This window comes from Nocardia yamanashiensis (genome assembly GCF_021183565.1).
GTDB classification, from domain to species: domain Bacteria; phylum Actinomycetota; class Actinomycetes; order Mycobacteriales; family Mycobacteriaceae; genus Nocardia; species Nocardia yamanashiensis.
Genome location: NZ_CP089226.1, coordinates 8,051,782 through 8,108,846 on the forward strand (window position 1 = coordinate 8,051,782; position 57,065 = coordinate 8,108,846).

Below are 57,065 nucleotides of genomic sequence, written 5' to 3' on the forward strand. Positions count from 1 at the left end.
ACCGGTGGACTGGGCGATCATGCGCTTGTTGCGCAGCGCCCGCTGTCCGTCGGAGTGCATCTGCGATACCGCGAAACCGTCGAACTGGGTGCTGACCACCCGGCCCTGCCAATGCCCGTGGGACAGTGGTTCGATCGCGGTCGGGATTATCGCGTCCGCCATCAGGGCTTCCCACTGCTCGAAAGCCTGACGTGGCGAAACCGTCGAGGACGAGGACACCTCGACAGAGCCCGTAACGGCTTGCTCCATGGTGGCTATCTTCCCACTGCAACCAGCACCTGAACCACCTTTCGAACGAGTTATCCGATTGCCCGCCCTCGCGCTGCGGAGCCGTCGCGGCACCCGGATCATGAATGTTGCCGATCGCCGGGCGATTTCGAAACGGAGAGTGTCAATGCAGATCGAACAGGTATCCGACTCGGTGCACGTGGTCACCGGAACGAACGTCAACTGGGCGCTGATCAGTGACGATTCCGGGGTCACCCTCGTCGATGCCGGATATCCCGCCGATGCCGCGGACGTGCGGGCCTCGATTCGCGAAATCGGCCACGACATCGCCGATCTCGCCGCGGTGCTGGTCACCCACGCGCATCTCGATCACATCGGCGGAATTCCGCCGCTGGTCGCGAAACTCGGCGTGCCGGTGTACACCGGCGCGGACGAGGTCCCGCACCTGAAACGCGAATACCTGCAGCAGATCACTCCGCTCGAAGTCGCCGCGCAACTCTTCGTACCCGGCGGCCTGCGCTGGGTATTGCAGACCGCCCGCGCCATCGATCCGCTGAAAGGCGGCCTGGGCACCAAGATTCCATCCGCCGTCGCCGCCGAGCCCGAAATCCTGCGCGAACTCCCCGGCGGCCTGGTGGCCATCGCGACACCCGGCCACACCACCGGCCACACCGCCTACCTGATGCCATCCGAGAAAGTCCTGTTCACCGGCGACGCCCTGGTCACCGGCCACCGCATCGCCCGCACCGAAGGCCCCCAGCTCATCCCCTCGGTCTTCCAGCACGACGAACCCGCCGCCCTGGCCTCGGCGCGCGCCCTGGCCGACTACGACGCCGAGATACTCGTCCCCGGCCACGGCAAGCCGATCCACAGCCCCATCTCGGTCCTCGTCGCCGACCTCTGACCCACGGGAAATTCCGGCGCGACCGCGCGCGAAACCCCGGACATAATGCGGCATGGGAGTTTTCAGTCCGCGCTGCCCGGTCGGGGAATTGGAGCGGCTCTGGATCGAGGAGATGATGAGCTGGTGCGCGGCGCAATTCGGTGACCGGACGCTGCGCACCCCGGTCATCCTGCCGACCGGTGACTTCTTTCCGGGGGACTATTCGGGGACCGAATCGCAAGTGCGATCGCTGGTCGAGCGGGTGGCGGGATACATGGGGGTGGAACGCGATCGCATTGTGGTCGAGGTGCATCCGGATGGTGTTTCGCTGCCGGAGGCGCTCGGTTATCCGGAGGGGTCGACGCGGGGGGAGGCCGGGCATTACCGGCTCGAGCACGGGCGGGCGGTGGTCTCGCTGGAGATGTCGCAGTTGCGGGCGCCGGTGACGCTGGTGGCGACCGTCGCGCACGAGCTGGCGCACGAGCGGCTGCTGGGGGAGGGACGCATCGAGCCCGATCGGCACGACGGGGAACAGCTCACCGATCTGCTGACGGTATTCCTGGGGCTGGGGGTCTTCAATGCCAATGCGGCATTTCAGTTCTCCCAGAATCAGCGCGGGTGGCAGTCGCAGCGGCTGGGATATCTGCCGCAGCCCATGTTCGGCTATGCGCTGGCCTGCTGGAGCTTCATGCGCGGGGATTCGAAACCGGTGTGGGCCGGGCATCTGGACACCAATCCGCGCGTGTACATGAAACAGGGCCTCAGGTATCTGCGGGCGAATCCGGACGCGCTGCCGGGCTGGCGCGATCGCGTGCGCTGATCTCGATCCGGCCCGGGTGTTGCACCGCGCGTACGGACCGAATGCCCGTTATGGTCGGACGGGTGGCCAGTAAGTCGGTGCCGCCCGCCGTGGAATTGACGGTCGGCGCGCACACGGTACGGGTGTCGAATCCGGATCGGGTGTACTTCCCCGACACCGGAGCGACCAAACTCGACCTGGCGCGGTACTACCTGAGCGTCGGCGACGGCATCGTCAACGCCCTGCGCGACCGGCCCTGCATGCTGCATCGCTTCCCGAAAGGCTTGCCCGGCGGCAAGGTTCACCAGAAGCGGCTACCCGGCGGCGCCCCGGACTGGATTCCGACCGTGCAGCTCTACTTCCCGCGCTACGGCCGCACCGCCGACGAACTGTGCGTGGAGAAACTCGCCGATGTGATCTGGGCGGTGCAGATGTCGACGGTCGAGTTCCATCCCTGGAACTCCCGGCGCTCCGACACCGAACTGCCCGACGAATGGCGCATCGATCTGGACCCGATGCCGGACTGCCCGTGGTCGCGGGTGCAGCGGGTGGCCGGGGTGGTGCACGAGGTGCTCGACGAACTGGGCGCGGTGGGCTGGCCGAAAACCTCCGGCGGCAAGGGTTTGCACATCTACGTGCGCATCGCGCCGAACTTCGGATTCCAGGATGTGCGCCGGGCCGCGCTGGCGTTCGCGCGCGAGGTGGAGCGGCGCGCGCCCGCGGACGTCACCACCACATGGTGGCGCAAGGACCGCGATCCGCGGCTGGTGTTCGTGGACTACAACCAGAACGCGCGCGATCACACCATCGCCGCGGCGTATTCGGTGCGCGGGGTGCCCGCGGCGACCGTGTCCACGCCGGTGCGCTGGGACGAGATCCCCGAGGTGGATCCGCGCGACTTCACCATGACCACCGTGCCCGCCCGCTATGCCGAAGTCGGTGATCTGCATGCCGGCATCGACGCGGCGGTCTTCGATATCGACCCCCTGCTGGACTGGGCCGACCGCGATCCGGTCGATCTCGACAGCGGTGACGACTGAGCCGCCGGGGATCGGGAGGCGGTGGCGAAATCCCGCCGCACGAGCGCCCGCTGCGCGACAGGAACTCGAAACCTCCTGTTCGCCACCGGGTGGCACGCTCGCCGCGGCCGGATTCGGTCGCAGGTCGGCGCCGCTGGGCGATGCGAGAGAAGTGGGTTTCGAACGTGCGGGTTCGCTCGGCCGGACGCGGCGCGGCAGTACTGACCGTCGCGGGCATGCTCGCCGCCGCCCTCGCGGCGCTGCCGGTGGCCGCGGGCGAACCGGGGACGAACGCGACCGGGCCGGGGGCCGCGGCGGTTTCGGCGGACGGTTCGCGCATCGTGGATATACACGGTGACGGCCGGTACCTGACGCTGACCGTGTTCTCCGCCGCGATGAAAAGCGAATTCACCGTGCACGTGCAGCGCGCGGCCGACACCTCCGTGCCGCGGCCGGTGCTGTACCTGCTCAGCGGCGGCAGCGGCGGCAAGGGCCCGGGGTCGTGGGATCAGCAGACCCGTGCCGGGGAGTTCCTGGCCGGGAAGAACGTGCACGTGGTGCAGCCGATCGGCGGGGCGGCCTCGTACTACACCGATTGGCGATCGCCGGACCCGCGGCTGGGCATCGTGCGGTGGAAGACCTATCTGACCGAGGAACTGCCGCCGCTCATCGACGCGGCGCTGCACACCAGCGGCGTGAACGCCATTGCGGGAGTGTCGATGTCGGGCACCTCGGTGCTGCAATTGGCGATCGCGAAACCCGGGCTGTACCGGGCGGTGGCGGCCTACAGCGGATGCGCGCGGATCGCCGATCCGATCGGGCAGGCGTACGTGCGGCTCACCGTGGCCTACAGCGCCGGCGACGCGGGCAATATGTACGGCCCGCCTGGCGATCCCCTGTGGGCCGCCAATGATCCCTACCTGAACGCGGCCGGACTGCGCGGGGTGGAACTGTTCCTCTCCAGCGGCAATGGCATTCCCGGCCCCTATGATCGCACCGGCGATCATCGGCTGGCCGGCGGCGGTGCGGTCGCGCTCGCCAATCAGGTGCTGGTCGGCGGCATCATCGAGGCCGCCACCGAACAGTGCACGCGCAGCATGGCGGATCGCCTGGCGGACTTGGGAATTCCCGCGACCGTGGTGCTGCGTTCGTACGGCACGCATTCGTGGGGTTACTGGGAGGACGAGCTCGCCGAGTCCTGGCCGGTGCTGGCGCGCGGACTCGGACTTTAAGCGGCACAAGCTTTCTGTCAGAATCTTGAAAGTCCAGGCCCGTAAACATATGGGCGTAAGGCCTGGAACGCACAGCCGCCCAAAGGTATCCGCATCACGCAGCATGTGATGCAGAGGGGGAACACATCATGAAGTCGTCAGTCGCCGCCCGGATCGGTCTCGTCTGCGCTGCCGTCGTCACGCCGGTGCTGCTGGCCGCGCCCGCGCAGGCCGAACCGCATCCGAACGCCTGCCTGGTGGTCGAGAACAATACGCCGCGGGTCGCCACCATCACCCTGCACAATCGCTCGTTCCAGGGCTCGCGCTGGGATGTGAAGCCGTGGGACAACACCATTCTGACCGATGGCGACCGGGCCATCGCGACCTCCGACGGCGACTGGAACCTGAACGGCCCGTCCGGTTCCTGGCGCTACGAGCCGGACCTCAACAACGCGCGCTGGGGCTGCTCCGGCTCCTGGGTGTTCACCATCAACTGACGCGGTAGCCGCCGGGACCTCAATGCCGCTTACCGTGCACATTGAGGTCCACGGCTTCCCGGATGAGTTCGGCCAGCGCCCGCTCGTCGATGACGTCCTGCTCGGTGATATCGATGGCGCGCCGGGCGTTCCCGTCCAGGCTGGCATTGAACAGCCGCCCGGGATCATCCAGCGCCGCACCCTTCATGAAGGTCAGTTTGACCGCGCTCTTGTAGACCTCGCCGGTGCAGATGATGCCGTCGTGCGACCAGACGGGCGTGCCGGGATTGCTGGCCTTCGCCCATTTCCACTCCTCGACCACCTCGGGATCGGCCGCGTGGATGACCTTGCGCACCTGGGCCAGGGTGCGCCCGCGCCAATCGTCGAGATCCCGGATCCGCTGGTCGATCTTTTCCGAAGCGCTCTGGTCGTGGTCCGTCATCTACATCTCCTTCGGCGAGTGACATAGAGCGTGCGTCCAGGTCCAACCATACGGCCGTACGGGCCGGGGCCCGGCAGCGCCGCGCCCCCGCCCGGTAGGGTCGGCGCGGTGAACGAGGCGATCCGGGGACTGCGCTCGGTGCGGCATTTCCGGCCCGATCCGGTGCCGAGGGCGACCGTCGAGCAAATCATCGAGGCGGCGCGGTGGACCGGGTCGGCGCGCAATCGGCAGCCGTGGCGGTTCGTGGCGGTGACCCGGCCGGAGATCCGGCGGGAGCTGGCGGGGCTGGGCGGGTACGCCGTGCATCTCGCCGACGCGCCGCTGGTGCTGGTGCTGGCCGCGCACGACAACGGTTTCAGCGATACCGAATTCGATATGGGCCGGATCGCGCAGTCGGTGTGCCTGGCCGCCGCCGGGTACGGGCTGGGCAGCTGCCCGACGACCTTCCATCCGGCCGGGAATGTCACCCGGGCGGCCGAGACGGTCGGGCTGGCATCGGACTGGTTACCGCGCCACGCCATTGCGATCGGCTATCCCGACCCGGCGAAACCGACTGCGCCGAACGCTATTCCGCGGGGTCGCAAGCCGGTCGCGGAACTGCTGACCTGGGTGTCGTAACCGGTGCGGTTGGTCTACTTGGGGATCGGCGGGCCCGGGTCCAGACCCATGGCCTCACGGGCCTTGCGAATGAAATACAGCCCGCCGCGCGCGGTTTCGCGCGCCACCCGGACCTGACCGAGGGTGGTCGCGGCGGCCAGCTGGGTCCGGGCGACATTCATGCGATCGGCGGCTTCGCCGAGCGCGTCCAGGGCCTCGGCGTCCTCGGGATCGAGGAGCACCAGTTCACTGCCCATCCGGTCCAGATAGCCGCGGACCTCGGTCTTGGCGTCGGCGACCCGCTCCACGTCGCCGGTCCATTCCCGGGAGATCCACCACGCGGCCACGGCCAGCGCGGCCAGCACGAGCACGAGGAACAACAGTCGACCCACGCCTCCAGCTTACGGCGAGCGGACCCGCTGCCCGGTCGCCGCCGGGTCGCGTTTTGGGCAGTGTGCTGTGGCGGGCCCGGTGATTTTCGTGCCATGTCACCTGTTCGGGATCGGGTTGCGCTGGCAGCGTGCAGTGCATGAACAGGGTGGTTCGGGCGGGGCGGCGTTCCGCTCGCACGGGTGGGACGAAAAATATTGCGCGCACGCGGAGTTCGGCCGCGTGGCTGGTCGCCGCCGTGGCCGCCGCGACCATCGCGCAGGCCGGGCCGGCGGCCGCCGATCCCGAACCGGTGAGCGCGGCGAGCGATCGGCAGGAGGAGCAGCTCTCGGCCCGGGACGGCATCGCCGTCTCGTATGTGAGCCTGGCGCTGCCGTTGCCCGCCGGTGCGCCCGCGCATCCGGCGAGCTGCGACCGGGTCGGGTTCCTGCGCTACCGGGCCGTCGACGGGCCGGCCGCGTCCGCCGACGCCGACCGCGTCGTCATCCAGCAGCAGGGCCTGCACGGCGGCTCGGTCAACTCCGACAGCGTGGCCTTCAATACCGTGCATTCGGCGCTGGCCATGGGGCAGCGCATCGAGTACTGGGCGCTGGCCCGGCGCAGCACCTGCCTGGACGAGACGCTGGGCTTCGATTACGCACTGCGGACCGGCAACTACCTCGATGCCGTCGACTACTACTTCAACGGCATGCCCATCGACGGGGTGCGCTTCGCCGGGTTCAAGGCCTCGAACGAGCTGGGCGTGCTGGATTACATGGGCCTCGAGCGCGTGGTGCGCGACCAGTACGAGGTGATGCTGCACGAGATTCCGGAGCAGGCGGTGCGGCAGCGCAAGTTCGTGTGCACCGGAATCTCCCTGGGCGGCTTGGTGACCGGGTTCTTCTCCGACTGGGAGTTCGACGGCCGGCCCGGCGCGGATCAGTGCGCCGCCTTCGCCGCGCAGGATTCCATGGTCTCCTCCGATCCGGTCGCCCTGCAGAACACGCCGTTCCTCAGCGCCGTCACCAATGCCATTGTGAGCCCGCTGGATTCGCTGCTGCAGACCGGATTCCGCGCCGATGTGCTGCCCCGCACCTTCGGTTCCGCGCCCGGGCTCGGCACCCGCGCTTTCGTGCTGCTGCGCCTGGCCGGGCTCGCCGCCCACCTGGATCCCGACGGTGAAAGCCGGCTGCTGGCGCATCTTCCGCACGATGCCGATATCGACGGCACCCTGAACACCTTCTTCGCGCCGACCTGGGCGGCCTGGGTTACCGATGGCGCGGACGGTTCCGGGACCATCCGCGACTTCCGGTTCACCAATACCGCGCTGCTCGGCGTGCTCATCGACAACAACTCGTCGAACTTCTCGCTGTTCCAGCAGGGGCTGGGCGCGCTGGACGGCGGACCGGTGCAGGACAAGTCCTTCCCCAATCCCGGTGAGCTGACCCAGCTTCCGCTATTGGGCAACTTCCTGCGCATCACCGCCGGGCCGCAGCGGCGGGTGGCCCCCACCGATCGCACCGTGCTCTACACCTGGCGCAACTACGACGACGTGATGGGCGTGCCCTACACCTCGCCGAACCACGAAGTCGCCGACATTCGCGACGTGGCAAGGCAATTGGGCACCGGCTACCCGAGCGCGTACTGGGAGACCTACTTCCCGCTCCGCCTGGTGATCGATATCGGCGCGGGCTACGGCGGCACCCGCACCGGTGACCTCGCGGCCCTGCGCTATCACGGTATGAGCCGCCTGAAGCCGAACTTCGTGGCCTGGGCGGGCGACAGCCCCGTCCCGCCCGCCACCGGCACCTTCTTCCCGACGCCGGCGCTGGCCCGGGTGGTGACGCTGCCCGGTTACAACCACATCGACACCATCGGCGCGGCGGCGACGCAGAACGACGGGCAGCCCGACCCGAGCGGCTGGCAGCTCGCTCTGTTCCTGCGCAGCCTCGGCTGAGACGCGCGGGTCGATCAGGCGGCGTGCCCGATGTAGTTCACCGAACCGCCGATGGCCCCATCCTGTTTCTGGCCGATCAAGGTGTCGATGAAGGCGTGCTGGGCGCGCAGGCCCGCACGCGCCTGCCGGACCCGCCAGCCGGGCAGCAGTATGCCCGCGCCGGAACGCGCCAGGTTCACCGGGAACTTGGCCACCGGATACCAGGGCGGCATGTAGTCCGGCAGGCCCAGCTGGCGCATGCGGCCCCGGCCCAGGAACGCCGTGCTGATCGAAAGATGCTGCGCCCAGGCGATTCTCCGGCGCAACCCGGTCAGGTGCTCGTAGTGCCAGGTGAGCGGATCGTCGGTCATCGGGCGGGCCAGCTGCGCGCTGGTCTCGTCCGGGGCGGTGAGCGCGGCCAGGTAGTGGTACAGCCGGCGGGTGGCGTCGACGAATCCGTTGGGCAGATAGCGTTCCTCGATGCCCATGACCCAGCCGACGTACCGGGTGAGGTGGGCGATGGCGTCGAGTTCCTTGGGCGTGAACAGGTTTCCCATCATCATGCCGGTCAGGGCGGGGGCGAAGAGCGCGCCCAGCATGGTGACCGCCATATCGGTCTGATTGACCGGGACGCCCCAGTCCTCGGCCCGCCATTCCGGCCGCGCGGCGACGTGCCGCCGGACGAAGGTGTGGATCAGCCGCACGTGCAGCGTGGATCGAAAACCCTTGCCGCCCGGGCGCATTCCGTCTTCCGAGATCACATCCAGCGCCCAGCGCAGGGTTTCGGCGAAGCGCTGCCCGCCGCCGGTCGCCCCGCTCTTGCCGGTATTGGTGAGCATCAGCGTGCGATTGATGCCGGAGGCCACGAATCCGCCCAGGAACGGCACGTCCCGTGCGAGATAGATGCCGTCGAGACCGGCGGACTGAAAGGTGATCTCGCCCAGCTTGATTCGATCCCAGTCGACCCAGTCCGGGGGGGTTTCCACCCGGGTGAAGAACTCGCGCAAGGGTTCCGGGGCGTCCGGGACGCTGTCGATACCGTGTTCGAGCGCCTGATCGAAGATCGGCCGCACCTGGCCCATACCGGCGGTGTACATCCAGTCGACCAGCGCGTCCATCGGGGCGTCGCCGACGGTGAGGGCGGTCCCGATGGCCTCCCATTCGGTCTCGGTCGGCGGCTTGATGCCGAGCAGTTTGACCGTCGGGCCGAGCACGGGCACGCGGGCCTGTTCCCGGGGGTGGCGCGTCGGAATGGATCGGGTGCGCGTCATCGAGCAGCTCCTTTGCCACTCTGGTGATACTCATCACCAGATATCTGGCAATAGTCTCCACCAGAATCAAAGGCGTGACAAGACCCGACTGAAAATCTCTCACTCACTCACGAATGGGCGGCTCAGGCCCGGGGGGCTACCTTCGTGTCGGTGGTCCGCGTGACCTCGTAGCCGAGCAGCCGTTCGGCTTCCTCGATGCCGCCCTGCAGATCGCCGACCGCGTTCATTTTCGACAGGTCCAGGCCGATGGTGACCAGCGTCAGCGCGATCTCCGACGACAGCCCGGTGATGATGACGTTCGCGCCCATCAGCCGGGACGCCTCCACGGTCTGCACCAGATGGTTCGCGACCGTCGAATCGATGGCGGGCACGCCGGTGATATCGATGACCACGACCTTGGCCCGGTTGCCGCGAATCGCGGACAGCAGCTGCTCGGTGAGCTGGCGCGCCCGCTGCCCGTCCAGCACCCCGATGATCGGCAGAATGAGCAGCTGCTCGCGCACCTGCAACACCGGCGTGGACAGTTCGCGAATCGCGTCCTGCTGCTGGCGAATGATGCGCTCGCGTTCCTCCACGAACGACACGCCCACGGTATTGGCTATCCGATTGGCCGCCGGCTCGTACACGTCCAGCATCTGGTTCAGCAGCTCGAAATCCGTCTGATACTTCTCGAACAGACTGCGCGCCAGCACATCTCGCAACAGCAGCACGATCCCCAGCACCTCGTCGGTCTCCACCCCGCGCGGAATGATCCGCTCGGACAGATTCCGCGCGTAGTTCTGCAGCGCCTCCACCGACCCGGTCTCGAGCACCTCGACGTAGTTGTCGTACACCGAGGTCGCCTCGGAGAAGATCTCGTCGTCGGTCATGGCCGTCAGCAACTTCGCGTCCGTGATCCGCAGCGCCCATTTCTCCCGCAGTTCGGTCCGGTTCCGGCGTAGGTGATCGACCAGTTCGGCGAGCAGGGCGGTTCGCACGGCGATCACTCCGGCATCCGGGAGCAGGTCGATGGGAAGCAGGCTTTGCGACACGTCCGACATGCGAGTTCGTCTCTCTGTTTCGCCGTCGGCGATATCACGGGTGCGGTGACGTCGCCGGCGGCAGGGGCGGAGCTCGGCGGTGAAAGCACGGCACTGTGCTCGCAGAGTTGAGCGTCGGCCGGCCGGGCCTGCCGGCGGGCGCGAGACGCGCCCGGAACCGGAGCAAATCCCTGGTCAGCGGCGGACGCTGAGCATGGTAGCCCGATCCGCCCCGCCCCGTTGCCGTTTCGCCCGCTCGGGGCGGGATCGGCGCGCGGGAGGCGAGAACGTGCTACCGCGGGCAGTTGGACGGTGCGGGGCGGCCCGCGAAACGGTCCGCGGCCCAGGCCGGGAAGCGATCCGCCGCGGTGGCGACCACGGTCTCGTGATCCTGGCCGGGGAACTCGTTGTACTCGACCGGGACCCCGGCCTTGCACAGGGCGGTGCGTTCGCGGCCGGTGAGCTCGGCCGGGGTGGTGATGTCGTCGGTGCCCTGGTAGACGGCGAAGGGCATGGCGCCGGCCGGGCGCCAATCGTCCACGGCGGTAAGGGCGTTCCACCAGGTGCTGCCCGGGGTCAGGGCGGTGGGCTGGTAGGAGTCGCGCAGCGGGGCCGCGGCATCCCAGATATCGAAGCAGCCTTCGGCCAGGGCGGGCAGCATCTCCATGGCGGGCGGGGTGAGGAAGTCCTGGTAGCGCAGCTCCGGATGGGCGGCCTTGATGCCCGGCAGGGTGGAGATGACGTAGCCGGCGTTGGCGGGACCGCGCATGGAATTGGCGGTGAGATCGCGGATCCGCACGGCGGGGGCGATGAGAGCCGCGCCGACGCCTTCGAATTCGGGCGCGTAGGAGCGGGCGATGGATTCCACGCGCATGGTGGTCTGACCGCCTTGGGACCAGCCGTACTCGACGAAACGCTTGGTGGCGTTCAATTCCGGCAGCCGCTGGACCGCGCGCAGCATGTCGAGTGCGGCTCGCGCATTCACCTCGCCGACCATGTAATAGGCGGGGCCGGGCAGGCCCTGGCCCGGGTAGTCGCTCATGGCGACCACGTGACCCGCCTCCAGCATGGCCTCGATGGCGGGGACGCGCGGGCGGTCCCCGTCGTACATGCTGCGCCGCGAGGGCGCGCAATTGTCGGCGAGACCGGTGGTTTCGTGATTCCACAGCACCATGTCCCGGGGCTCGGAGCCGCGGCCGAGGGGTGCGTAGATCTCGCCGGACACGTATTTCTTCACGCCCGGCTGGATCTCGGAGACGTAGACGATATTCCAGCCCTGCGCACCGGCCGGGGCGTCCGAACGCGGCTGCACCCGGAAGATGTCGCCCGCCTTCGCCTCGGCGGGCGGCTGCTCCTCGACCGCCCAGAAGGAGGTGCCGGCCGGTCCGGCCGGCGCGCTCAGCGAAACCGGTTGGGGCGCTGCGTCATCCTTACCGCAGCTGGTCAGCGTCAGCGCGGCGGCCAGCGCGGCCGCGCCGATCACCGTCGTACGTCTCGTTCCGGGACCCGGCATGTCGTTCTGCTCCATATCTATCGGGGACACGCCCGAGTGAAGCAGCGCGCCGGAGCGTCGTGGGCCGCCCTTTCATTCAATGAGAGGGCCGTAGTGCCGGGCGTGATCCGGAGCCGATTCTGAGCGCACACCACCCGCACAGATGAGGAGTTCGGAACAGATGCGAACCCGAGTCGCGATCATCGGATCCGGTCCCGCGGGGCTGCTGCTGGCGCAGCTGCTCGATCGCGCGGGCATCGATTCGGTGCTCGTCGAACGCCAGTCCGCCGCACACGTGCAATCCCGGATCAGAGCCGGGATTCTGGAGGCGGGCACCGTCGAACTGCTGCGCCGGGCCGGGGTGGGGGAGCGGCTGGACCGCGAAGCCATCGAACATCGCGGCATCTATCTGCAATGGCCCGGCGAGCGCCGGCACCTGGACTTCACCGAACTGGCGGGCCGCGCGGTCTACGTCTACGGGCAGACCGAGGTCACCAAGGATCTGCTCGCCGCCCGCGAAAAGGCCGGGCAGGCAGCGTTCTACGAAGCATCCGAGGTGGCGCTGCACGATGTCGCCACCGAGCGCCCGTACGTGACCTTCCGCGATGCCGACGGGGCCGCCCGGCGGATCGACGCGGATGCCGTGGTCGGCTGCGACGGCTACCACGGACCCAGCAAGCAGGCCATTCCCGCGCACCTGCGGCAGACCTGGGAGCGCGCCTACCCGCATGCCTGGCTGGGCGTGCTGGCCGATGTCGCGCCGTCGACCGACGAACTCGTCTATGCCTGGCATCCGGACGGATTCGCGCTGCACAGCCTGCGTTCGGAACACGTGAGCCGGTTGTATCTGCAGGTCGATCCGGCCGAGCGGATCGAGGACTGGAGCGACGACCGGATCTGGGAGGCGCTGGCCACCCGCCTGGGTCTGGACGGCTGGACGCTGTCGACCGGGCGGATCACCGAGAAGAGCGTGCTGCCCATGCGCAGCTTCGTCACCGCGCCCATGCGCTACGGCCGCCTGTTCCTGGCCGGCGACGCCGCGCACATCGTCCCGCCGACCGGGGCCAAGGGCCTCAATCTGGCGGTCGCGGATGTGGCGGTGCTGGCGCGGGCGCTGACCACACTGCTGCGCGACGGATCCGCCGAACTCGCGGATGCCTACTCCGACACCGCATTACAGCGGGTATGGCGGTGCACGCACTTCTCCTGGTGGATGACCAGCATGCTGCACCGGCACGGAGACGACTTCGACGCGCAATTGCAGCTCGCGCAATTGCGGCGGGTGGCGAACTCCCCGGCGGCGGCTCGCGAACTCGCGGAAAACTATGCGGGACTGCCGATTCCGGGGGGCCTCGATGGCTGAGTTCCTGACTTTGCGGGCGGCCGTCGCGGAACTGGTGACCGACGGGTCGACCGTCGCGCTGGAGGGCTTCACCCATCTCATTCCGATGGCCGCCGGGCACGAGATCGTCCGGCAGGGCAAGCGGGATCTGACCCTGGTGCGCATGACCCCGGATCTGGTGTACGACCAGCTGATCGGGGCGGGCTGCGCGCGCAAGCTGATCTTCTCCTGGGGCGGCAATCCGGGCGTCGGCTCGCTGCACCGGTTCCGGGAAGCGGTGCAGCACGGGCGGCCGCATCCGCTGCAGATCGAGGAGCACAGCCACGCGGGCATGGCCAATCGCTATCTCGCGGGCGCTTCCGGATTGCCGTTCGCGGTGCTGCGCGGTTATGCCGGAACGGATCTGGCGAAGGTCACGCCGACCATCGAGTTCATCACCTGCCCGTTCACCGGGGAGCGGCTGGCGGCGGTGCCCGCGCTGAACCCGGATGTGACGGTGATCCACGCTCAGCGCGCGGACCGGCACGGCAATGTCCAGCTGTGGGGGCTGCTCGGGGTGCAGAAGGAAGCCGTGCTGGCGGCCCGGCGCAGCCTGGTCACGGTAGAGGAAGTGGTGGACGAGCTGACGCCCGTTCCGGGCGCGATCGTGCTGCCGCAGTGGGTGATCAGCGCCGTCGCGGTGGTGCCCGGCGGTGCGCGGCCGTCCTACGCCCAGGACTACTACGAGCGCGACAACGACGCCTACACGCGCTGGGACCCGATCGGCCGTGACCCTGGCCGGTTCCAGGACTGGGTGAACGAGATCCGGGCGCAGGAGGTTTCGTCATGACCACGGCGGCACAGCGGGCGGAGTACACCGCCGACGAGATGATGTCCATTGCGGCGGCGCGGGCCCTGGGCGGCGACCGGCGGGTGTTCGTGGGCATCGGATTGCCTTCCACCGCGGCCAATCTGGCGCGGCGCACGCACGCGCCCGACCTGGTGCTGATCTACGAGTCCGGGGCGATCGGCGCGAAGCCGGGACGGTTGCCGGCTTCGATCGGCGACGGCATCCTGGCCGAGACCGCGGACGCGGTGGTGAGCGTGCCCGAGATGTTCAACTACTGGCTGCAGGCCGGGCGCATCGACATCGGGTTTCTCGGTGCGGCGCAACTGGATCGGTACGGCAATATCAATACCACCGTGATCGGCGAGTACGGCGATCCGAAGGTGCGGTTGCCCGGTGCGGGCGGTGCGCCCGAGATCGCGGCCTCCTGCGGGGAGATCTTCGTGGTGACCCGGCAGAGCCGCCGCAGCTTCGTGGACCGGGTCGACTTCGTGACCTCGGTCGGGCACGGGCGCGGGCCGGGGGACCGGGCGGCGCTGGGGCTGCGCGGGGCCGGGCCGACGACCGTCATCACCGATCTGGGTGTGATGCGGCCGGATCCGGAGACCCGGGAACTCACCCTGACCGCCGTCCATCCCGGCGTCACCGTCGCGCAGGTGATCGCCGCGACCGGCTGGCCGCTGCGGGTCGCCGCCGCCCTCGGCGTGACGCCGCCGCCGACTGCCGCGGAGCTGGCGGCGCTGCGTGCCCTGGAGGCGGCGCGATGAACGACGTATTCGTGATCGACGGTGTGCGAACGCCTTTCGGGCGCTACGGCGGTGCGCTGTCGGCGCTGCGGCCCGACGATCTGGCGGCGCATGTGCTGGGCGAACTGGGCCGGCGCACCGGGCTGGATCCGGCCGAGGTCGGCGATGTGGTGTTCGGCGCGGCCAATCAGTCCGGTGAGGACAATCGCAATGTGGCGCGGATGGCGGCGCTGCTGGCGGGCTGGCCGGCCACGGTGCCGGGCACGACGGTGAATCGGCTGTGCGGGTCCAGTCTGGACGCGGTGTTCCAGGCCTCGCGCACCATCGCGGTCGGTGACGCCGGGCTGGTGGTGGCGGGCGGCGTGGAATCCATGAGCCGCGCCCCGTGGGTGATGGCCAAGCCCGGCAAGGGTTTTCCGGCCGGCAACGAGACCCTGCATTCGACCACGCTGGGCTGGCGGCTGGTGAATCCGCGCATGCCGGGACAGTGGACGATCTCGCTGGGCGAATCGACCGAACTGCTCGCCGAACGGTACGGGATCGATCGCGCGGCGCAGGACGAGTTCGCGGCGCGCAGTCACCGCAATGCCGCGCGCGCCTGGGCCGAGGGGCGGTTCGCCGGTGAGGTGAGCGTGCCGCCGGGTGTCGAGCTCGCCCGGGACGAATCGATCCGGGCCGATACGACGCCGGAAAAGCTTGCGGCACTGCGGGCCTCGTTCCGGACCGACGGCACCGTGACGGCCGGTAATGCCTCGCCGCTCAGCGACGGCGCGGCGGCGCTGCTGCTGGCCGATGCCGCCTCCGCCGATCGGCTCGGGCGGAAACCGCTGGCGCGCATCGCCGGTCGCGGCGCGGCGGGCGTGGACCCGGACGTATTCGGTATCGGGCCCACCCGGGCGGCCGAAATCGCTTTGCGCCGTGCGGGTATCGGCTGGAGCGACCTGGTCGCGGTGGAACTGAACGAGGCGTTCGCCGCGCAATCCCTGGCTTGCCTCGCGGAGTGGCCGGAGCTGGACCCCGCTCTGGTCAATGTGGACGGCGGCGCGATCGCCATCGGCCATCCGCTCGGGGCCTCGGGCGCGCGCATCGTCACCACCCTGACGCGGCGGCTGCGCGAGCGCGGCGGCGGTTACGGGCTGGCGGCCCTGTGCATCGGCGTGGGACAGGGCCTGGCCCTGGTCCTGGAAGCATGACGATCGGAAGAGAGCGATGACGACACCCCTGCGGACCCCGCCCGGCTATCGGCCGGATCCTGCGGAAACCCATCCGCCCCTGCACTTCCCGGCCTATCGCGCCACCGAACTCCGGCATCCGAGCCAGCCGCTGATCCTGCTCCCGCAGCTGCTCACCGAAGTGACCGGGCCGCTGCTCGGCCCCGGCCGGATCGGCCCCAAGGACAATGATCTGACCGCCCAGCACGCGGGCGAGCCGATCGGCCCGCGCATCCTGCTGTTCGGCCGCCTGCTCGACGGTGACGGCCGCCCCGTGCCCGACGCGCTGCTCGAGATCTGGCAGGCGAACGCGGGCGGCCGCTACCGCCACACCGGCGACCGCTGGCCCTCCGCGCTGGACCCCAACTTCTCCGGAGTCGGCCGCACCCTCACCGACCCCCAGGGCCGCTACGAGTTCACCACCATCAAGCCCGGCGCCTACCCCTGGCGCAACCACGACAACGCCTGGCGCCCCGCCCACATCCACTTCTCGGTATTCGGCCGCGCCTTCACCCAGCGCCTGGTAACCCAGATGTACTTCGAGGACGACCCCCTCTTCGCCCAGGACCCCATCTACAACTCGGTCCCCGAAGCCGCCCGCCCCCGTCTGGTCTCGCGCTTCAGCCTGGAACGCACCCGCCCCGAATGGGCGCTCGCCTTCGAATTCGACATCGTGCTGCGCGGCCGCGCGGCCACCCCGTTCGAGGAGCCGCACGATGACTGACCTTTATCCATCGACCCCGTGGCAGACCGTCGGACCCTACCTGCACATCGGATTGACCTGGCCGGACGGCGCTTTCGTGGTGCCGGAGGGGACGCCGGGCGGATTCTGGCTGCGCGGCCGGATCGTGGACGGCGCGGGACAGGTACTCCCGGACGCACTGGTGGAAACCTGGCAGGCCGATCCAGCCGGCCGCTTCACCCACCCCGACGATCCGCGCGACAACGCCACCGCCTGGCGCGGCTTCGCCCGCAGCGACACGCGCCCAGGCGAATTCGCCATCTACACGGTGCACCCCGGCGCACTACCCGGACCGTCCGGCACCGTCCAGGCCCCGCACCTGGACCTGTCCATCTTCGCCCGCGGCCTGCTGCAACGCGTGGTCACCCGCGTCTACTTCCCCGGCTTCACCGCCGCGAACTCCCTCGACCCGGTCCTGAATTCCATTCCAGCACAACGCCGGGACACTCTCATCGCGATACCCGACGGCGACGACTACCGCTTCGACATCCGCCTGCAAGGCGCGCACGAGACGGTGTTCTTCGATGTCTGAGTTGTTCGGCCCGTTGCAGGCGGCCGGTCCGGCGGCGCAGGCCACCGACGACGCCGCCTGGCTCCAGGCGCTGCTGGACGCGGAAGCGGGACTGGCCTGGGCGCAAGCCGATACCGGGCTGATCCCCCTGGAGCATGCCGCCGCGATCGCCGCAGCCTGCCGTGCCGATCTCTACGACGCCGCCGAAATCGGCCGCGCGGCAACGGGTATCGGCAATCCCGCCGCACCGCTCGTCCGGGCGTTGACCGCTCGCGTCGCGGATCGCGAAGCGGCGGGATCGGTGCACCTGGGCGCGACGAGTCAGGACATCATGGACACCGCCGCCATGCTGGTGGCGGACCGCGTCATCGACGCCTGCTGGGACGACGTGACGGCCTGTCGCACCATGCTGGCCGGGCTGGCCGAACAGCACATGTGCACCCCGCAGGCCGGTCGCAGCCTGCTCCAGCAGGCCCTGCCCGTCACCTTCGGCCTCACCGCCGCGGGCTGGCTCTCGGCGCTGGAATCCGCTGCCGACCAGCTCGAGCGGATCCAGCGCGAGCGGCTGGCGGTCCAATTGGGCGGAGCGGTAGGAACTCTGGCCGCGCTCGGTCAGGCCGGTCCCGACGTCCTTTCCGCCTACGCCCGCCGCCTCGACCTGCCGGACCCCGGTCTGCCCTGGCACACCGACCGGGTCCGCATCGCCGAACTGGCTGCGGCATTGGGCACCGTCGCGAGTGTCGTTGCCAAGGTGGCCCGCGATATCACCCTGCTCGCCCAGACCGAGATCGGCGAAGTCTCCGAGATCGCGCCGGGCGCGGGTGGATCCAGCACCATGCCGCACAAGCGCAATCCCATCGCGGCGGTCGGTGCCGCCGCCGCTGCCGCACGGGCTCCCGGACTGGTGGCGACGCTGCTCGCGGTCTCGGCGCACGAGCATCAGCGCGCGGCGGGAGCCTGGCACGCCGAGTGGCGTCCGCTGAACGAACTGCTGCGCTGCACCGGAACGGCCGTGCACTGGCTGCGGACCAGCCTGTGCCGGTTACGTGTTCACCCGCGCGTCATGCGCCGGAATCTGGCCGGCACCGGCGGCCTGCTCATGTCCGAACAGGTCACCGCCGCCCTGACGCCCGTGGTGGGGCGGCTCGCCGCCCACGACGCGGTCACCGCCTGCGCCCTGCGCGCCGCCGACGGCAGCGGCGACTTCGCCGACCTGCTGCTGACCCACCCGCTGCTCGCCCCGCACCTGAATCGCGCCCGCGTCGGCGCGCTCCTCGAACCGTCGACCTACCTGGGCAGCGCCCGGATCTTCGCGGAACGCGCCCTGGCCGCACACCGGCGGCGCGGACGCGACGCCGCAGCCGAGTATGCCGGCGCTGACGCCACCGGCCGGCACTCCGGAGCAGACGTCACCCACCTCGGAGCCCGTTGTGGCGCAGGGGAATCCGGCCGTGTGGACTCCGGCGCCGCCGGGCGCGCTGTCGAGGTACGGGCCGAGGTGCGTGGTGCGGCCGAGGGAACGCCGGTGGTGCTTCTCAACGCGCTGGGTAGTGACATGCGGATTTGGGATTCGTACGTGCGGCCGCTGGTGGACAACGGGTTTCGGGTGATTCGGTTCGATGCTCGCGGACATGGGGATTCGCCGGTACCGGCGGGACCGTATCGGGTCGCGGATCTGGGGGCGGATGTGGAAGCGTTGCTGGATTGGCTGGGAGTCGAATCCGCGCATCTGGTGGGGGTTTCGCTCGGCGGCATGACCGCCATGTGGCTGGCCGCGCACCGCCCGCATCGGGTTCGCGGGCTGGTCGCGTGCTGCACCTCGGCCCGGCCGGGCAATGCCGCCGGATGGATCGAACGCGCGGCCGAGGCGCGGGCCGAAGGTATGGGTGAGATCGCGGAAGCCAGTGTGGCGCGCTGGTTCACGCCGCAGTGGCGCGCCGCTAATCCCGAAATCACCACGCGGATGCGGGAATTGACCACGGATACGCCGCCGGAAGGCTACGCGGCGTGTTGTGAGGCGCTGGCGGGGCTGGACCTCAGCGCCGAGCTGGCTCGGATCGGCGCGCCGACGCTGGTCCTGTCCACGGAGCAGGATCCGGCCTTCCCGCCGGAGCACGGCCGGGACATCGCGGCTCGCATTCCCGGCGCGCGGTTCGAATCCATCGACGGCGCGGCTCATTTGGGCACCGTCGAGCAGCCCGAACGTTTTCTTCCCCTGATCATCGACCAGCTGAGGCGGATCCCATGACCGACGAATCCCCGAATACCGAGGCCGGCACGGCGGTGCGCCGCGCCGTCCTGGGCGATGCCCACGTGGACCGCGCGCAGGCCCGCATCACCGAATTCACCAGGCCCTTCCAGGAGTATCTGACCCGGGCGGCCTGGGGTGAGGTCTGGACCCGGCCCGGTCTGGATCGCCGTATGCGCAGCGCCGTCACCTTGGCGCTGCTCACCGCGCTCGGCTGCGACGAGGAACTGGCCATGCACGTGCGCGCCGCGGTCCGCAACGGCCTGACCGAGGCCGAGATCAGCGAGGTGCTGCTGCACACCGCCCCGTATTCGGGAATCCCCAAGGCCAACACCGCTTTCGCGGTGGCGGAACGGGTGCTCGCGGAAATCTCCGCCGGCGCCGAGTGATCCCGGGTCCCGGACACGAATCCGGGACCGGCGATCGACATGGCGATGCCCGGCCCCTACCCGGGGCCGGGCATTCCACGAATCAGGAACCGAAGGAACCGGTGCTGGGCTTCGGGTCCGGCGTCGGATCGGTGGGCTTCTCGGCCACGTTCACGACCTTGGTGGTCGAGGACCCGGCCACGCCGCTGCGCCCGGAGAAGATCGCGCCGATGGTGTACGCGCCCGCCGCGCCCGGCGTCCACACGAAGGTGGCCTTGCCGTTGGCGTTCACGGGGATGTCGCCGAGCACATTGTCGCCGGCCTTGAACTGGATGGTGCCGCCCGCTCCGGCCGGCGTCACGGTCGCCTCCAAGGTGATGGACTGGCCGACCTTCGCCCCGGTCACATCGGTGATCACGGTGCTGGACACGGCATCGCTGGACACCGTGATGTTCGGGCCCTTGTTCTGGTAGGTGCCGTCACCGAGCGACCCGCCGTAGTGCATGGAGGTCGGCAGCGGGGTGTCGCGGGCGCAGTTCACGCCCACCTTGTACTGCACCTCGAAGGTCTGCGACTTGGGGTTGATGTTCGGGTACACCGGGTATTTGGTGATGCCGAACTCCGCGCGCACCCAGTCCGAGGACGAGGTGTCGAGCTGGACCTGATCGCCGCCCATCTTGGCGGAGCCCGCGACCGGGGTCAGGCAGGCGGGGTGCAGATCCTTGACCGAGTAGATGTACTCGACCGGAATGCCGGTGCGCTCGAACATCGTCGTGACGGTGATGGTGTCGCCGACCACGGGATTCACGTTCGACACGGTCCGGGTGAACTTGCTGTTCCCATCGCTCCAGGTGATCGTTCCCGGTGCGGCCGCCGCCGTCCCGGGGAACGCCGCCACCGCGAACCCGGCCGCCACCGCGAACGCGGCCACCGTCCTGGCCGTACGCTGCATTCTGCTGTCCGCCATCATTTCTCCCACGTACTCCGGGTGCCCCTCGACATCGTCATCGAGGCGCTGATGCACCCGAGTTGGCGCGATTAGATCATGGTCAGCCGTCCAGTGGACACGATTCCGAAATGAACGCATGTCAGATTGTGGGCCCGGGGCAGTGCCGAAAGCCCGGCGGCCGTGGACGCCGGGCTTCCCCTCATTGGATTCAGCCCGGGAACGGCATCTGCTCGGTGGCCACGGTCAGCCAGCGCAGGTTGGAGAACGCGTCGATGCCCCAGCGCCCGCCGAAGCGGCCGTAACCGGAGTTCAGCGCGCCGCCGAAGGGAGCCTGCGGTTCGTCGCCGACCGACTGATCGTTGATGTGCACGATGCCGGTGCGCAGACGCCGGGCGACCCGCAGGCCGTGGGTGGCGTTCTCGGTGAGAATGCCGGCGGTGAGGGCGTGTTCGGTGTCGTTCGCCTTGGCGATCGCCTCGTCGTCGGTGGCGAAGGTGTCGACAACGCACGCCGGGCCGAAGATTTCGGCGTAGTGGATGTCGGCGGCGGCCGACACCTCGGTGAGGACGGTGGCCGGGTGCACCGCGCCCCGCGGTGCGCCGCCGCCCGCCCGGACGGTCGCGCCCTTGGCCACGGCATCGGAGACCAGGCCCGATACCCGCTGGGCGGCGGCCTGGTTCACCATCGGGCCGATGACGGTGTGCGGGTCGGCGGGATCGCCGGTGGGCAGCGCTTCGACCACGGCGGTCAGCTTGTCCAGGAATTCCGCCGCCAGCGACTCGTGCACCAGGACCCGGTCGGCCGACATGCAGATCTGGCCGGAATTGGCGAAAGCGCCGAAAACCGTTGCGCGGACGGCATAGTCGATATCGGCGTCGTCGAGGACGATGAGCGAGTTCTTGCCGCCCAGTTCCAGCACGGCGGGCTTGAGGTGCTCGGCGGCGAGGGTGCCGATGATCCGGCCGACCGTGGTGGACCCGGTGAAGTTGACGGCGCGCACGCGATAGTCGGCGATCAGGGTGCGGGCGAGCTCGGGGGCGTCGGCCGGATCGTTGGTGATCACGTTCAGCACGCCCCCGGGCAGGCCGGCCTCGTGCAGGGCATCGGCGATCAGCAGTCCGCTGGAGATCGGCGCGGCCTCACTCGCCTTGAGCACCACCGTGTTTCCGGCGGCCAGCGGCGCGGCCACGGCGCGGGCGGACAGGATGATCGGCGCGTTCCAGGGCGCGAACGCCGCCACCACGCCGAGCGGTTCGCGGACCGCCAGGCCGAGCACGCCGGGGTTCGCCGAAGCCAGGACGTCACCGCGCGGGGCGGTGATCGCGGCGGCGGCCTCGCGGAAGACATTGGCGGCCAATCCGATATTGAATCCGGCCCAGGGCGCGGCTCCGCCGACTTCGCCCGCCATATGCTCGGCGCCCTGTGTCGCGCGCGCCTCGAGCAGGTCGGCGGCGCGGGTGAAAATGGCGCGCCGCTCGAACGGCGGCAGGGCGGCCCAGGCCGGGAACGCGTGCTGCGCCGCGTCGACCGCGGCGGTCACGTCTTCGGCGGCCGCCGCGGCCACCGTCGCGTACACCGCACCGGTGTAGGGATTGACCACGCCGGTGGTCCGGCCGGATCGGGCGGGGGTCTCCGCGCCGCCGATGAGCAGCGCGCGTGCGATTGCCATGGGATGTCCTCGGTTCCAGCGCCCGCGGCGCGCCGGGCGAGGCCGCGCGATCCGATCGGGCGATCAATGGTTCGTCCGAGCATGGTTCGGCTGTGTCCGGCGCCACTACCGCGATTTCATTGAATGGAAGCCCGCGCGGCGGCGGCGCGGCATCCGGGGTGAGCAGTGCGAAGATGGCCGGGTGACCGGCACCATCGACGACGACCATGAAACGGGACCCTCCACCCTGTACCTCGTCAAACGCCTGGAGCTGGCGGTGCGCGCACTCATGGACGACGCCCTGCGCCCGCTCGGGCTGACCACGCTGCAATACACCGCGCTGACCGTGCTGGAACGCCGCAGCGGGCTGTCGTCGGCGCAGCTGGCGCGCCGGTCGTTCCTGCGCCCGCAGACCATGAACGTCATGGTGCAGACCCTGGAGGAGCGCGGGCTGATCCAGCGCGATCGCGATCCGGCCAATCGGCGGGTGCTGGTGGCGACGCTGACCGAGCGGGGCCGGGAAGTGCTGCGCGAGGCCGCCCCGCATGTCGAGGGCATCGAGGCGAGCTTGCTCGGCGGGATGAGCGCCGCACGCGGCGAAGCGTTCCGGGGCGCGCTGCGGCACGGCATCACGGCGCTGACCGCCGAGGCCAAACTGCGCCAGGTCGCGGAAATGCCCGGCGACTGAACGCCTTCGGGCTCTCATTCAACGAAAGGATCGATTGACGCTCACCGCGGCGGTGCGGTAGCTCTATCCCATCAATCATCAGCAATACTGATAAAGGAGTGGTGATGGACAGCCGCACCGAACCCTGGGGCAACACCGTCACGGTGGAATTCGACGAGGGCATCGCCTGGGTCACGCTCAACCGCCCGGACAAGCGCAATGCCATGAACCCCACCCTCAACAACGAGATGGTGGCCACCCTCGACCACCTCGAGGACGACGACCGCTGCCGCGCCCTGGTGCTCACCGGCGCGGGCGAATCCTTCTCCGCCGGAATGGATCTCAAGGAGTACTTCCGCGAGGTCGAGGCCAAGGGCACCGTCGCCGCCCAGCTGCGGGCCCGGCGCACCAGCGTCGAATGGCATTGGCGGCGACTGGCTTTCTTCTCCAAGCCCACCATCGCCATGGTCAACGGCTGGTGCTTCGGCGGCGCGTTCACCCCGCTGGTCGCCTGCGATCTGGCCATCGCCGATGAGAAGGCGCAGTTCGGCCTGTCCGAGGTGAACTGGGGCATCCCGCCGGGCAGCCTGGTCACCAAGGCCATGGCCGCCACCGTCTCCCAGCGCGACGCGCTGTACTACATCATGACCGGCGAACCCTTCGACGGCGCCCGCGCCGCCGAGATGCGCCTGGTCAACGAGGCCGTGCCGACCGAGCGGCTGCGCGAGCGCACCCGTGAACTCGCCCTCAAGCTGGCCGCGCTGAACCCGGTGGTGCTGCACACCGCCAAGGTCGGCTACAAGTACGCGGCCGAGCTGACCTGGGCGCAGTCCGAGGACTACCTGTACGCCAAGCTGGACCAGTCGCGCACCCTCGACCCCGAGCACGGCCGCGAACAGGGCCTGAGCCAATTCCTCGACGACAAGAGCTACCGGCCCGGCCTCGCCGCCTTCGACCGGTCCAAATAGGCTGCGGCGCGAACTGCGAGAGAGGTGAACGTGCGCAATCGAGGACTGGGCTCCTGGCCCGCACGCCGGGCCCGGATGGCCCCGGACGCCGTCGCCATCACCTGCGCCGGCGACTCGATCACCTACGCGCGGCTCAGCGAGCACGCCACCCGGGCCGCGCACGCGCTGCGCGGCCTGGGGGTGCGCGCCGGTGACCGGGTCGCCTACCTGGGCCCCAACCATCCGGTCTATCTGGAGGTGTTCTTCGCCGCCGGGCTGCTGGGGGCGGTCTTCGTACCGCTCAACACCCGGTCCACGGCGGCGGAGCTCGAGTACGCGCTCACCGATTCCGGTGCGGCCGTACTCGTGCACACCGGCGAGCACGATGCCCTGGTGACGGCCCTGCCCGGCACCGTCACCCCGGGCATCGTGCGCGTCGGCGCGGCGGGTGAGGCGGGCGGCTACGCGGAGCTGCTGGCCGCCGCGCCGACCGAACCGATAGACGAGCCGGTGGAGCAGGATCAGGACTGCCTGATCCTGTACACCTCCGGCAGCACCGGCAGGCCCAAGGGCGCGGTGCTCACGCACGGCAATCTGACCTGGAACTGCATCAATGTGATCATCGAAACCGATGTGGCCACCGACGAAGCGACGTTGGTGGCCGCACCGCTGTTCCACGCCGGCGCGCTCGGCATGGTGTGCCTGCCGACCCTGCTCAAGGGCGGGCGGGTGGTGCTGCTCGGCAAATTCGATCCGGCGACCGTGCTGGAGATCATCGAAACCGAACGCATCACCTGGATGTTCGGCGTGCCCACCATGTTCGACACCCTGGCCGCGCATCCACGCTGGGCCGAGACCGATCTGTCCAGCCTGCGTATCCTGCTGTGCGGCGGATCTCCGGTGCCGCACAGCACGATTCGGCGCTACCTTGATCGCAGCCTGAGCTTCGTGCAGGGCTACGGCATGACCGAGGCCGCGCCGGGCGTGCTGCTGCTGGATCGCGAGCACGCCGAATCCAAGCTCGGATCCGCCGGCGTGCCTTCGTTCTTCACCGAGGTGAAGGTGGTCGGCGCCGACGGCGAGCAGGTGGCCGTGGGCGAGCGGGGCGAGGTGCTGGTGGGCGGCCCGAATGTCATGCGCGGCTATTGGCAGCGCCCCGACGCCACCGCGGAATCGTTGCGGGACGGCTGGTTCCACTCCGGCGATGTCGCCACCGTGGACGCCGACGGCTACGTGTTCGTGGTGGACCGGATCAAGGACATGATCATCTCCGGTGGTGAGAACGTCTATCCGGCCGAGGTGGAGAACGAACTGTGCCACCATCCGGCGGTCGCCATGTGCTCGGTCATCGGCGTACCCGACGCGCGCTGGGGCGAGGTCGGCAAGGCGGTGGTCGTCCCGGCCGGGCCGGAGCATCCGGAAGCCGCTGAGCTGCTGGGCTTTCTGCGCGAGCGGCTGGCCGGGTTCAAGGTGCCCAAGTACCTGGAATTCGTGGCGGAACTGCCCACCACGGGTTCGGGGAAGATCCGCAAGGCCGATGTGAAGGCGCTCTACGGGCGCATCTGATTCGGCCGGGCGACAACGAAAGGCCGGTTCCCTCAAGGGGAACCGGCCTTCTTCGTGCGTCGGTCAGTGCGCGGTCAGCTCGGGTTCGGCCGCGCGTGCCGTCCGGGCGGCGAACGCCGGGCTGTGGGCGATCAGCACGGCGATGGCCGACAGCACCGTCATGCCCGCCAGATAGACGCCGATGAGCAGCGAACTGCCCGTGCCGGCGAGGATGGCCGTGGCGATGATCGGGGACAGCGAGCCGCCCAGAATCGCGCCGAACTGATAGCCGATGGATGCGCCGGAGTAGCGCACCCGGGTCGGGAACAGCTCGCTGATCACCGCCGGAAGTGGCGCGTACTGCGTGGTATTGGCGATCAGGGCGACCGAACAGCCGATCAGCGCCGCCAGTACGATGCCGGTGTCGAAGATCGGGAAGAACGCCAGCGCCGCCCCGACCTGGAACACCGAGCCGATCAGCATCAGCTTGCGCCGGCTCCAGCGATCGGCGAGCGTCGCGGTCACCAGCGTCGCCACGAACTGCACCGCGCTGGCCACGATCACCACGATCAGCAGGCTGTTGCGCGAGTACCCGATCTCCTTGGTGCCGTAGGAAAGAATGTAGGTCAGCACGATATAGCCCAGCGCCGGGCTGGACGCGGTGGCGAAGATGGCGATCAGCACGCTCTTCGGGTACACCCGCAGCACCTCGAGGATCGGCAGTCGCGCCGTATCGTGTTCGGCCGCTTGCTGTTCGAACATCGGGCTCTCGCTCAGCTGCCGCCGCGCGTACAGCCCGTAGATCACCAGCACGATGCTGGAGACGAACGCCACGCGCCAGCCCCAGCTGGTGAAGGAATCACCGGCCCAGGTCGAGAGCATCAGCATCACGCTGTAGGCCAGCACCGCGCCCGCGGGCACGCCGAGTTGCGTTGCCGCGCCGTAGAACACGCGTCTTTTCGGCGGCGCGTGCTCGATGGCCATCAGTGACGCGCCGCCCCACTCCGCGCCCACCGCCACGCCCTGCAGCAGGCGCAGCGCCACCAGCAGCACCGGGGCCGCCATGCCGATCTGATCGTAGGTGGGCAGCAGGCCCACCAGGACGGTGGAACCGCCCATGATCAGCAGCGAGATGATGAGCACCCGCTTGCGGCCGAAGCGATCGCCGAAATGCCCGGCCACCACTCCGCCCAGCGGCCGGGAGAGGAAGCCGACCGCGAAGCTGGCGAACGAACCCAGTTGGCTCACCGCGGGATTGGACGAGGGGAAGTACTGCGGCGCGAAGATGAGGGCCGCCGCGGCACCGTAGAGGAAGAAGTCGTACCACTCGATGGCGGTTCCGACGAAGCTCGCGACGGCGGCCTTGCGGGCCGCCTGCGGGTTCGTCGGGGTCGCGCCGTCGCTGGGCTGGCTGTGCATCAACCGGCTCCTGTTCGATCAAGGGCTGAATCGCCGAACAGGAAAGGCCATGCACCGGCCCGCTCTCAATACGTCTTTCCGTTCAATGAGAGAACTGGATCACAACCAGAGCGAAGGGCTATGACCGATCGGCGGGTTTCAGTCCCAGCGCGCGGACCGCATTCTCCTTCATGATCTTTGGCCGGACGTGCGGTTTGATGTCGAGCTGCTCGAAATCGCGCACCCAGCGTTCCGGGGTGAGCATCGGATAGTCCGAGCCGAACAGCACCTTGTCCGCCAGCGGGCCGTTGGCCGCCCGGAGCAGCTGCGGCGGAAAGTATTTCGGCGACCAGCCGGACAGGTCGATGTACACGTTCGCCTTGTGGGTGGCGATGGAGATGGCCTCGTCCTGCCACGGCACCGAGGGATGCGCCATGATCACGGTCAGTTCCGGGAAGTCGGCCGCCACATCGTCGAGCAGCATCGGGTCCGAATAGCGCAGTTTGATGCCGCGCCCGCCCGGCAGGCCCGCGCCGATGCCGGTCTGACCGGTGTGGAAAAGCGCTGGGACGCCCAGGGATTGCAGTTCCTCGTAGAGCGGATACGCCTTCGGGTCATTGGGTTCGAACGCCTGCAGGCTGGGGTGGAACTTGAACCCGCGCACCCCGTGCTCGGTCACCAGCCGCCGTGCCGCGCGCACGCCCGCCGCGCCGCGCGCCGGATCGATGGAGCCGAACGGGATCAGCACGTCCGCGTGCCGCGCCGCGGCTTCGGCGATCTCCTCGTTGCTGAGCGCCGGATGTCCGGTGGTGGCCTCGGCGTCCACGCTGAACACCACCGCGGCCATGTTCGCGGCGCGGTAGTGCGCGGCCAGATCGTCCACGGTGGGCCGGGGGGTGTGATCGCCCTTGAAATACGCCTCGGCGGCGTCCATGAGCTGGTCGTCCAGTGCCAGGTGACCGTGGTGATCGGCGTGGATGTGGGTGTGCACGTCGATGGCGGTGATCCGGTCCAGATCCAGCGCCGATGGGTTGTTGACGGGTGTCGTCTCGGAGTGGTACATAAGGCATGTATATCAGTAATCCTGATAATCGAACGACCGGAGGAGGCCGCCATGGCCAGATCGATGAGCGGCGAATCCCTCATGTCCCGGGTGGTCCGGATCTACGAGGCGTTCGGCCCCGAACATCGCGCGGTCACCCTCTCCGAACTGGCCCGGCGCAGCGATCTTCCGCTCGCCACCGCCTCCCGGCTGGTGAACGAACTCATCGACTACGGCTGGCTGCGCCGCGACGCGCAGCGCCGGATCTGCATCGGGGTGCGCATGTGGGAGCTCGCCTCCCGGGCCGCCCCGACCTTCGGGCTTCAGGAAGCGGCGATTCCGATCATGTCCGATCTGCACGCCGCCATCGGTCACCACGTGCAATTGGGTGTGCTGCACGAGCGCGAGGTGCTCTACATCGAGCGGCTCTCCGCCTCCCGCTCCATTCGCAACAAGGTGCACCTGGCCGGCCGCCTGCCCCTGCACGCCTCCTCCACCGGGCTGGTGCTGCTCGCGCACGCGCCCGCCGAACTGCAGGAAGCGGTGCTGGCCGGGTCTTTACGCGCGCTCACCACGCATACCCTCGTCGAGCCGGACCGGCTGCGCTCGTCGCTGAGCGAGATCCGGCGCACCGGAATCGCCTACTGCCCAGGCTATGTCGACGAATGCGCGACCGGGATCGCGGTGCCGGTGCGCGCGGCGGGCGGGCGGACCGTGGCGGCGTTGTCGCTGGTGCTGCCCAACAACGCCTCGGCCCGCTCGGCCATCCCCGCGCTGCGCGCCGCCGGACTCGGCATCTCCCGATTGCTCGGCGGGGCAACGGAATTCCGCGCCACGGCGTGAGCGTCAGGAGACGAGCGGCTGCTCCGCCGATTCGGTCAGCCGCACGATATCGAGAACGCCCCCGCCGACAAGCCGGTCCGCGTCACCCGCCGCTGAATCGCGAGTGTCGCTTCACCTTCGCGCAGGTGGCGCATGTGATGATCGCTCACGTGTTGCCACCTACCGAAGGTTGTGCCGCTCATGCCTAATGGATTATCCGATTGGTTGCGAAGTCTGCAGATAGACGTGGAAGATCTCGGTATCCACAGCTTCGAAGATCTGTTCGCCGTGAGTGCGCTACTCGACATCGCCGGCACCGGATCTCTTTTCGAGAACCCCCTCTACCGAGCTCCCACCTGGTCCTGAACGGATCCGGGGGACCGGCTCCGGGTGAAAACCGCATTGAAGCGCTAGCGTTTCACTACTCTTCCTCTCGGTGGGCGATCCGGCTCGCCGAAAGGAAGAGAAGGTCTCCATGTCAAAGCGTTCGATCGGCGCCTGTGCCGCAGCCGGTTTCGCGGCCCTCGCCGCCCCCGTCCTCCTGGCCGCCCCCGCCTCGGCAAGCGTCACCGGCATCAAGGTCGAAGGATCGACCGCGGGTTCCGACTGCGCCGTCGCCGCCACCTGCCGCATCAGCGTCACCCTCTCCGGCTCCGACGCCACCTCCCCGATCACCGTGAAGGTCGACGGCGTCACCATCGTCGACGCCCTCACCCCCGCGAACAGCACCCCCACCATCGAATGGACGCCCCCGGCCAAGGCCAAATACACCGTCACCGTGACCCAGGCGGGCAAGACCGCCCAGCTCGAGGTCGGCGTCCCCGGCCGCGCCGAATCCAACACCGGAATCCCCTCCGGCGCAACCGATCTCATCAAGCTGCTGACCGGTTCGGCGGGCTGATCGCGTTCCGCCCTGCTGTTTGCTCGATGGTTACCGGGCGGCGCGGGGCGGAGTGCGCAAACTCTGAAACGGAAAATCCCGGCTCCGCCCGCATGGGGGGATTGCCGGGATTTTCTTTGTGCGCGAGGGGGGACTTGAACCCCCACGTCCGTGGACACCAGAACCTAAATCTGGCGCGTCTGCCAATTTCGCCACTCGCGCTGATGGTACGACCGTCCAAACTTTACCGGGTCTAACGGGGATCGCGAAGCATCGGGCGGGTGTGGCGTACTGGTCGGTAACCCTACCAGGGATTATAACGATTTGATAAACCGCAATGTGAGGAAGCCTCACATTTCCTTCACCGGTGTAACCACGCTCACCAGCGTGTTCAAACATGAGGGAGGGTCATGTTTCGGACGGTTCTGGGACGACCGTACAGAAATACTCGGGGGTAGGTCACGGGGTGCGGACCAAACATGAGGAGATCCTCATGATTTTGTGGAATCCTCGCCATCTACCAGGGCCAGATGGCCGGAGGAACACCTGCGCACCGTGAGCGCGGCCCAGTCCTGAGGGGGCGGGCCGCCAGGAGAAGGAAGTCGAACGTCTTGACGATCAACGAGAGCACTGGAACCGGACCGAAGGCCAAGGTGGCGGGGAAGAGCCGGGAGAGTGGAGTCAGGTCGTCGCTGCTGGACCGGTTGCTGGGGGGTGCGCCGTACGCCCTCGCTTTCGGTGGACAGGGGGCGCAGTGGCTGACCGAGCTGGAGGAGATCGGGCGGGATTCCGCACTGGAGCCGGAGCTGACCGCACTGGTCAATGACGCGGCCCGGCAGCTGGAACCCGTTGCGGCACAACTACTCGTGGTGCGTCCCGTCGGGTTCGACCCGATCGCGTGGATGCTCGAGGAAGAGATCGCCGACCCGGAGCAGGGGGAGGTGTCCGGAGCGCCGTCAGCGCAGGTGTTGCGCTCCGCGGCCGTCTCCATGCCCGGCGTGTTCCTGACCCAGGCCGCCGCCTTGCGCGCGCTGCGCCTGCAGGGCCTGGACACCGCGGCGCACGCGCCCACCGCCGTCATCGGCCACTCGCAGGGCCGGATCGCCGCCACCGCCGCCGAGGCGCACGGGCAGCGCGATGCCGAACTGCTGGCCATCGCCCAGTTGATCGGCGCCGCCGCCGGACTGGTCGCCCGCCGCCGCGGCCTCATGCCGGTGGGGGAGAAGTCGCCCATGGTGGCGGTCTCCAATGTCGATCCCGAGCAGTTGCGGGAAGTTGTCGACGCGCTCATGACCGACATCGCGCCGGAGAAGGCCGCGGTGCTGTCCATCCGAAACGGCCGCCGCCGCGCCGTGCTGAGCGGCCCGGTCGCCCAGCTGGATCGGGTCCGCCAGCGCTGCGCCGAGATCAATGCCGAACAGGCCAAGGAACGCGACGCCAAGAAGCGCGGCGGTGCGGTCTTCGCGCCGGTGTTCGAGGACATCCCGGTCGAGGTCGCCTTCCACCACCCGGCGCTGGCCGAGACCGTCGACCTGGTCAAGGGCTGGGCGCAGCAGTGCGGCCTGGACGCCGAACTGGCCGCGAGCCTCGCCCAGGAAGTGCTCGTCGATCCCATCGACTGGGTCGGCATCGTCGACGACACCGTCGCCCAGGGCGCGCAGTGGATCCTGGACCTGGGTCCCGGCGACCTGCTCTCCCGCCTCACCTCCGGCTCGCTCAAGGGCACCGGCGTCGGCGTGCTCGCCGCCGCCACCCGCTCCGGCCAGCGCAGCCTCTTCACCCCCGGCGCGGCCCCCGAAATCGCCCCCGCCTGGGCCGAATTCGCGCCCAAGCCGGTGCGCCTGCCCAATGGCCGGGTCGTGGTCGAGACCGCGTTCACCAGGCTGACCGGCCGCTCCCCGATCCTGCTCGCGGGCATGACCCCCACCACCGTGGACGCGAAAATCGTGGCGGCCGCGGCCAATGCGGGCCACTGGGCCGAACTCGCCGGCGGCGGCCAGGTCACCGAGCAGATCTTCGCCGATCGCGTGGAAGAGCTGAAGACGCTGCTGCACCCGGGCCGCGCGGTGCAGTTCAACTCGCTGTTCCTCGACCCCTACCTGTGGAAGCTGCAGCTGGGCGGCAAGCGCCTGGTGCAGAAGTCCCGTTCCGCCGGTGCGCCTTTCGACGGCGTCATCGTCACCGCCGGCATCCCGGAACTCGACGAGGCCGTCGCGCTGATCGAGGAGCTGACCGAGGCCGGCATCACCCACGTGGCGTTCAAGCCCGGCACCGTCGCCCAGATCCGGGCCGTGCTGCGCATCGCCGACTCGGTGCCCGGCTACCCGGTCATCATGCACATCGAAGGCGGCAAGGCCGGCGGGCACCACTCCTGGGAAGACCTGGACGACCTGCTGCTCGACACCTACGCCGAACTGCGCGTCCGCGACAATGTGATCGTCTGCGTCGGCGGCGGCATCGGCACTCCCGAGCGCGCCACCGAATACCTCACCGGCGCATGGTCGCAGGTGCACGGCTACCCGGCCATGCCGCTGGACGGCGTACTGGTCGGCACCGCCGCCATGGCCACCCTGGAGGCCACCACCGCGCCCGAGGTCAAGCAGCTGCTGGTCGACACCCCCGGTACCCCGGACTGGGTCGGCGCGGGCACCGCGTCCGGCGGAATGGCTTCCGGCCGTTCGCAACTGGGCGCCGACATCCACGAGATCGACAATGCCGCCTCCCGCACCGGCCGCCTGCTGGACGAGGTCGCCGGTGACGCCGACGCCGTGGCCGAGCGCCGCGCGGAGATCATCGAGGCGCTCAACGGCACCGCCAAGCCGTACTTCGGCGACGTCGCCACCATGACCTACCTGGAATGGCTGGAGCGCTACGTCGAGCTGGCCGTGGGCCTGGACCGCCGCAAGGACTTCGACTGCGGCGGCGACTTCGCCGACGCCATCGCCGAGGCCACCAAGTCGGTGTGGCTGGACATCACCTGGCGCGACCGGTTCGCGGAAATGGTGCGCCGCACCGAATCCCGCCTCAACCCGGCCGACCGCGGCGAGATCGCGACCCTGTTCGCCGACGACGCCGCGTTCGAGACCCCGGTCAAGGCCATCTGCACGCTGAAGGAGCAGTACCCGGCCGTCGCCTCGGCCGTGCTGCACCCGGCCGATGTGCCGTTCTTCGTGTCGCTGTGCAAGATTCCCGGCAAGCCGGTCAACTTCGTGCCGGTGGTGGATCAGGACGTGCGCCGCTGGTGGCGTTCGGATTCGCTGTGGCAGGCTCACGATCCGCGCTACACCGCCGATCAGGTGTGCATCATCCCGGGCACCGTCGCCGTCGCGGGCATCACCCGCGTGGACGAACCGGTCGGTGAACTCCTCGACCGCTTCGAACAGGACACCGCCTACTCCCTGGTGCGCGCGGGCGTCGTCCCGGCCGCCGTCGACGGCCGCCGCCGCGCCGCCGTCGCGGGCGGCCTGCTCGACATCGTGCTCGCCGCACCGGATGTGAACTGGGCCGGCCGCACCACCGTCAACCCCATCCACCGCCTGGGCGATCTCGGCGAGTGGACCATGAACGGCAAGGGCGCGATCCACCCGCCCACCGGTGCGACCCTGTCCGCCACCGAGGGCCCCGAATCCGACCACGCCTATGTGGAATTGGCGGTGCCGCTGCTGGGCAAGGACGCCGTCCGCATCCGCATCACCGTGCCGGTCTCGGTGTACAACGGCGGCGCGCCCGTCATCACCGAAGCCGATGCCGACGCCGCCATGACCGCGCTGCTGGCCGTCGCCGCCGGGCAGTCGCTGCCCGAGGTGAAGGTCGTCAACGGCACCCCGGTCGCGCACCTGAACGTGGCGTGGAGCCCGGACCTGATCGCCGATCACGCCGGCGTCACCGGTTCCGGTCTGCCCGAACACCTTTCGACGATCGGCCGCACCGCCCCCGACGTGCTCGTCGGCGCCTGCTGGCCCGCGGTCTTCGCGGTGCTCGGCGCGACCCGTACCGCCACCGGCGCCAGCGTCATCGAGGGCATGCTGGACCTGGTCCACCTCGACCACCAGATCGATCTGGTCGGCGAATTGCCCACCGGCGCCAGCGTGCTCGCGGTCAAGGTGGAGGCGGGCGAGACCCTCGACACCGATCTGGGCCGCGTCGTCGAGGTGCGGGTGCGCATCACCGGCATGCTCGACAAGGTCGAGACCGGCATGTCCATGCCGACCATCGCCACCCTCACCGAGCGGTTCGCCATCCGCGGCCGCACCGGCGCGGGCGAGCTCACCGATCCGCCGCGCGCCGCCGGTTCGCTGTCCGAGCAGGCCGCCGACACCCCGCGCCGCCGCCGTCGCGACGTGACCATCCAGGCTCCGCGCGCCATGTCCGCCTTCGCGCAGGTGTCGGGTGACTTCAACCCCATCCACACCTCCGGCAATGCGGCCAAGCTGGCCGGGCTGGGCGATCCGATCGTGCACGGCATGTGGCTGTCGGCCGCCGCGCAGCACGCGGTGTCGGCCATCGATCTGAGCGACAAGGTGCCGCCGCGCACCATCACCGCCTGGACCACCCGCTTCCTCGGCATGGTGCGCCTGGGCGCGCAGATCGACGTGCGCGTGGAACGGGTCGCGGTGGACGCGGGCACCGAGATCATCGAGGTGTCCTGCCGCATCGACGGCGATCTGGTGATGACCGCGACCGGTCGCATCGCCGCGCCGAAGACCGTGTACGCCTTCCCGGGCCAGGGCATTCAGGCCAAGGGGATGGGCCTGGACGCACGCACCCGCTCCAAGGCCGCCAAGCAGGTCTGGGACGAGGCCGACAAGCACACCCGCGAGGCGCTGGGCTTCTCGATTCTCGCTGTGGTGCGCGACAACCCGACCTACTTGAAGGCGCGCGGCGTCGAATACCGGCACCCGCAGGGCGTTTTGCACCTGACCCAGTTCACCCAGGTGGCGATGGCCACCCTCGGTGTGGCTCAGGTGGCCGAACTGCGTGAAGCCGGCGCGTTCATCGAGGGCGCCATGCTGGCGGGTCACTCCGTCGGCGAGTACAACGCGCTGTCCGCCGTCGCGGGTGTGCTGCCGCTGCACGCGGTGCTCGAGGTGGTGTTCCAGCGCGGCTCCGCCATGCACGAGCTGGTGCCCCGGGATGCCCAGGGCCGCAGCGACTACCGCATGGCCGCCATCCGGCCCTCGCAGATCGGCATCGCCGACGACGAGGTGATCGGCTGGGTCAAGGGCATCGGCGACGCGGCCGGGGAATTCCTGGAGGTCGTCAACCTCAACCTGCGCGGCGCGCAGTACGCCATCGCGGGCACCGTGAAGGGCCTGGAAGCCCTCGAGGTCGAGATCGAGCGGCTGCGGGCGCAGACCGGCGGCAAGCGGGCCTTCGTGGTCATCCCGGGCATCGACGTGCCGTTCCACTCCACCGTGCTGCGGGCCGGCGTGCCGGACTTCCGCGAGAAGCTGCGCGGGCTGCTGCCGGAAGACCTGCATCCGGAAGTGCTTGTCGGACGCTACATTCCGAACCTGGTGCCGCGCCTGTTCAACCTGGAGCGCGACTTCATCCAGGAGATCGCCGACCTGGTGCCGTCCGAACCGCTGGCCGAGGTGCTGGCGAACTTCGACGAATGGGCGGCCAAGCCCATCGAACTGTGCCGCGTGGTGCTGGTCGAGCTGCTGGCCTGGCAGTTCGCCTCGCCGGTGCGCTGGATCGAGACCCAGGATCTGCTGTTCACCGACGTCGAGCACGGCGGGCTGGGCGTGGAGCGGTTCGTCGAGATCGGTTTGGCCGCAACGCCTACCGTCGCGAACCTGGCCTCCAACACGCTCAAGCTGCCGCAGTTCTCGAACACGGTGGTCGAGGTGCTGAACATCGAGCGCGAGTCCGGCATCGTGTACGCCACCGATACCGATCCCGCGCCGGTGGAGGAGCCGGAGGAGACTCCGGCCGCCGAAACCGCTTCGGCCGCAGCGGCTCCCGCCGCCGCCCCGGCTCCCGTGGCCGTGCCGACCGGCGGGCCCACCCCGGACGACATCGCGTTCAATGCCGCCGACGCCACCCGCGTGCTCATCGCGCTGTGGACCAAGCTGCGCATGGACCAGATCGGCCCGGTGGACACCATCGAGGGCCTGTGCGACGGCGTCTCCTCGCGGCGTAACCAGCTGCTCGTCGACCTCGGCGCGGAGCTCTCGCTCGGGGCCATCGACGGTGCGGCCGACGCCGATATGGGTGCGCTGTCCAATACCGTCGATCGCCTGGCCCGCACCTACAAGCCGTTCGGGTCGGTGCTGTCCGACGCCATCGGCGATCACCTGCGCAAGGTCTTCGGTCCCTCCGGCAAGCGCCCCGGCGCCATCGCCGATCGGGTGAAGAAGGTCTGGGGCCTGGGCGACGGCTGGGCCAGCCACGTCACCGCCGAGGTCTCGCTCGGCACCCGCGAGGGCGCTTCGGTGCGCGGCGGCGATCTCGGCGGCCTGGTCTCCGGCGGCCTGAACGACGGTGCGGCCGTGGACAATGCGATCGACGCGGCCGTGCAGGCGGTCGCCGCCCGCCGAGGCGTCGCGGTCTCCATGCCGTCCGCCGGCGGCGGGGGCGGCGCGACCGTCGACGCGGCCGCGCTGGGCGAGTTCACCGAGCAGATCACCGGCCGCGACGGCGTGCTGGCGCAGGCCGCCCGCGTGATCCTGGAATCCCTCGGTCACGTCGAGCAGCTGTCCGCGCCGGAAGCCTCCGACAACTCGCTCATCGATCTGGTCTCGGCCGAATTGGGTTCGGACTGGCCGCGTCTCGTCGCGCCCGCCTTCGACGCCAAGAAGGCCGTGCTCATCGACGACCGGTGGGCCTCGGCCCGTGAGGATCTGGCCCGGCTGTGGCTGGGCGAGGATGCCGCGCTCGCCGACTTCGCGGTCGACGGGTTCACCGGCGCCGGGGAAGCCGTTGCCGCACAGGCAAACTGGTGGCGCGATCGGGCCAAGCGCGAAGCGCGCTCCGTACTGGCCGGGGTCTACGGCAGCATTGCCGAGGCCGCGGTGAGCGCCGCGGAGCCGGGCGCCTGGTCCTCCGATATCGCCGTGATCACCGGCGCCAGCAAGGGTTCCATCGCGGCGGCGGCCACCGGGCGACTGCTCGGCGGCGGCGCGACCGTCATCGTCACCACCTCCAAGCTCGACGACGCCCGCCTGAGCTTCTACAAGAAGCTGTACCGGGAGCACGCCCGCAATGGCGCGACCCTGTGGGTGGTGCCCGCGAACATGGCCTCCTACAGCGATATCGACGCGCTGATCGACTGGGTCGGCAACGAGCAGGTCGACAATGCCGGCGGGGCCAAGATCCTGGTCAAGGAGGCGATGACCCCCACCCTGCTGATGCCGTTCGCCGCGCCCCGCGTGGCCGGTGACCTCTCCGACGCCGGCGCTCGCGCCGAAATGGAGATGCGGGTGCTGCTGTGGTCGGTGGAGCGGCTCATCGGTGGCCTGTCCACCCTGGGCGCGGACCACGACGTGGACGCCAAACTGCATGTGGTGCTGCCGGGTTCGCCCAACCGCGGCCTCTTCGGCGGCGACGGCGCGTACGGCGAATCCAAGGCCGCGCTCGACGCCGTGGTCGCCAAGTGGCGCGCGGAGAAGTCGTGGGCGCAGCGGGTCACCCTGGTGCACGCGCTGATCGGCTGGGTGCGCGGCACCGGGCTGATGGGCCATAACGATCCGCTGGTCGAGGCCGTCGAGGCGGCCGGGGTGCAGACCTGGTCCACCCAGCAGATGGCGGACGAGCTGCTCAAGTGGTGCACCTCGCGGGCTCGCGTGGTGACCGCCGCCGGACCGCAGCAGATCGACCTGACCGGTGGATTGGCCAATGCCAAGCTGGATCTCGCCGCGCTCGCCAAGGGTGCGCACGGTGAGGCCGAGGAAGCCGAGGCCGCCGCGGAGAAGAGCGACGTCGCCACCATCGCGGCGCTGCCGGCCCCGCCGACCCTGTCCTCCAAGCTGCCCACCCCCGAATGGGGTTCGGTCACCGCCGATCTCGACGATATGGTCGTCATCGTCGGCGCGGGCGAGCTCGGGCCCTACGGCTCGGCGCGCACCCGCTTCGAGGTCGAGGTGTCCGATCAGCTCTCCGCAGCGGGCGTGTTGGAGCTGGCCTGGACCACGGGCCTGGTCACCTGGGAGAACGATCCCAAGCCGGGCTGGTACGACACCGAATCCGGTGAGTACGTGGACGAATCGGAGCTGGCCGAGCGCTACCACGACACCGTGGTGGAGCGCTGCGGCGTGCGGCGCTACGGCGACGACGGCGCGATGATCGACAATGCCATTCCGCTGCTGACTTCGGTGTTCCTCGACAAGGACCTGTCCTTCGTGGTCAACAGCGAGGCCGAGGCGCGCGCGTTCTTCGCCGCCAACCCGGAGCAGACCGTCATCACGCCGGTCGAGGGTTCGGGCGACTGGAACGTGATCCGCAAGGCGGGCACCGAGATCCGGGTGCCGCGCAAGACCAAGCTGTCGCGGTTCGTGGGCGGTCAGATCCCGACCGGCTGGGATCCCACCAAGTGGGGCATCTCCGCCGATATGGCCTCCTCTGTGGACCGGGTGGCGCTGTGGAACATCGTCTGCACCGTGGACGCGTTCCTGTCCTCCGGCTTCAGCCCCGCCGAGCTCATGAGCTGGGTGCACCCGGCGATGGTCGCCAACACCCAGGGCACCGGCATGGGCGGCATGTCCTCGATGCGCTCGCTCTACATCGACAACCTGCTCGGTGAGCCGCGCGCCAACGACATCCTCCAGGAGGCGCTGCCCAACGTCGCTCTCGCCCATGTGGTGCAGAGCTACGTCGGTTCCTACGGCGGCATGATCCACCCGGTCGCGGCCTGCGCGACCGCGGCGGTCTCCGTCGAGGAGGGCGTGGACAAGATCAAGCTGGGCAAGGCGGACCTGGTGGTGGCCGGCGGCTACGACGACCTCGGCATCGAGGGCATCGTGGGCTTCGGCGACATGTCCGCCACCGCCGACTCCGCCGTCATGGCGGGCAAGGGCATCAGCGACCGCTACTTCTCCCGCGCCAACGATCGCCGCCGCGGCGGCTTCGTCGAATCGCAGGGCGGCGGAACGGTTCTCCTCGCCCGCGGCTCGGTGGCCCTGGAAATGGGCCTGCCGGTCCTCGGCGTGGTCGCCTACGCCCAGTCCTTCGCCGACGGCGTGCACACCTCCATCCCGGCCCCCGGCCTGGGTGCGCTGGGTGCGGGCCGCGGCGGCCCGGAGTCGCGACTGGCCAAGGAACTCGGCAAGCTCGGCGTCTCGCCCGACGAGATCGCGGTGGTCTCCAAGCACGACACCTCCACCGCGGCAAACGATCCCAACGAGTCCGAGCTGCACGAACGCCTCGCCACCGCCATCGGCCGTTCGGAAGGCAACCCGCTGTTCGTCATCTCGCAGAAGACCCTCACCGGTCACGCGAAGGGCGGCGCGGCGGCCTTCCAGATGATCGGCCTGTGCCAGGTTCTCGAACAGGGCGTCATCCCGCCGAACCGCAGCCTCGACTGCGTCGACGAGAAGATGAAGGCGTACCCCCACCTGGTCTGGCTCCGCGAGTCCCTCCAGGTCGGCGACCGCTTCCCGCTCAAGGCGGGCCTGGTCACCTCGCTCGGCTTCGGCCACGTCTCCGGCCTGGTCGCCATCGTGCACCCCCAGGCCTTCGTGGAAGCCATCACCGACGCCGACAAGCGCGAGACCTACCAGCGCCGTGCCGAAGAGCGCCAGCTCGCCGGCCGCCAGCGCCTCACCGAGGCCATGTGCGGCGGCGCCCCGCTCTACGAGCGCCCCGCCGACCGCCGCCTCGGCGGCGACGGCACCCCGGCCAAGCAGTCCCGCCAGCTCGAGGCCGAAACCCTGCTCAGCCCGACCGCCCGTCTCGGTGCCGATGCGACCTACGTCTCGGTCCCGAAGGGCCCGGCCTGCCAGTAGATCCGAGTAGCTGGGCGGGCCCGCGTGTCGACGCGGGCCCGCCCACTTCTTTGCCCGGGGCGAAGCTCCGGGTAGCCCTGCGGCGCAACGCAACTTACGCCGGCGGAGCCTACGGAACCGTAGGCTCCGCTGGTATGTTGCGCCCAGACAACAGCACTCAAGAGGAATCGAGGAGTCTCATACCGTGACGATCCTTGGTATCGGACTGGACTTGGTCACCATTTCCGAGTTCGCCGAACAACTGGAACGCACCGGCACCACCATGATCCGGGAGAGTTTCACCGCGGGAGAGCGCCGCTATTGCCAAAGCAAGGGCACTGATCCCGCTCGTAGTTATGCCACCCGGTGGGCCGCCAAGGAGGCGGTCATCAAGGCTTGGGCCTCTTCTCGGTTCGCTCGGAGTCCGCAGATCGGGGACAACCCTTATCCGTTGATCGAGGTGGTCAATGATGCCTGGGGGCGGCCGAGTATCAAATTGCACGGGCTGGCGGCGGAGTTCCTGCCGCGGGTGCGGGTGCATCTGTCGCTGACGCACGACGGGGATACGGCGGCCGCCATGGTGGTGCTGGAAGATCCGGGTGAGCTAGCGGACTTGATCAACGGCTAGTTCATGTCGGGCTCGACCGGCGTGCGCTGGCCGCCGGTCCGGGACTCCTTCTCGGCAATCAGCAAGTAGGCGACCATGAGTCGCTTCAATTCGGCCACCGCGTCCTCGTGGCTGAGGCCGTCCTGGACGGAGAAGTTCAGCATCGAGTAGACGACGTGCACCAGCACCTGGGCCATCATGGAACGACGGCCGCGCGGGGTGCGCGGCATGAGCGGGCGGAGCATCTGGGCTACCGCCTCGGCGAATTCCTTCTCGTGGATGGCGCCCGTCGCGCGGGTCGACGGCGTGGACTGCATGGCCAGCCAGACCTCGCGGCGCGACGGGTCGGTCATCCACAGATCGGCGAGATGATCCACCAGGGCGTTCATGTGGCGGAGCCAGTCCATGGACGGGATCTCGCCGTGGAATTCGGACAGTTCCTGGGAAACCGCCACCAGGTCTTGGCGATTCAGCTCGCAGACGATCACGTACTTGTTGGCGAAGAACTGGTAGAGGGTGCCGATCGGCACCTCGGCGCGGGCCGCCACTTCCTCACAGGTGAACGATTCGAAACCGACCTCGACCAGCAGCTCCCGGGAGGATTGGAGCAGGGCGTCGAACTTGCGTTTGGACCGTTCCTGCGTCGGGCGGCGACGCGGCATCAGTTCCTGCGGGTCGTCCTGCAACTCCAACGCAGGGTCCGGTCGTCGTGTCGACCTGGTTCCCGTGCGCGCTTCCACGTTCAACAGCCTAGAGGTAGCGACACGCTGATGACACGCTGCGGTACTTCGTGTGTCCCTATCTCGTCGTAGGTTCGCACCCATCCACACCCGGGAGTGGCTCCGAACACTCATCGCAGCTGCTTCCCAGCTGCCCCTCAGCGCTTGACAAATGGCTCCGCCCAGAATCTCCGGGCTTGCCCCGCGGCAGACCCGGATCCAGGGGCCGCGAGAGTTTCGTTTCCGGCTCTCGCGAGCCTCGCCCCGGGAGCCACGAGAGTTTCGTTGCATCGACACAACGTTGGAAGGCTGATCTGTGGTTGCTTCTGCTGTTGTTCGTTCCGCGGTGACCATCGGCGTCGCTACCGAGCGCGGCATCGTGCGCGCGGTGGCACTCGCCGACGGTGACAAATTGACCGAGCGCGTGGTGGACGAGCGCGTGGAAAAGGTTGTCGGCGATACCAAAGCCGATCTCGCCGCCGCGGTGGAGACGGTGCTGGAGGAACTGGCCGACAAACTTTCACCGGATCGCGAAGTGGTGGGCGCGGCGGTCGTGTACCGGGATGCGGCCGAACGCCGGGCCATCGTGACGCGGCTGGCGTCCGGCCCGTGGCACGAGGCGTCGCTGGTGTCGGCCAAGGCCGCGCATCTGGCCGTGGCGCGGGCCATGAGCTGGGTGGACGAATTCGAGGACCTGGCCATCTGCGAAGTGGTGCCGGGGTTCCAGGCCTTCTCGCTGATCGATCCGGACCGCACCCGGGTGCTGGCGGCCGTGACGCTCAATGGCGGGGCCACCACCGAGGAGGCCATGCGCGCGGCCGTCACCGCCGCCTGGGATCAGTTCGACGCGGCCGGGGTGAAACCGGACGCCGTGGTGCTGATCGGTTCGGCCGCAACCGAACCCGCCGTGGTGGCGGCGCTGGAGTCCGGGTTCGGCGCGCCGGTGATCCCGTGCGCGGTGGCCGCGAACGCGCCCGCCCTGGGAGCCGCGCTGGCAGCGCTGCCGGAGACGGAGTTCGCCGGGGAAGCCGCGGAACGGATTCGGCGGGCGCGGGGTACCGCCGCGCTGTTCGCGGCCGCGAGCGTGCTGGCCGGCGGACTGGTGGTCGGCGGCGTGTACACCGCGAGCAGCAATTCCAAGACCGTGCCCGAACCCCGGCTCATCGATGCCCGGGTGTCGGCGGACGCGCCGCACAGCCCGCCGCCGCAGCCGATCGGCGAGACCGGGCTCGACACCGGCTCCGCAGGTGACATCGTCGACGGCCTGCCCGGGCCCACCCCTACCGAGGCGGGCGCACCGCTCACCGAGCAGACCACGCCGCAGCTGCTGCCCGAACCCGAGATCGTGACGCTCGACCCGGCCACCCTCAACTGGGGCCCGGACCGCACCGAACGCCCCTCGAAACCGCTGATCAAGGCCCAGCCCGAGGGCGAGCGGTCCAGCGCCACGGACTCCATCATCCCGGCCCCCACCCACACCGTCGGCTCCCCGACCGAAGGCGGCCTGTTCCCCGGCGAACTGGCCCCGCCGCCGTTAGGCACCCCCGAATTTTCCAAATGGTGGGACAACCACTGGCACATGATGGTTCAGTGGGCGGCACAGCTGCTGCCACGCGTCTGAGACGAATCGACCCACCCGATCCGCCGGCAGACGCCGAAAAGACGGGCGGTGCCCACCCGTGGGCACCGATCTCGACGGGAGCAGGGGCGATGTCGAGGCCCGAGTCCCGGCCCGAACCATGGCGACGCGAGCGCGTGGCGTCCCACGGTGCGGGCCGGGGCTTTTCGTATCTGCCCCGGTCCGGCGGTGAGCCCCGCCGGATCCGAGGATTCCTCCTGAGCGGGCCCCGGTCTCTACCCTCATTACACGTCCGGCCCCCGATCCGTTCAGGATCGGGGGCCGTCCAATCTCGTGCGGTGCGACCGCTAGACCGACAGGTCGCGGCGCAGTTTCGCCACGTGCCCGGTGGCGCGCACGTTGTATTGCGCGACCTCGATCTTGCCGTGCTCGTCCACCAGGAAGGTGGAGCGGATGACGCCGGTGACGGTCTTGCCGTACATGGTCTTCTCGCCGAAGGCGCCGTAGGCCTGCAGTGTTTCCTTGTCCGGGTCGGACAGCAGGGGGAAGGTGAGTCCTTCGTTGTCGCGGAACTTGGCCAGTTTGGCCGGCTTGTCGGGGGAGATGCCGATGACATCCAGCCCGGCCTCGTTCAATTCGCCCAGGCTGTCGCGGAAATCGCAGGCCTGCTTGGTGCAGCCCGGGGTGCTCGCGGCCGGGTAGAAATACACGATCACCTTGCGTCCGCGATAGTCCGACAGCGAGACCTCTTTGCCGTCGGCATCGGGCAGGGTGAAGGCGGGCGCGGTATCGCCGGGACTGAGTCGGTGGTTCTCGGTCATGCCTGCACGGTAGTAGACGGGCCTGACCGGGTGTGAGCGATACACTCCAGGGCAGGTCAACAGCGCCGCCCGGGGTGGCGGCTTTCAGACAGGAGTGTGACGTGGCGAGAGACACCGAGGCGATCGAGCGGGAGATCGAGGCCGCGCGTAACCGGCTCGCGAGCACCCTCGACGAACTCGCGGTGCGGGCCGACCCGCAGCGGCTGGCCGACAATGCCAAGCAGTCGTTCGTGGCCAAGGTGAACGAGCCGAAGATCAAATACAGCCTGATCGGGGCGGGCGCACTGGTCGCCACCCTGGTGCTGGTGCGGATCTTCCGCCGCTGACGCGGCGAAACGCCTTGCAAGCAACCGGGCCCCGGATCCTGACGGATCCGGGGCCCGGTGCATGAGGGGGTACTTCGGTTCCTTGCACCGCGGCCCCGATCCGTGAGGATCGGGGCCGCGAAGTTTGTTGCGGCGCTAGCCGCGGATGCCCGAATCAGACGGTCGGGCAGGCGAATCCGTCGCCGTCGGGATCGAGGTGGGGGCCGTAGCCGGGTTCACCGCGGAAGAGGGGGGCGTGGCCTGCGGCGCGGGCTTCGTCGCAGTTCTTGTAGGACCCGCCGGCCGAGCCGGTCTGGGTGAGATTCGCCGAACCGGTCGCGCCGGAGCCGGTGTCGATGGTGGAGGAGCCGGTGCCGGACGACCCGGTGGGGACGTCGGCGGAGGCGGCGGCAAGCGGGGCGAGAGTCGTCAGGCTCGCGACGCTGGCGGTGACGAGTAGCCGGCGAACGTTCATGTATTCCTCAATGTCGGCGCAATAGGTTGGTAGCGGCCCGGTTCGGCGCGGTTACGCCACCGCTGCGGGTTGTGGCACGGTGGCCGGTCCGGTCCGGCGTCTACTGTTCTGGCGCAACGTTGCATTGTCAACCGGATGGGCTATCCATCGAGGTAGAACCCCTTCGCAGCCTTCGCGGTCGGGACCCGTTCCGGCAGAACGCGTCCCATTCGTCCTGTTGCGCCGTTTATGTATCGCCCTCGCGGGCATTGTGTTTCGCAAAGCTCAAAAATTGTGCCGGATGAATTCCGGGGAATCGGCCGGGTCACCCACCGTTGGTGTCCGTGTCAACTATGCGTCGCTAGGATGGAACCCATGACCCGCTGGCTGAGCGACGAGGAACAGGCGACCTGGCAGTCCTATATTCGGCTGCGGCAGCGCCTCGACGCCGCCATCGCCGCCGGGCTCACCCGCGACGGCCTGTCCTACTCCGATTACGAGGTGCTGGTCGCCCTCGCCGCCGCCGGCGGCAACCTGCGCGCCAAGGAACTGGGCGCGGAGATCTGCTGGGACAAGTCCCGCCTGTCCAAACACCTCTCCCGGATGGCCGCCCGCGGACTGGTCGGCCGCTGCCAGGCCGTGGACGATGCCCGCGGCCGCGAGATCATGCTCACCGACGCCGGCCGCGCCGCCCTGGAGGCCGCCGCGCCCAATCACGTGGAACTGGTGCGGCGGCTGTTCATCGACGAACTGGACCCCGAAGAAGCGGCGGCCATGCGCTCGCTCTCGGCCAAGGTGGTCGCCGAGGCGGAGCGCACGGATCTGCCCGAGGCGCGCTAGCTAACTTCCGGCGGCGTCCTCGCCCGGCTGGTCCGCCGGCTTGCCGAACTGCCCGCGCCAATCCCCGAACGGTTCGTCCCGCTCCCGCACCGCATCGCGGAAACCGGCGGTGGCGGCGCGCAATTGGAAGGCGTATCCCTCCCGCGTGTGCCGCGAGATCCCATCGAACACGGTGCTGATCATCCCGGAATTCAGCACGCCCTGATTCAGCAGCGCACTGTTGAGCGCCAGCTTCGCCATCACCAGCTGATTGATCGGCACCTGCGAAATCCGTTGCAGCAGATCCTCGGTGCGCGCGTCCAGCTCATCGGCCGGCGGCGCCTCGATGGCCAGCCCCCACTCGGCCGCCTGCTTGCCGCTCAGGCTGTCCCCGGTGAACAGCAGTCGCTTGGCGCGCTGATCCCCGACCCGATGCGCCCACATCCCGGCCGCCGGAATCCCCCAGGTGCGGGTGGGCGGATACCCGAACCGCGCGTCCTCGGCGCAGATGATCTGATCGGCGAACAGCGCGATGTCGGTCCCGCCCGCGATGGCGAACCCGTGCACCTTGGCCACCGTCGGCTTGTTGGCGTGCAGCAGGCTGGCGAATCCCCGGTTGAACCGCGACATCATGGCGTAGTCGACCATGGGATCCCAAGTGCCCCAAGGATTGTGATTGCGCGCCTGCACCACCGGATCCAGCACCGTGCCCTCGGCCGGCTGCGCTCCCGCGCTCGGCGCGAAGCTGTTCTCGGCGAAGATCGACAGGTCGTAGCCGCCGCAGAAGCCCTTGCCCCGCCCGCTCACCACGATGACGTGCACGCGCGGATCCAGGTCGGCGCGTTCGACGGCCGCCGCCAGCTCGACCGGCGTATCCGAGGTGATGGCGTTCCCGTGCTCGGGGCGGTTGAAGGTGATGCGCGCGATCCGCCCCGTCACCTCGTAAGTCAGTGTGCGCCCGGTGAATCCGTTCTCGGGCTGCGGACGCCCCTCGAACAGGGAGTCGTCCCCACCGGTCAGGTCGTCGCGCCAGGCGGCCGGTCGGGTGCCGGCGTGGTTCTCGTAGTCGGGTGACACGCAAGCAGTGAACCCCGGTTCATTTCTTGCTGTCAAGAGCCGCGCCCGGGTCCGCCGCCCTCATTCCCAGGGTTTGACCGGTGGTTTCACCCAGAGGATCTTCTCGTCCGCGAACTCCCGCCGCGCGCCAGGATGCGCCGGATTGCGCTCGGCCCAGGCGTCCTTCTCCGCCAGCATGCGGGCGACGACCTGCCAGGTCTCATCGGTGCTCGGTGGATTGGCGTCCGCGGCCCGCGCCAGTTTGCGCCGCTGCGCCATAGGGAGGTCCAGGAGTTCGCCGCCGGTGATCCCGCGCTGCCAGACGTAGGCGGCCAGCCGCCGGGCCTTGTCCTCCCGGCTGCGGCTGGCGTGATCGGAGTGCGCGTAGTCGGCCATCTCGCATTCCCTCAGGTAGGTAACTCTGTCGAGGCGACCCTACCGCAGCCCGCCGACAGGTACCTTGGACGCATGCCGGAGGCCGCGGGCGTTCCCGATTCCCTCGTCGTCACCCCTGCCAGCCGACAGGACTGGTCGGTCGTCACCGAATGGGCGGCCGCCGAAGGCTGGAATCCGGGGGAGCGGGATCGCGAGGCGTTCTTCGCCCAGGACCCGGAAGGTTTCCTGCTCGGCCGCCTGGACGGGGAACCGGTCTCGGCGGTCTCGGTCGTCAACTACAGCCCCGAATACGCCTTTCTGGGTTTCTATCTCGTTCGCCCCGACCTGCGCGGCCGTGGCCTGGGCATGGCCACCTGGAAGGCCGGTCTCGCGCACGCGGGCAGCCGGGTGATCGGCCTGGACGGAGTTCCGGACCAGCAGAACAACTATCGCCGCAGCGGCTTCGAACTCGCCTATCGCAGTGCGCGATTCACCGGGGTGCCGCGGCTCGATGCCGTGGACGACAGCGTGCGCGCCCTGGAGCCCGCCGACCTGGCCGCCGTCCACGCCTACGATTCGGCTTGTCTCCCAGCCGATCGCACGCCGTTCCTGACCGCCTGGCTCGCCGACCCGGCCAACCTCACCCTGGTGCGAGTCGTCGACGGCGTGCTCACCGGTTACGCCGCCGTCCGCCCGGCCCGCGATTCCCTGCGCGTCGGACCTCTGTTCGCAGACGACCCCGGCACCGCCCGCGCCCTGCTCGCCGCCCTCACCGAACGCACCGGGGGAGTGGAACTGGCGGTGGATGTCCCGCTGCGCAACGAATCCGCGGTCGCACTGGCCGAACAGGCCGGTCTCGCACCGAGTTTCGAGACGGCGCGCATGTACACCGGCCCGGTGCGCGACCCGCACCCCGAACGGGTGTACGGCGTCACCACCCTCGAACTCGGCTGATTCCTCGTCCGTGCACGTCCCGGTCATTTCCGGCCGCTATGCTCCGGCGGAAACCGTCAGGGAGGGAAACAGTGACCGAGGAGCAACCGCAGCCGCATTGGCCGCCGGTCGAGGATCCGTCGGCCGTCACGGCCGCGCCGGCCCCGGCCGCCTATCCGCCCTACCAGGGGGCCACCGGCTACCAGCCGTTTCCCGGCGGTGCACAGGCCTATCCGGGCACCGAACCGGGTAAACCGCCGCAGACGGTGCTCACCGCGTTCTATCTGATGCTGGCCGCCGCGGCCGCGAACGTGGTCGGCCTGTTCGTCGGTCTCGCGCAGCTGCCGACCGCGCGCGAGGAGGCGCGGCAGGCTTCGGACGGGGTGCTCAGCGATCAGACGATCGACCTCATCGTGAACATCACCGTCGGCGTCTCGGTGCTCATCGAGGTGATCTCGGTCGGGCTCTGGATCTGGCTGGCGTTCGCCATTCGCTCCGGCAAGAACTGGGCGCGCATCACCGGCACCGTGCTGTTCGGGCTGTATTCGGCATCGATGCTGTTCAGCCTGGTGAACGTGCAGAGCAGTGCCGCGGCCGCGCTGGCGATCAGCGTCCTGGTGTGGCTGATGGCGGTGGCGGTCACGGTGCTGATCTGGGTCGGCCCGGCCCGCGCATACTTCCGCCCCGCGCAACCGCAGCTCCCATACCCGCCCGCGCAGTATCCGTCCTGGACCTACCAGCCCGCCCCGTATCCGCCCGCGCAGCATCCGCCGGATTCGAATCCGGCCGGACCACAAGGACTCTGATCAGGAGATCGACCGGAGCTACAGCGGCCGAATGGATTTCGCGAGCCGTGCCGCCGCTTCCCGATCCACCGGCGCGGTGGCGTCACCGAGCCAGGTGACCCACCACCGGTACACGCCCCGGCGCACTACCGCCCCGTACACCTCGGCCGGTGGATTGCTCGAGCCGTTGAACACGATGCGGTGGAAGCACGACCGGCCCTGCACCGCACGCCCTTTCACCTCCGCGCAGCTGGTATCCACCTGCTCGCCCGAACTGGGGAAGAAGAACGCGCCCATCCCGCCGGCGAGCCCACAGGCTGCCGCCCCGTCATCGGATTCCGCCGCCGCGAACAGGGTACGGTCGAGCTTGCCGAGCAGGATCATCCCGCTCCCGCTCCCGCTGCCGCTCTGCCGTAGAGCCACCTGACCGAAGATCAGGTGATCGTTGCCGCGCGGGTTCTGCTCCCACCCCTCGGGTGGCACGAAGCTCATACCGGCCGCGGCGCTGTCGATCCGCGCCGCCTCGTCCGCACTCGGCCGCACCGACCGGAACACCAGGCACCCGACGCCGCCCAGCCCGATCACCAGCATCAGCACGCATGCCACGACGACCCAGCGCGCCGTCTGCGGCGAGACCGCCGCCGGCCCCGGATTCGCATTCACGCCGCGACGCTAGCAATCCAGTGGCTACGGCCCGGTGCACCGCCGGGTCGGCGCGCCGCACGGATTCACAACGATCAACCCAGGAATTCACCAGGCGGAGGGCCGGACCCGACCCGGCGTCACCATCCGGGCCAGGCTATTCCGCACCGCGACCGCCGCGTCCGGCCCGAGCGTCCGCACCCAGTGCGTCGTGTACGCGGCCAGCGCGGCATCGGCCGCTCGCGTACACGCCCAGCCTCGGGCCGTCAGCGTGACCAGCTTGGCCCGCGCATCGCCCGGATGCGGATTGCGTTCCGCGTAGCCCTTTTTCACCAGCTCCTCCACCAGCTGGCTGGCCGCCTGCTTGGTCACCCCGAGATGCTCGGCCAGCTCACCGACGGTCGCCCCGTCCGGCGCCATCCGGGCGAACGCGAAACCGTGGGTCGGCCGCACATCGTCGAATCCGGCGGCCACCACACCGGCATTGACGGCATCGGTGACCTCGGCGGCCGCGGCGAGCAGCAGTAGGGGCAGGTCCTGGGCGGGCACGGGCATACCTCGAATCTTGGCACTTGACAGAGTAGTCAACTATCTTGACTATATTGGACAAGTAACTTGACTAAAGGAGATGACATGCCGATCACCCGTGCCGCCGATGCCCAGGTCTTCGAAATGCACGGCACCACCTTCACCTCCCTGATCCGGCCCGCCGCCGGCAGCGCCGAACTGTGCGTGTGGCGGATCGAGATCGCGCCCGCCACCACCGGTGTGGCACACCGCGTCCTGCGGGAGGAGGCCTTCGTGCTGCTGGACGGCGAGCTCACCATGGTCATCGACGGTGAAGCCGCCGACCTGAAATCCGGTGACGCCGCCATCGCGCTCGCCGGATCCACCATCCAGCTGAACAATTCGGCCGCGACCCCGGCCACCGTGCTCGTCACCGCCCCGGTCGGCTTCACCGGCGAACTGCTCGACGGCACCGTGGTGAACCCGCCGTGGGTGAACTGACGCGGTCGGCGAAGAACCCCGGCGAATCTGTCTCAGACGATTTACGCTGAGGGTTCGATGCCGACCCCGTGAGGACTCGTGATGAGCGAACTCTTGTCCACTGCCGAATCGTCCACGCCCGCGGTGCATCCGGACACCCGGTTCGATATCGGCCCGGTCCGGTATTCGAAACTGTTCGCGCGCAATACGGTTCCGATCCGGATGTCGGACGGGGTGCTGCTGTCCGCCGATATCCTGCGCCCGGGCGATGCGAACGGCCCGGCCGGGGAGCCGTTGCCCGCCATCGTGAACTTCACCCCGTACAACAAGATGCTCAATCGCCATGGCATGCGGATGAATACGGTGGCGCGGAAGGCGGCGGGGCGGGTGCGCGCCTCCGATCGCAGCCGGATGCGGGCGCGGGACGTGCTGCGTACGCCCGCGGGCGGGGTGCTCGAGTCCTTCGCGATCAACCGGACGGCGGTGCGGCGCGGCTACGTCGGGCTGATGGTGGACGTGCGCGGCACCGGAAGTTCCACGGGCGCTTGGGATTTCTTCAGCCCGCGCGAACAGCAGGACTATGTCGAGGTGTTGCGCTGGGTGCGTGAACAGCCCTGGTGCAACGGGGATCTGGCGGTCACCGGCATTTCCTACGGGGCGATCTCGGCGCTGCACAGCGCGGCGCAACGGCCCGAGGGCCTGCGGGCCGTGTACGCGATCGAGGCGGGCGAGGACCCGCCGCGCGAACTCGGCCTGACCGGCGGCGTGCTCACCCCGGGCATGATGCTGTGGATTCTCGGCGTCGGCGGCGGCAAATGGCTACCGGCCTGGCCGGGCCTGATGCGCGAGGGCCTGGCCGGAGAGTTCCTGCGCGAGCGGCTGACCCGGCGATCGGGCTGGGTGCGCCGCGCCGCGCGCCTGGCGTTCGGCGATCATCCCGACGGCTATCTGAATCCGATGTGGGCGGAGAAGCTGCCCGACCTGGAGCGGATCGAGACGCCCACCTGGATCCACGGCGGCTGGCACGACGTCTACAACCGCTCCAATTTCCGCATGTACGACCGCATTCCGGTGCCGGGCGGCGCGAAACAGGTACTGGTCGACGACTCCTACCACCTCACTCCCGGGTCCGGGTTCGGCGATCCGGGCAATCCGCAGGCCATCGACGAATTGCAGACCGCGTTCTTCGACCGCTGGGTCAAGGGCATCGACAACGGCATCGACCGCTACGGCCCGATCACGTTGCGCCGGCAGGGCGACGGGCATTGGATCCAGCGCGCCGATTACCCCGATCCCGCCGCCGAGGTGCGCCGGCTGTACCTGACCGGCGACCGCACCGGCACCGCTCCGCACGCCGCCGTCGACGCGGGCCTGTCCGCCAAGCCCGACGAGGTGGAGACGCGCCTGCCCGTTCCCGGCAGCCGGGTCAGCGCCGTGTCGAACAACAGCGCGGTCATGACCATGGGGGTGACGCTGTTGCTGGGGCACGCGCACGGCAACGACGACCGGCGCAGCGAGGCGACCGCGGTCACCTTCACCTCCGACGCGCTGGCCACCGATCTGATCCTCACCGGCCCGATGAACCTGCACCTGCACGCCGTGGCCGACGGCACCGACGCGTTCTGGTCGGTCACGGTCTGCGATGCGCACCCCGACGGCACGTCGGTGCCGCTGACCCGCGGCGCACTGCTGTCATCCCATCGCCACACCGACGAGGCCGCCAGCTACAAGGTCGGCGACGAGCTGCTCTTCCCGATCCATCCCCTCACCGCCGACACCGCCGCCCCGGTGGTACCCGGCGAACCCTTCGACCTCGATATCGAGATCAACCCCACCGAGGCGCTGCTGCGCGCCGGGCATCGCCTGCGAATCGCGGTGAGCCGCACCAGCTTCCCGCGCCACCTGATTCCGCGCTGGAAGCAGCGCGAGATCACCGGCCAGGCCGTGGTGATCGACCCGGACCATCCCGGCTATCTGAGTTTCCAGGCGGTGGAACCGATTTCGTGAAACGCCGCGGGCGTCAGGGCGCGACGGGACCCTGCGGTCCGACGATGAAGGTGGCGTTGCCCTTGTCGTCCAGGCCGGTGTCGATGATCTTGTCGTCGAAATAGGCGGACGATTCCGGGTCGAGGAAGATGCGGGCGCCCTCGGCGGTGAACACATCGTCCTGTTCGGCGGGTGCGGCGGTGACCGCGAGTTCGAAGGTCTGGGCGCTGTCCGACGTCGAAATGCGCAGGCCGCACTCGTCGGGGACGCCATCGCCGGAGGTGATACCGCGGACCGCTTCGGCGGCGGTAGGAGTGAGCATCAGCATGAATCTGTCCTCTTCCGCTGTCGGTGACACCGGTGCGACGCACCGGCCGTCCTCCGGGTAACCGATCGCCGAGCTCCGAAACAACGCTAGGTCAGGGACCTGAGGGCGGGTGCGACGAAGCGTTCGACCATGCGGCGTTCGGCGGCCGGATCGGGAAGCGGCCAGGCCAGCAGGGCCAGCACCACGCGCACGATCCATTGCGCGGCTTCGGGGTCCGGGGCGGCGCCGGTCAGCGCGATCGCGATGCGGCCGAGTTCCGGTGCGGTGGAGAGGTATTCGTCGGCGCCGCCGGCTCGCACATTGGCCAGCCACTGGGCCAGGGTGGGGTCCGTGCGGATGGCGCGGATCGAGGCGACTATGCCCTCCACGATGCGGTCCTGGCCGTGCAGTCCGGCGACCTCGGCGGCGACGCGGTCGGCCACCTTCACGGCGGAGGTGGCGATGACGGCGCGCACCAGATCGGATTTGCCGCCGGCGTGGCGGTAGAGGGTGGCGCGGGAGCATCCGGCGCGGGCGGCGATCTCGTCGATGCCGACGGCGGCGATGCCGCGTTCCAGGAACAGGGCGGTGGCGGCGGCGAGGATGCGCTCGCGTGCGACCGTGCGCCGGTTTCCGCCGGCGAGCCAATCGTCGCGCTGGTTCGGCATGCGCACTCCTCAAGATAGCCACGTTCGGCGCAGCATCTCAGCCTGAGATGGAATCCGCAATATGTCTCACCGAGTTGGCGGGCTGAAAGGCAGTTCAACTGCTATTTCCGTGGTTTGCACGCGAATGCCCCGTGCGCGTCTCTACTTCCCGAATCTCATTGCGAGATGACCGTTGACACTCGTTTCAGCGCTTGCGACGGTGACGCGGCATCAGCTCGCAGGCAGGAGACAGCATGACAATGGCGTCCGTGGCCGAGATCGACATCTTCGATCCGGCCCATCTCGAGGACCCGTACCCGATGTACCGGATGCTGCGGGAGCACGCGCCGGTCTACCGGGTGCCCGGCACCGACTTCTATCTGATCTCCTCGTGGGAACTGGTGTCGCAGGTGTGCGCCCGCACCGAAGTCTTCTCCTCCAACCTGACCGCGACCCTGATCCGGCAGCCCGACGGCGCCGCCGCCGTCTTCGACATGGACCACGGCGGTCAGGCCGTGCACGTCCTGGCCACCGCCGACGATCCCGATCACCGACAGCACCGCAAGCTGGTATCCACCGTGCTGTCCAAGCGAATTCGCGCCATGGGCCCCACCGTCGAGGAACTGATCGACAGCCTGTGGGTGTCCGAACTGCGCGACGGCCGCATCGACTGGGCTACCGGCATGGCCGACCGGCTGCCCCTGGCCCTGGTGGCCGCCATCATCGGCCTCCCGTCGGAAGACGTTCCGCGCCTACTGGATTGGGCCTATGACAGCACCGAGATGCTGGGAGGCGTGGTGCCCGCGGAGCGGATGGGGCCGCTGATCATGTCCGCCGCCGAACTCACCGGCTACCTGTATGAGCAGCTGACCGCCGCGAGAACCGATGCGGCCCGGCGGGATTCGGGACAGGATCTGCTGGGTGTGCTGGCACGCGCGGTCGAAGCGGGCGAACTCCCGCACGAGGTAGCGGTTTTGAATCTGGTCCAGCTGGTCGGCGCGGGCGGCGAATCCACCGCCGGCCTGATCGCCAGCGCCGCCAGGATTCTCGCCACCGACCCCGGCCTGCAAAACCTACTTCGCGAACAGCCGCACCGCATTCCGGCCTTCCTCGACGAAGCGCTCCGCCTGGAATCACCGTTCCGTGGCCACCACCGCCACGTGGTATCCGATACCGAACTAGGCGGCGTCCCCCTCCCCGCCGGCAGCCACCTGCTGCTGCTGTGGGGCGCAGCCAACCGCGATCCCGCCGTCTTCCCCGACCCCGACGCCCTCGACCTCGACCGCACCACCTCCCGTCACCAGATGGCCTTCGGCAAGGGCATCCACTTCTGCGTCGGCTCTCCCTTGGCCAAGCTCGAAGCCCACGCAGCCATCTCCGCCCTCCTGGACCGCAGCGCTTCGTTCTCCCTGATCGAGGACGCCGCCCCCATGTGGGTCCCGAGCCTGTTCGTCCGCCGCCACCAGACCCTGCCGCTGAAAATCACCACCAACTGATTTGGTCCGCGTCCGCCGCGGTCCGGCCGGAGTTACAGTGACGGCAGGCGACCGCTGAGGACATCGATGAACACCGCACCATCACGCAATCCCTGGGCGGCTGTGCGTCCGGGGGACGATATCGCGCAGCTGACGCGACAGGTGTCGCGGGCGCACCGCGTGTTCCTCGACGGTGCGGACCGGAGCTTGCCGGGCAGGCAGATCCGGCCGGTGGTGCTGGATTCGTGGGAGCGCAGCCGGGGGAGCGGGGTGGATCCGGATCGGTTCGCGGCGGCGGTGGATCTCGGGGACGTGGAACTGCGCCGGTACCGGTCCGAGCATCCCATCGCGCATATCCGGCCGGTGGTGCGGAAACTGCTGGTGGAGGACGCGTCCGAGGCCGGGTTGCTGGTGGCCATCAGCGATGCGCAGGGGCGGCTGCTGTGGGTCGACGGCGAGGCCGGGCTGCGGCGGCGCGCGGATGCCATGGGATTCGTGGAGGGCGCGGACTGGAGCGAGGACCGGGTGGGCACCAATGCGCCCGGAACCGCGCTGGCGCTCGACCATCACATTCAGATCTTCGGTGCCGAGCATTTCAGCCGGGCCGTGCACGAGTGGAGCTGTTCGGCCGCGCCGGTACACGATCCGGTCAGCGGGCAGGTCATCGGGGCGGTCGATATCACCGGCGGCCCGAGAGTGGCCGCGCCCGAAGCGCTTTCGCTGATCCGGGCCACCGTGGTCGCCGCCGAGGCGGAATTGCGGCTGCGGCTGCTGGATCCGCCGCGCGTGCTCGGAGAACGGGCGCGGCTGCGCGTGCTCGGCCCGGCGGGGCCGATGCTGCTGCGGGAGGACGGGGCGCGAATCCGGTTGTCGCAGCGGCATGCCGAGATACTCGTACTGCTGGCGGAGTATCCGGAGGGCATGAGCGCGGACCAGCTGGCGCTGCTGCTGGACGAGACCGAACTGGATCCGGTGACGGTGCGGGCCGAGCTGTCGCGATTGCGGAAACTGCTGGGCGGCACCGCCCTCGGCTCACGGCCCTATCGGCTGCTGCTCGATCTCGACACCGATCTCGGCGAGGTGCGGCGCGGCTTGGCCCGCGGTGACGTGGCGGCGGCCGTGCGCGCGTATCCCGGTCCGCTGCTGCCGCGTTCGCTGGCACCCGGCATCGCGCAGCTGCGGGCCGAACTGCGCGGGCGGCTGCGCGCGGCACTGCTGCGCTCACGGGATCGGCGGCTGCTGGCGCGCTGGACCGAATCACCGGACGGGCGTGAGGATCTCGCCGCATGGACCGTCTACCTGGAGGCGCTGGACCCGTCGTCCTCGCTGTACGCGCAGGTGAAATCGCGGGTGGGACTGCTGGACCGACAACTGGGCGTCTGACCAGTTTGTTGCAACGTCGGCGCAACAGCACCGCTTCTAGTGTCACAGGTCACACCGACCGTCAGCTGACCGAGGAGCTTCGCATGACCGTCTTCGCCCGTCCCGGAACCCCCGATGCCGCAATGGCTTACCGGCCCCGGTACGACAACTGGATCGGCGGGCAGTGGGTGGCGCCCGTCAAGGGACAGTACTTCGCGAACCCGACCCCGGTGACCGGCGAGACCTTCTGCGAAATCGCCCGCGGCACCGCCGAGGACATCGAACTCGCGCTCGACGCCGCGCACGCCGCCGCACCGGCCTGGGGCAAGACCTCGGCGGCCGAGCGCGCGGTCATCCTGAACAAGATCGCAGACCGGATCGCGGAGAACCTCGAGGCCATCGCGCTCGCCGAGAGCTGGGACAACGGCAAGCCCATCCGGGAAACCCTCAATGCCGACATCCCCCTCGCCATCGACCACTTCCGGTACTTCGCGGGAGCCATTCGGGCACAGGAGGGTTCGCTCTCGGAGATCGACGCCGACACCGTCGCCTACCACTTCCACGAACCGCTCGGCGTGGTCGGCCAGATCATCCCCTGGAACTTCCCCATCCTGATGGCCACCTGGAAGCTCGCGCCCGCACTGGCCGCCGGCAATGCCGTGGTGCTCAAGCCCGCCGAGCAGACGCCCGCCTCCATCATGTTCCTGATCGAACTCATCGGGGATCTGCTGCCGCCCGGCGTCGTCAATATCGTCAACGGCTTCGGCGTGGAGGCGGGCAAGCCTCTCGCGTCCAGCCCGCGCATTCGCAAGATCGCCTTCACCGGCGAGACCACCACCGGCCGGCTGATCATGCAGTACGCCTCGCAGAACCTGATCCCGGTCACCCTGGAGCTGGGCGGCAAGAGCCCGAACATCTTCTTCTCCGATGTGCTCTCCGGCGACGCCGACTTCCAGGACAAGGCCCTGGAAGGCTTCACCATGTTCGCGCTCAACCAGGGCGAGGTGTGCACCTGCCCGTCGCGCGCGCTCATCCAGGCCGATATCTACGACGAGTTCCTGGCGCGGGCGGTGGCGCGCACCGAACTGGTCCGCCAGGGCGATCCCCTCGACACCGACACCATGATCGGCGCGCAGGCCAGCAACGATCAGCTGGAGAAGATCCTGTCCTATATCGAGATCGGCAAGGGCGAGGGCGCGAAACTGCTCACCGGCGGCGAGCGCGCCGATCTGGGCGGCGACCTGTCCGGCGGCTACTACGTGCAGCCGACCATCTTCACCGGCGACAACGCCATGCGCATCTTCCAGGAGGAGATCTTCGGCCCGGTGGTGTCGGTGACCTCGTTCGAGGACTACGAGCAGGCCATCGCCATCGCCAACGACACGCTCTACGGTCTCGGCGCGGGCGTCTGGTCGCGGGACGGATCCACGGCCTACCGCGCGGGCCGCGATATCCAGGCCGGCCGGGTGTGGACCAACACCTATCACCAGTACCCCGCGCACGCGGCCTTCGGCGGCTACAAGCAGTCCGGCATCGGCCGCGAGAACCATCGCGCCATGCTCGACCACTACCAGCAGACCAAGAACCTCCTGGTCAGCTACGCCTCGAAGGCTCAGGGCTTCTTCTGATGCCCGCACCCCGCCGGGTAC

At 69.2% G+C, this 57,065-nt stretch carries 52 protein-coding genes and 1 tRNA gene (2 of these 53 only partly in view); 33 read left to right on the forward strand and 20 right to left on the reverse strand.

Features of this window, described 5'->3' with window-relative positions:
- Positions 1-249: the 5' end (the start) of an AraC family transcriptional regulator gene (locus tag LTV02_RS37165; protein WP_084535114.1), read on the reverse strand. Its footprint begins 726 nt before the window's first position; only the first 249 of its 975 coding nucleotides appear in the window; the start codon lies at positions 247-249; its stop codon lies off the left edge, out of view.
- 145 nt (positions 250-394) lie between these two features.
- On the opposite strand from LTV02_RS37165, the gene LTV02_RS37170 reads away from it, so the two are divergent.
- The 5 genes from LTV02_RS37170 to LTV02_RS37190 all read left to right on the forward strand — a co-directional run bounded on the left by LTV02_RS37170 (position 395) and on the right by LTV02_RS37190 (position 4,637).
- Positions 395-1,132 carry an MBL fold metallo-hydrolase gene (locus LTV02_RS37170; protein WP_233036186.1) on the forward strand — a complete coding sequence of 246 codons (738 nt, stop codon included), beginning with the start codon at positions 395-397 and terminating at the stop codon, positions 1,130-1,132.
- Positions 1,133-1,184: 52 nt separating this feature from the next.
- Positions 1,185-1,931 (forward strand): hypothetical protein, encoded by a 747-nt coding sequence (locus LTV02_RS37175; RefSeq protein ID WP_233036187.1) that lies wholly within the window; start codon positions 1,185-1,187, stop codon positions 1,929-1,931.
- A gap of 62 nt (positions 1,932-1,993) precedes the next feature.
- On the forward strand, positions 1,994-2,950 hold the full coding sequence (gene ligD / locus LTV02_RS37180; RefSeq protein WP_233036188.1) for a non-homologous end-joining DNA ligase: 957 nt from the start codon (positions 1,994-1,996) through the stop codon (positions 2,948-2,950).
- 215 nt (positions 2,951-3,165) lie between these two features.
- Positions 3,166-4,161 (forward strand): alpha/beta hydrolase, encoded by a 996-nt coding sequence (locus tag LTV02_RS37185; protein ID WP_408639448.1) that lies wholly within the window; start codon positions 3,166-3,168, stop codon positions 4,159-4,161.
- Between the two features lie 128 nt (positions 4,162-4,289).
- Positions 4,290-4,637 (forward strand): hypothetical protein, encoded by a 348-nt coding sequence (locus LTV02_RS37190; RefSeq protein WP_233036190.1) that lies wholly within the window; start codon positions 4,290-4,292, stop codon positions 4,635-4,637.
- Positions 4,638-4,656: 19 nt separating this feature from the next.
- Here the strand turns inward: LTV02_RS37190 and LTV02_RS37195 are convergent, their stop codons facing one another.
- The gene (locus tag LTV02_RS37195; protein ID WP_233036191.1) at positions 4,657-5,058 is read right to left on the reverse strand and encodes a DUF1801 domain-containing protein; all 402 of its coding nucleotides are present in this window, start codon (positions 5,056-5,058) and stop codon (positions 4,657-4,659) included.
- Positions 5,059-5,166: 108 nt separating this feature from the next.
- Here LTV02_RS37195 and LTV02_RS37200 point away from each other — a divergent pair, with 108 nt between their 5' ends.
- A complete protein-coding gene (locus LTV02_RS37200) occupies positions 5,167-5,676 on the forward strand; it encodes a nitroreductase family protein (protein WP_233036192.1) in 510 nt (169 codons plus the stop codon).
- 14 nt (positions 5,677-5,690) lie between these two features.
- Here LTV02_RS37200 and LTV02_RS37205 read toward each other — a convergent pair whose 3' ends face one another.
- Positions 5,691-6,047, reverse strand: a complete 357-nt coding sequence (locus LTV02_RS37205; RefSeq protein WP_067714989.1) for a hypothetical protein — start codon at positions 6,045-6,047, stop codon at positions 5,691-5,693.
- A gap of 137 nt (positions 6,048-6,184) precedes the next feature.
- Here LTV02_RS37205 and LTV02_RS37210 point away from each other — a divergent pair, with 137 nt between their 5' ends.
- Positions 6,185-7,981, forward strand: a complete 1,797-nt coding sequence (locus tag LTV02_RS37210; protein WP_233036193.1) for a hypothetical protein — start codon at positions 6,185-6,187, stop codon at positions 7,979-7,981.
- A 14-nt stretch (positions 7,982-7,995) separates the two neighbouring features.
- Here the strand turns inward: LTV02_RS37210 and LTV02_RS37215 are convergent, their stop codons facing one another.
- From LTV02_RS37215 to LTV02_RS37225, 3 genes are all read right to left on the reverse strand, one after another.
- Positions 7,996-9,231: an oxygenase MpaB family protein gene (locus LTV02_RS37215; protein WP_233036194.1), complete on the reverse strand. Its 1,236-nt coding sequence runs from the start codon at positions 9,229-9,231 to the stop codon at positions 7,996-7,998.
- Positions 9,232-9,353: 122 nt separating this feature from the next.
- A complete protein-coding gene (locus LTV02_RS37220) occupies positions 9,354-10,271 on the reverse strand; it encodes an STAS domain-containing protein (protein WP_233036195.1) in 918 nt (305 codons plus the stop codon).
- 271 nt (positions 10,272-10,542) lie between these two features.
- Entirely contained in the window at positions 10,543-11,763 is a 1,221-nt protein-coding gene (locus tag LTV02_RS37225; RefSeq protein ID WP_233036196.1) for a lipase family protein, read from the reverse strand.
- A gap of 160 nt (positions 11,764-11,923) precedes the next feature.
- Between LTV02_RS37225 and LTV02_RS37230 the strand changes: the two genes are divergently transcribed.
- The 8 genes from LTV02_RS37230 to pcaC are packed head-to-tail and all read left to right on the forward strand — an operon-like array spanning position 11,924 to position 19,757.
- A complete protein-coding gene (locus tag LTV02_RS37230) occupies positions 11,924-13,105 on the forward strand; it encodes a 4-hydroxybenzoate 3-monooxygenase (protein WP_233036197.1) in 1,182 nt (393 codons plus the stop codon).
- Positions 13,098-13,913, forward strand: coding sequence for a CoA transferase subunit A (locus LTV02_RS37235; protein ID WP_233036198.1), 816 nt, complete (start codon positions 13,098-13,100; stop codon positions 13,911-13,913). Before LTV02_RS37230 ends, LTV02_RS37235 begins: the two co-directional genes overlap by 8 nt.
- Positions 13,910-14,677, forward strand: a complete 768-nt coding sequence (locus LTV02_RS37240) for a CoA-transferase subunit beta (protein WP_233036199.1) — start codon at positions 13,910-13,912, stop codon at positions 14,675-14,677. Before LTV02_RS37235 ends, LTV02_RS37240 begins: the two co-directional genes overlap by 4 nt.
- Positions 14,674-15,849: a thiolase family protein gene (locus LTV02_RS37245; protein WP_233036200.1), complete on the forward strand. Its 1,176-nt coding sequence runs from the start codon at positions 14,674-14,676 to the stop codon at positions 15,847-15,849. The genes LTV02_RS37240 and LTV02_RS37245 overlap by 4 nt, the downstream gene beginning before the upstream one ends.
- 16 nt (positions 15,850-15,865) lie before the next feature.
- Positions 15,866-16,591, forward strand: a complete 726-nt coding sequence (gene pcaH, locus LTV02_RS37250; protein WP_233036201.1) for a protocatechuate 3,4-dioxygenase subunit beta — start codon at positions 15,866-15,868, stop codon at positions 16,589-16,591.
- Entirely contained in the window at positions 16,584-17,141 is a 558-nt protein-coding gene (gene pcaG, locus LTV02_RS37255; RefSeq protein ID WP_233036202.1) for a protocatechuate 3,4-dioxygenase subunit alpha, read from the forward strand. The genes pcaH and pcaG overlap by 8 nt, the downstream gene beginning before the upstream one ends.
- Positions 17,134-19,368 (forward strand): 3-oxoadipate enol-lactonase, encoded by a 2,235-nt coding sequence (gene pcaD, locus LTV02_RS37260; protein WP_233036203.1) that lies wholly within the window; start codon positions 17,134-17,136, stop codon positions 19,366-19,368. Before pcaG ends, pcaD begins: the two co-directional genes overlap by 8 nt.
- A complete protein-coding gene (gene pcaC, locus LTV02_RS37265; RefSeq protein WP_233036204.1) occupies positions 19,365-19,757 on the forward strand; it encodes a 4-carboxymuconolactone decarboxylase in 393 nt (130 codons plus the stop codon). Before pcaD ends, pcaC begins: the two co-directional genes overlap by 4 nt.
- An 82-nt stretch (positions 19,758-19,839) precedes the next feature.
- On the opposite strand, the gene LTV02_RS37270 is transcribed toward pcaC, so the two are convergent.
- Both LTV02_RS37270 and LTV02_RS37275 read right to left on the reverse strand, forming a co-directional pair.
- The gene (locus tag LTV02_RS37270; protein ID WP_233036205.1) at positions 19,840-20,703 is read right to left on the reverse strand and encodes an Ig-like domain-containing protein; all 864 of its coding nucleotides are present in this window, start codon (positions 20,701-20,703) and stop codon (positions 19,840-19,842) included.
- 190 nt (positions 20,704-20,893) lie between these two features.
- Positions 20,894-22,354: an aldehyde dehydrogenase family protein gene (locus LTV02_RS37275; protein WP_233036206.1), complete on the reverse strand. Its 1,461-nt coding sequence runs from the start codon at positions 22,352-22,354 to the stop codon at positions 20,894-20,896.
- Positions 22,355-22,535: 181 nt separating this feature from the next.
- Here LTV02_RS37275 and LTV02_RS37280 point away from each other — a divergent pair, with 181 nt between their 5' ends.
- From LTV02_RS37280 to LTV02_RS37290, 3 genes are all read left to right on the forward strand, one after another.
- Positions 22,536-23,021 (forward strand): MarR family winged helix-turn-helix transcriptional regulator, encoded by a 486-nt coding sequence (locus tag LTV02_RS37280; RefSeq protein WP_233036207.1) that lies wholly within the window; start codon positions 22,536-22,538, stop codon positions 23,019-23,021.
- A 104-nt stretch (positions 23,022-23,125) separates the two neighbouring features.
- Positions 23,126-23,968 carry a p-hydroxycinnamoyl CoA hydratase/lyase gene (locus LTV02_RS37285; RefSeq protein WP_233036208.1) on the forward strand — a complete coding sequence of 281 codons (843 nt, stop codon included), beginning with the start codon at positions 23,126-23,128 and terminating at the stop codon, positions 23,966-23,968.
- Positions 23,969-23,998: 30 nt separating this feature from the next.
- Positions 23,999-25,513: an acyl-CoA synthetase gene (locus LTV02_RS37290; RefSeq protein WP_233036209.1), complete on the forward strand. Its 1,515-nt coding sequence runs from the start codon at positions 23,999-24,001 to the stop codon at positions 25,511-25,513.
- Positions 25,514-25,576: 63 nt separating this feature from the next.
- On the opposite strand, the gene LTV02_RS37295 is transcribed toward LTV02_RS37290, so the two are convergent.
- Together LTV02_RS37295 and LTV02_RS37300 are read right to left on the reverse strand one after the other, a co-directional pair.
- Entirely contained in the window at positions 25,577-26,911 is a 1,335-nt protein-coding gene (locus LTV02_RS37295; RefSeq protein WP_233036210.1) for an MFS transporter, read from the reverse strand.
- Positions 26,912-27,029: 118 nt separating this feature from the next.
- Positions 27,030-27,911, reverse strand: a complete 882-nt coding sequence (locus tag LTV02_RS37300; RefSeq protein WP_269821654.1) for an amidohydrolase family protein — start codon at positions 27,909-27,911, stop codon at positions 27,030-27,032.
- Positions 27,912-28,004: 93 nt separating this feature from the next.
- Between LTV02_RS37300 and LTV02_RS37305 the strand changes: the two genes are divergently transcribed.
- On the forward strand, positions 28,005-28,775 hold the full coding sequence (locus tag LTV02_RS37305) for an IclR family transcriptional regulator (protein WP_233036212.1): 771 nt from the start codon (positions 28,005-28,007) through the stop codon (positions 28,773-28,775).
- 454 nt (positions 28,776-29,229) lie between these two features.
- Positions 29,230-29,655, forward strand: a complete 426-nt coding sequence (locus LTV02_RS37310) for a hypothetical protein (RefSeq protein ID WP_157762339.1) — start codon at positions 29,230-29,232, stop codon at positions 29,653-29,655.
- A 119-nt stretch (positions 29,656-29,774) separates the two neighbouring features.
- On the opposite strand, the gene LTV02_RS37315 is transcribed toward LTV02_RS37310, so the two are convergent.
- A tRNA-Leu gene (locus LTV02_RS37315) sits at positions 29,775-29,856 on the reverse strand.
- 389 nt (positions 29,857-30,245) lie between these two features.
- Between LTV02_RS37315 and LTV02_RS37320 the strand changes: the two genes are divergently transcribed.
- Together LTV02_RS37320 and acpS are read left to right on the forward strand one after the other, a co-directional pair.
- Positions 30,246-39,578 carry a type I polyketide synthase gene (locus LTV02_RS37320; protein ID WP_269821589.1) on the forward strand — a complete coding sequence of 3,111 codons (9,333 nt, stop codon included), beginning with the start codon at positions 30,246-30,248 and terminating at the stop codon, positions 39,576-39,578.
- 184 nt (positions 39,579-39,762) lie between these two features.
- A complete protein-coding gene (gene acpS, locus LTV02_RS37325) occupies positions 39,763-40,185 on the forward strand; it encodes a holo-ACP synthase AcpS (RefSeq protein WP_067714911.1) in 423 nt (140 codons plus the stop codon).
- On the opposite strand, the gene LTV02_RS37330 is transcribed toward acpS, so the two are convergent.
- Complete coding sequence (locus LTV02_RS37330; protein WP_245663525.1) at positions 40,182-40,826, reverse strand: TetR/AcrR family transcriptional regulator; 645 nt, start codon at positions 40,824-40,826, stop codon at positions 40,182-40,184. The two genes, acpS and LTV02_RS37330, sit on opposite strands and share 4 nt — an antisense overlap.
- 403 nt (positions 40,827-41,229) lie before the next feature.
- Here LTV02_RS37330 and LTV02_RS37335 point away from each other — a divergent pair, with 403 nt between their 5' ends.
- Complete coding sequence (locus tag LTV02_RS37335; RefSeq protein ID WP_233036213.1) at positions 41,230-42,504, forward strand: hypothetical protein; 1,275 nt, start codon at positions 41,230-41,232, stop codon at positions 42,502-42,504.
- Between the two features lie 305 nt (positions 42,505-42,809).
- Here the strand turns inward: LTV02_RS37335 and bcp are convergent, their stop codons facing one another.
- A complete protein-coding gene (bcp, locus tag LTV02_RS37340) occupies positions 42,810-43,283 on the reverse strand; it encodes a thioredoxin-dependent thiol peroxidase (protein WP_233036214.1) in 474 nt (157 codons plus the stop codon).
- Between the two features lie 101 nt (positions 43,284-43,384).
- Here bcp and LTV02_RS37345 point away from each other — a divergent pair, with 101 nt between their 5' ends.
- Positions 43,385-43,609 (forward strand): DUF3618 domain-containing protein, encoded by a 225-nt coding sequence (locus tag LTV02_RS37345; protein ID WP_067714900.1) that lies wholly within the window; start codon positions 43,385-43,387, stop codon positions 43,607-43,609.
- Positions 43,610-43,763: 154 nt separating this feature from the next.
- Here the strand turns inward: LTV02_RS37345 and LTV02_RS37350 are convergent, their stop codons facing one another.
- Complete coding sequence (locus LTV02_RS37350; RefSeq protein ID WP_067714897.1) at positions 43,764-44,063, reverse strand: excalibur calcium-binding domain-containing protein; 300 nt, start codon at positions 44,061-44,063, stop codon at positions 43,764-43,766.
- Between the two features lie 354 nt (positions 44,064-44,417).
- Here LTV02_RS37350 and LTV02_RS37355 point away from each other — a divergent pair, with 354 nt between their 5' ends.
- Positions 44,418-44,882 (forward strand): MarR family winged helix-turn-helix transcriptional regulator, encoded by a 465-nt coding sequence (locus LTV02_RS37355; protein WP_233036215.1) that lies wholly within the window; start codon positions 44,418-44,420, stop codon positions 44,880-44,882.
- Here LTV02_RS37355 and LTV02_RS37360 read toward each other — a convergent pair whose 3' ends face one another.
- Together LTV02_RS37360 and LTV02_RS37365 are read right to left on the reverse strand one after the other, a co-directional pair.
- Positions 44,883-45,938, reverse strand: coding sequence for a crotonase/enoyl-CoA hydratase family protein (locus tag LTV02_RS37360; protein WP_233036216.1), 1,056 nt, complete (start codon positions 45,936-45,938; stop codon positions 44,883-44,885). It abuts the gene before it with no gap.
- Positions 45,939-45,998: 60 nt separating this feature from the next.
- The gene (locus LTV02_RS37365; protein ID WP_233036217.1) at positions 45,999-46,313 is read right to left on the reverse strand and encodes a hypothetical protein; all 315 of its coding nucleotides are present in this window, start codon (positions 46,311-46,313) and stop codon (positions 45,999-46,001) included.
- Between the two features lie 72 nt (positions 46,314-46,385).
- On the opposite strand from LTV02_RS37365, the gene LTV02_RS37370 reads away from it, so the two are divergent.
- Positions 46,386-47,246 carry a GNAT family N-acetyltransferase gene (locus tag LTV02_RS37370; RefSeq protein WP_233036218.1) on the forward strand — a complete coding sequence of 287 codons (861 nt, stop codon included), beginning with the start codon at positions 46,386-46,388 and terminating at the stop codon, positions 47,244-47,246.
- A 71-nt stretch (positions 47,247-47,317) separates the two neighbouring features.
- Entirely contained in the window at positions 47,318-48,031 is a 714-nt protein-coding gene (locus tag LTV02_RS37375) for a hypothetical protein (RefSeq protein ID WP_233036219.1), read from the forward strand.
- An 18-nt stretch (positions 48,032-48,049) separates the two neighbouring features.
- Here the strand turns inward: LTV02_RS37375 and LTV02_RS37380 are convergent, their stop codons facing one another.
- Positions 48,050-48,673 (reverse strand): alanine and proline-rich secreted protein Apa, encoded by a 624-nt coding sequence (locus LTV02_RS37380; RefSeq protein WP_233036220.1) that lies wholly within the window; start codon positions 48,671-48,673, stop codon positions 48,050-48,052.
- A gap of 87 nt (positions 48,674-48,760) precedes the next feature.
- Positions 48,761-49,207, reverse strand: a complete 447-nt coding sequence (locus LTV02_RS37385) for a MarR family winged helix-turn-helix transcriptional regulator (RefSeq protein ID WP_233036221.1) — start codon at positions 49,205-49,207, stop codon at positions 48,761-48,763.
- A gap of 78 nt (positions 49,208-49,285) precedes the next feature.
- Between LTV02_RS37385 and LTV02_RS37390 the strand changes: the two genes are divergently transcribed.
- Together LTV02_RS37390 and LTV02_RS37395 are read left to right on the forward strand one after the other, a co-directional pair.
- Positions 49,286-49,660, forward strand: coding sequence for a cupin domain-containing protein (locus tag LTV02_RS37390; RefSeq protein ID WP_233036222.1), 375 nt, complete (start codon positions 49,286-49,288; stop codon positions 49,658-49,660).
- A gap of 81 nt (positions 49,661-49,741) precedes the next feature.
- On the forward strand, positions 49,742-51,646 hold the full coding sequence (locus tag LTV02_RS37395; protein WP_233036223.1) for a CocE/NonD family hydrolase: 1,905 nt from the start codon (positions 49,742-49,744) through the stop codon (positions 51,644-51,646).
- 13 nt (positions 51,647-51,659) lie between these two features.
- Here LTV02_RS37395 and LTV02_RS37400 read toward each other — a convergent pair whose 3' ends face one another.
- Positions 51,660-51,953, reverse strand: a complete 294-nt coding sequence (locus tag LTV02_RS37400) for a hypothetical protein (RefSeq protein WP_067714872.1) — start codon at positions 51,951-51,953, stop codon at positions 51,660-51,662.
- 86 nt (positions 51,954-52,039) lie between these two features.
- Entirely contained in the window at positions 52,040-52,600 is a 561-nt protein-coding gene (locus LTV02_RS37405) for a TetR/AcrR family transcriptional regulator (protein WP_233036224.1), read from the reverse strand.
- A gap of 233 nt (positions 52,601-52,833) precedes the next feature.
- Between LTV02_RS37405 and LTV02_RS37410 the strand changes: the two genes are divergently transcribed.
- The 4 genes from LTV02_RS37410 to LTV02_RS37425 form a co-directional block, all read left to right on the forward strand.
- Positions 52,834-54,075 carry a cytochrome P450 gene (locus LTV02_RS37410; RefSeq protein ID WP_233036225.1) on the forward strand — a complete coding sequence of 414 codons (1,242 nt, stop codon included), beginning with the start codon at positions 52,834-52,836 and terminating at the stop codon, positions 54,073-54,075.
- A 66-nt stretch (positions 54,076-54,141) separates the two neighbouring features.
- Positions 54,142-55,437 carry a sigma-54-dependent transcriptional regulator family protein gene (locus tag LTV02_RS37415; RefSeq protein ID WP_233036226.1) on the forward strand — a complete coding sequence of 432 codons (1,296 nt, stop codon included), beginning with the start codon at positions 54,142-54,144 and terminating at the stop codon, positions 55,435-55,437.
- 83 nt (positions 55,438-55,520) lie between these two features.
- Entirely contained in the window at positions 55,521-57,044 is a 1,524-nt protein-coding gene (gene adh, locus LTV02_RS37420) for an aldehyde dehydrogenase (protein ID WP_067714861.1), read from the forward strand.
- Positions 57,044-57,065, forward strand: partial view of a DUF779 domain-containing protein gene (locus LTV02_RS37425; RefSeq protein ID WP_233036227.1) — the start only. 542 nt of this gene lie beyond the right edge of the window; 22 of the gene's 564 nt are visible here — the first part of the coding sequence; the start codon lies at positions 57,044-57,046; its stop codon lies beyond the right edge, outside the window. Before adh ends, LTV02_RS37425 begins: the two co-directional genes overlap by 1 nt.

Excerpts from the sequence above, each read along its gene's own strand:
- LTV02_RS37170 (WP_233036186.1), top strand. The coding sequence starts at position 395 with ATGCAGATCGAACAGGTATCCGACTCGGTGCACGTGGTCACCGGAACG.
- LTV02_RS37175 (WP_233036187.1), top strand. The coding sequence starts at position 1,185 with ATGGGAGTTTTCAGTCCGCGCTGCCCGGTCGGGGAATTGGAGCGGCTC.
- LTV02_RS37185 (WP_408639448.1), top strand. The coding sequence starts at position 3,166 with ATGCTCGCCGCCGCCCTCGCGGCGCTGCCGGTGGCCGCGGGCGAACCG.
- LTV02_RS37190 (WP_233036190.1), top strand. The coding sequence starts at position 4,290 with ATGAAGTCGTCAGTCGCCGCCCGGATCGGTCTCGTCTGCGCTGCCGTC.
- LTV02_RS37195 (WP_233036191.1), bottom strand. The coding sequence starts at position 5,058 with ATGACGGACCACGACCAGAGCGCTTCGGAAAAGATCGACCAGCGGATC.
- LTV02_RS37210 (WP_233036193.1), top strand. The coding sequence starts at position 6,185 with ATGAACAGGGTGGTTCGGGCGGGGCGGCGTTCCGCTCGCACGGGTGGG.
- LTV02_RS37215 (WP_233036194.1), bottom strand. The coding sequence starts at position 9,231 with ATGACGCGCACCCGATCCATTCCGACGCGCCACCCCCGGGAACAGGCC.
- LTV02_RS37220 (WP_233036195.1), bottom strand. The coding sequence starts at position 10,271 with ATGTCGGACGTGTCGCAAAGCCTGCTTCCCATCGACCTGCTCCCGGAT.
- LTV02_RS37225 (WP_233036196.1), bottom strand. The coding sequence starts at position 11,763 with ATGCCGGGTCCCGGAACGAGACGTACGACGGTGATCGGCGCGGCCGCG.
- LTV02_RS37230 (WP_233036197.1), top strand. The coding sequence starts at position 11,924 with ATGCGAACCCGAGTCGCGATCATCGGATCCGGTCCCGCGGGGCTGCTG.
- LTV02_RS37235 (WP_233036198.1), top strand. The coding sequence starts at position 13,098 with ATGGCTGAGTTCCTGACTTTGCGGGCGGCCGTCGCGGAACTGGTGACC.
- LTV02_RS37240 (WP_233036199.1), top strand. The coding sequence starts at position 13,910 with ATGACCACGGCGGCACAGCGGGCGGAGTACACCGCCGACGAGATGATG.
- LTV02_RS37245 (WP_233036200.1), top strand. The coding sequence starts at position 14,674 with ATGAACGACGTATTCGTGATCGACGGTGTGCGAACGCCTTTCGGGCGC.
- pcaH (WP_233036201.1), top strand. The coding sequence starts at position 15,866 with ATGACGACACCCCTGCGGACCCCGCCCGGCTATCGGCCGGATCCTGCG.
- pcaG (WP_233036202.1), top strand. The coding sequence starts at position 16,584 with ATGACTGACCTTTATCCATCGACCCCGTGGCAGACCGTCGGACCCTAC.
- pcaD (WP_233036203.1), top strand. The coding sequence starts at position 17,134 with ATGTCTGAGTTGTTCGGCCCGTTGCAGGCGGCCGGTCCGGCGGCGCAG.
- pcaC (WP_233036204.1), top strand. The coding sequence starts at position 19,365 with ATGACCGACGAATCCCCGAATACCGAGGCCGGCACGGCGGTGCGCCGC.
- LTV02_RS37270 (WP_233036205.1), bottom strand. The coding sequence starts at position 20,703 with ATGGCGGACAGCAGAATGCAGCGTACGGCCAGGACGGTGGCCGCGTTC.
- LTV02_RS37275 (WP_233036206.1), bottom strand. The coding sequence starts at position 22,354 with ATGGCAATCGCACGCGCGCTGCTCATCGGCGGCGCGGAGACCCCCGCC.
- LTV02_RS37285 (WP_233036208.1), top strand. The coding sequence starts at position 23,126 with ATGGACAGCCGCACCGAACCCTGGGGCAACACCGTCACGGTGGAATTC.
- LTV02_RS37295 (WP_233036210.1), bottom strand. The coding sequence starts at position 26,911 with ATGCACAGCCAGCCCAGCGACGGCGCGACCCCGACGAACCCGCAGGCG.
- LTV02_RS37305 (WP_233036212.1), top strand. The coding sequence starts at position 28,005 with ATGGCCAGATCGATGAGCGGCGAATCCCTCATGTCCCGGGTGGTCCGG.
- LTV02_RS37310 (WP_157762339.1), top strand. The coding sequence starts at position 29,230 with ATGTCAAAGCGTTCGATCGGCGCCTGTGCCGCAGCCGGTTTCGCGGCC.
- LTV02_RS37330 (WP_245663525.1), bottom strand. The coding sequence starts at position 40,826 with ATGCCGCGTCGCCGCCCGACGCAGGAACGGTCCAAACGCAAGTTCGAC.
- bcp (WP_233036214.1), bottom strand. The coding sequence starts at position 43,283 with ATGACCGAGAACCACCGACTCAGTCCCGGCGATACCGCGCCCGCCTTC.
- LTV02_RS37350 (WP_067714897.1), bottom strand. The coding sequence starts at position 44,063 with ATGAACGTTCGCCGGCTACTCGTCACCGCCAGCGTCGCGAGCCTGACG.
- LTV02_RS37355 (WP_233036215.1), top strand. The coding sequence starts at position 44,418 with ATGACCCGCTGGCTGAGCGACGAGGAACAGGCGACCTGGCAGTCCTAT.
- LTV02_RS37365 (WP_233036217.1), bottom strand. The coding sequence starts at position 46,313 with ATGGCCGACTACGCGCACTCCGATCACGCCAGCCGCAGCCGGGAGGAC.
- LTV02_RS37370 (WP_233036218.1), top strand. The coding sequence starts at position 46,386 with ATGCCGGAGGCCGCGGGCGTTCCCGATTCCCTCGTCGTCACCCCTGCC.
- LTV02_RS37385 (WP_233036221.1), bottom strand. The coding sequence starts at position 49,207 with ATGCCCGTGCCCGCCCAGGACCTGCCCCTACTGCTGCTCGCCGCGGCC.
- LTV02_RS37390 (WP_233036222.1), top strand. The coding sequence starts at position 49,286 with ATGCCGATCACCCGTGCCGCCGATGCCCAGGTCTTCGAAATGCACGGC.
- LTV02_RS37395 (WP_233036223.1), top strand. The coding sequence starts at position 49,742 with ATGAGCGAACTCTTGTCCACTGCCGAATCGTCCACGCCCGCGGTGCAT.
- LTV02_RS37400 (WP_067714872.1), bottom strand. The coding sequence starts at position 51,953 with ATGCTGATGCTCACTCCTACCGCCGCCGAAGCGGTCCGCGGTATCACC.
- LTV02_RS37405 (WP_233036224.1), bottom strand. The coding sequence starts at position 52,600 with ATGCCGAACCAGCGCGACGATTGGCTCGCCGGCGGAAACCGGCGCACG.
- LTV02_RS37410 (WP_233036225.1), top strand. The coding sequence starts at position 52,834 with ATGACAATGGCGTCCGTGGCCGAGATCGACATCTTCGATCCGGCCCAT.
- LTV02_RS37415 (WP_233036226.1), top strand. The coding sequence starts at position 54,142 with ATGAACACCGCACCATCACGCAATCCCTGGGCGGCTGTGCGTCCGGGG.
- adh (WP_067714861.1), top strand. The coding sequence starts at position 55,521 with ATGACCGTCTTCGCCCGTCCCGGAACCCCCGATGCCGCAATGGCTTAC.